Origin of the sequence: Streptomyces sp. NRRL F-5630, from assembly GCF_000719475.1 — a bacterium.
Classification (GTDB): domain Bacteria; phylum Actinomycetota; class Actinomycetes; order Streptomycetales; family Streptomycetaceae; genus Streptomyces.
On sequence record NZ_JOGO01000017.1, the window covers coordinates 1 to 57,671 of the forward strand.

Genomic DNA, 57,671 nt, shown 5'->3' on the forward strand with positions numbered 1-57,671 from the left:
CCGCACGACCCGCCGGACCGCCCCGCCCCCCCGCCCCCCGGGCCGGTCGGACGCCCCCCGCCTCTCCCCCGTTCCCCCTCCCACGAAGGAAGCCGGCCATGCCGCGTTGGCGCATACCCGTCCCCCGGCCGCAGGCCGCACGGACGGCCTCCGCAGGCCCCCTCGCCCGTACGACCGCCGCGAGCGCCCGGCGCCGCGCCGTGGTCCCGCTCGCCGGGCTCGCGAGCGCCGCGCTCGTCCTCACCGGCTGCGCGAACCCGAGCACGGGGAGCGCGGACGACGATCCGGCCAAGCCCGTCACGATCTCGTTCTGGCACGGCTGGTCGGCCCCCGGCGAGGTCAAGGCGATCAACGACTCGATCGCCCGCTTCGAGAAGCTGCACCCGAACATCCACGTGCGGGCGACCGGCAATGTCAGTGACGCCACGATCAACCAGGCGCTGCGCGCGGGGGGTTCGAAGGCCCCGGACGTCGTGACCTCCTTCACGACGAACAACGTGGGGCAGTACTGCTCCTCGGGCATGTGGGTCGCTCTCGACCCGTTCCTGAAGAAGAACGGGATCGACAAGAAGAAGGTCTTCCCGAAGACGCTGCTCGACTACACGCAGTACGAGGGCACCCAGTGCGCCCTGCCGCTGCTCGCCGACGCGTACGGGATGTACTACAACAAGGACCTCTTCAAGGCGGCGGGGATCTCCCGGCCGCCGCGCACGATCTCGGAGATGAAGGCGGACGCCGCCAAGCTCACCGAGAAGAACGCCGACGGGACGCTCAAGCGTGCCGGGTTCATGCCCAACTTCCGGCTGTACCAGAACAGTCCCGACCGGATGTTCGCGCAGTGGGGCCCCGAGTACTTCACCGAGGACGGCAAGGCCCGGCTCGCCGACGAGCCGAAGACGTACGCGTTCTACAAGGCGATGGACGAGATCTCGCAGGCGCAGGGCGGCTACGGGAAACTGGAGCGCCTGCGCGGCACCTTCGGCGACGAGATGTCCGCGCAGAACGGCTTCCTCACGCAGAAGCTCGCGATGCACCTCGACGGCGAGTGGCGCGGTCTCATGCTCGACGAGGCGAAAGCGGCGTTCGACTGGGGCGTCGCCCCCCTCCCCGTACCGGACGACCAGGCCGACACCTACGGGCGCGGCTACCTGACCGGGACCGTCGCGGGCGTGGCGCACAGCAGCAAGCACCAGAACGCGGCCTTCGAGCTGGTCAAGTACCTGACCACGGACACCGAGCAGGTCGTGGCCTTCGCCAACGCGATCCACAACGTGCCCTCGACCTTCGCGGCGCTCACGTCGCCGAAGCTCGACGCGGATCCCGCCTTCCAGCAGTTCCTCAAGATCGCCCAGAACCCGCACAGTCAGGCGATCCCGCCCTCCAACAACGGCGGGCAGTACATCACCTCCCTCCAGGATTTCTCGTACTCGGTCGAGGAGGGCAAGGTCCGCAACCTCAAGAAGGGGCTTGAGGACCTGGACCACCAGATCGACGCCGACAACCTCCAGTCCGAGAACTGAGGCAGCGAACCATGGCACTCTCCTTCCCGGCCGGACGGGCCGGCACCAAGGACGGCACGGGCGACGGCCCCGAGGCCGGCACGCTCCGGAAGGGCACGCCTCCGCACGGCAGGCCCCGTGACAGCGCGCCCCTGCGCCGCAAGAAGAACCGCGCGCGACTGCGCACGGTCGGATTCCTCTCCCCGTGGCTCATCGGGTTCTCGGTCTTCTTCGCTTATCCGCTGATCGCGACCGTCTACTTCTCGTTCATGCACTACAACCAGATCAAGTCCCCGACGTTCGTGGGGCTGAAGAACTGGAAGTACGTGTTCACGGAGATGCCGCTCTTCGGCCCCTCCCTGTGGAACACGCTGTGGCTCGTCGTGGTCATGGTGGCGCTGCGGGTGGTCTTCGGGCTCGGCATCGGCCTGCTCGTCACGAAGATCAAGTCCGGCGTCGGCGTGTTCCGGACGATTTTCTACCTGCCCTACCTCGCCCCGCCCGTCGCGGCCACGGTCGCCTTCGTCTTCCTGCTCAACCCGTCCACGGGGCCGGTCAACGAGCTGCTCGGCCACCTCGGCATCGACGCGCCGACGTGGTTCAACGACCCGCACTGGTCGAAGCCGTCCCTCGTGATGCTCTCGCTGTGGGGCATCGGCGACCTGATGGTCATCTTCATGGCGGCGCTGCTCGACGTGCCGAAGGAGCAGTACGAGGCGGCCGAGCTGGACGGCGCGAACGCGCTCAGCAAGTTCCGCTACGTGACGTGGCCGTCGATCACGCCGATCGTGATGTTCGCCGTGGTCACGGGCGTCGTGCAGACGATGCAGTACTACACGCAGGCACTCGTGGCCGGGAAGCTCGCCTCCGGCGTCAACATCGGCCCCGGTTCGGTCATCCAGCCCGGATACCCGGATCACTCGACCATCACGGTCCCCCAGCTCGTCTACTCGATGGGCTTCCAGAACTTCAACACCGGCGCCGCGTGCGTGCTCTCGCTCGTGCTCTTCGCCATCGCCATGGCCGTCACCCTGCTGCTCATGCGCAAGAGCACCGGCCTGCTGACGGAGGACTGACCCATGACCTCGACCACTTTGAACGCGCCGGTCCAGGCATCCGCCGGGAACACGGAGACGGTCCGCGCGCCGCGGGCGGGCAGGCGCAAGAGGGCGCTCCACTTCATCGCCGTGCACACGGTCGCGATCGCCGTGGCCCTGCTCTTCATCCTGCCGTTCGTCTTCGTCTTCCTGACCTCGGTGATGAGCGACAGCCAGGCGATGAGCGGCGACCTGTGGCCCAGCTCCTGGCACTGGGACAACTACACGAAGGTCTTCCACACCGACGGCTTCCTGACCTGGTGGAGGAACTCGATCGTCTACGCGGTGGCCGGGACCCTCTTCACGGTCTGCTCCTCCGTGCCGGTCGCCTACGCCCTCGCGAAGTTCCGCTTCCGGGGCCGCAAGACGGCGATGATCATGGTGATCTCGACGATGATGCTGCCCCCGCAGGTCATCGTGATCCCGATGTACCTCGTGTGGGCGCAGCAGTTCCACCTCTCCGGCTCGCTGTGGCCGCTCATCATCCCGATGGCCTTCGGCGACGCGTACTCGATCTTCCTGCTCCGCCAGTTCCTCCTGACGATCCCGAAGGAGTACATGGAGTCGGCGCGGGTGGACGGCTGCGGCGAGTTCAAGACCCTCGTCAAGGTCATCGTCCCGATGGCCAAGCCCGGGATCGCCGCCGTGGCGCTCTTCCAGTTCTTCTACTGCTGGAACGACTACTTCGGCCCGCAGATCTACGCGGCGCAGAACCCCGGCGCCTGGACGCTCAGCTACGGACTCGAATCGTTCAAGAGCGCACACGCCGTGAACTGGAACATGACGATGGCGGCCACGCTGCTGATCATGGCGCCCGTCGTCATCGTCTTCTTCTTCGCACAGAAAGCCTTCGTCGAAGGCGTCACTCTCACCGGGGTCAAGGGCTGACGCCCACCCCGAGCAAAGGGCTGAGAACCAATGAAGCTCACCGTGGTCGGCGGCGGATCGACCTATACCCCCGAACTCATCGACGGCTTCGCCCGCCTGCGCGACACCCTGCCCATCGAGGAACTGGTCCTGGTCGACCCGGCCGCCGACCGGCTCGCGCTGGTCGGCGGCCTCGCCCGGCGCATCTTCGCCAAGCAGGGCCACCCCGGCAGGATCGTCACCACCTCGGACCTGGACGCGGGGGTCGAGGGCGCGGACGCCGTGCTGATCCAGCTCCGCGTCGGCGGCCAGGCGGCCCGCGACCAGGACGAGACGTGGCCCCTCGACTGCGGCTGCGTCGGCCAGGAGACCACCGGCGCGGGCGGCCTCGCCAAGGCCCTGCGCACCGTGCCCGTCGTGCTCGACATCGCCGAGCGCGTGCGCCGCGCCAACCCGAACGCGTGGATCATCGACTTCACCAACCCGGTCGGCATCGTCACGCGCGCCCTGCTCACCGCCGGGCACAAGGCGGTCGGCCTGTGCAACGTGGCGATCGGATTCCAGCGCAAGTTCGCCCGCTTGCTCGACGTCGCCCCCTCCGAGGTCCACCTCGACCACGTCGGCCTCAACCACCTCACGTGGGAGCTGGGTGCCCGGCTCGGCGGCCCCGAGGGCGAGGACGTGCTGCCGAAACTGCTCACCGAGCACCTCGACGCGATCGCCGGGGACCTGCACATGCCGCGCGAGGTCGTCACGCGCCTCGGCGTCGTCCCCTCGTACTACCTGCGGTACTACTACCAGCACGACGCCGTCGTGCGGGAGCAGCGCACCAAGCCGACGCGCGCCTCCGAGGTCGCCGCGATGGAGAAGCGGCTCTTGGAGATGTACGGGGACCCGAAACTCGACGTGAAGCCCGAACTGCTCGCCAAGCGCGGCGGGGCCTACTACTCCGAGGCCGCCGTCGATCTCGCCGCCGGCCTGCTGGGCCGCTCGGCGGACGGCATGGCGACGGGCGGCTCGCCGTACCAGGTCGTCAACACCTTCAACAAGGGCACGTTGCCCTTCCTCCCCGACGACGCCGTCATCGAGGTGCAGGCGAGCATCGACGCGACCGGCGCGACCCCGCTGCCCGTGCCCGCGCTCGACCCGCAGTACGCCGGGCTCATCGCGCACACCACCGCGTACGAGAACCTGGCACTCGAAGCGGCGCTGCACGGCAGCCGCGACGCCGTCTTCAAGGCGCTCCTCGCGCACCCGCTGGTCGGCCAGATCGAGTACGCGGAGAAGCTCACGGACGAGCTGATCGCGCACAACAGGGAGCACCTGGCGTGGGCCTGAGCACATCCGGCGCGCATCGGGCCGCCGTCCTGGCGATCGACGCGGGCAACAGCAAGACCGACGTCACCGTGGTCGCCGAGGACGGGTCCGTCCTCGGGGCGGCGCGCGGCGGCGGGTTCCAGCCGCCCGTGATCGGGGTGGAACCGGCGATCGGCATCCTCCACGAGATCGTCGCGCGCGCCTTCGCCGAGGCGGGCCTGCCCGTCACCGGCGGGGCGCGGCACACCTCCGCGTGCCTGGCCAACGCCGATCTGCCGGTCGAGGAGGCCGAACTGGCCGCCGCGATAGAGGAGCGCGGCTGGAGCGCGAGCACGAGCGTGTACAACGACACCTTCGCGGTGCTGCGGGCGGGGCTCCTGGAGGACGCCGATCCGCGCGGGGTCGCCGTGGTGTGCGGTGCGGGCGTCAACTGCGCCGGGATGCACCCCGACGGCCGGACCGCCCGCTTCCCCGCGATCGGGAAGATATCCGGGGACTGGGGCGGTGGCGGGGGCCTCGCCGAGGAGGCGCTGTGGTTCGCCGCGCGCGCCGAGGACGGGCGCGGCGAACCGACCGCGCTGGCGCGGGAGCTGCCCGCGTACTTCGGGCTCGACTCGATGTACGCGCTCATCGAGGCGTTCCACCGCGGGCGGCTCGCCTACGGGCGGCGCCACGAGCTGAACCCGGTGCTCTTCTCGACGGCCGCCGCCGGTGACGCGATCGCCTCGGCGATCGTGGAGCGCATGGCGGAGGAGGTCGTCGTCATGGCGACCGTCTCGCTCGGCAAGCTCGGGCTGCTCGACGAGGAGGTCCCCGTCCTGCTCGGGGGCGGCATCCTCGCCGCGCGCCACCCGCAGCTCAACGGGCGCATCGAGGAACTGCTCGCCGCGCGCGCGCCGCGCGCGGTGGCGCGCGTGGTCCAGGAGCCTCCCGTGCTCGGCGCGGCCCTCCTCGGTCTCGACCACCTCGCGGCGCCGACCGACGCGCACCGCACGGTCCGCGCGCACTACGCGCGGGGGCCGAAGGCGGCGGCGTCCTCGGCCGCCACCTCGGCCGCCGGGGCCTGAGCGGCCATCAACTCCCCCTCCTGTCACGGCCGTCCCGTTCGCGCGGGGCGGCCGTTCACTTGTTCGGGTGACGCGGGAGCGGCGGGGAACCGGGCGCGCGGCTCCGTTCGTATGGGAGAGCGAGTGGCACGCACGGTTGTACGGAGCGGCGCCACCGTACGGGGTCCCGGTGACCCCGGAGCGCGGGGGCGCATGCGCCGGTCGTTTTCCACGGGTTCGCCCGTGAACGCCGGGGCGGGCGGTACGCGATGGGGGGAACGCCGTGTTTCCCGGGGCCGCCGGGGGACATACTGGCGCCCGGCAACCGACAGGACCGACGGGGGAGGTCGACGTGGCACAACGGCGAAAGGGCGGCGCGGCGCCGCCGGGCCGCCCGGGCGCGGTGAGCGCCGTCGAGGCGGAGGGGTATGTCCCGGTGCCATCCCAGGGCGGGCCGGTCGCTCCGGCCCCCGTGGTCCCCGGCGCCCCGCCCGTCCCCGTGCCACCCCGCCGGACGGCGCTCGCCGAGGGCTTCGACCGGGTGCGCCGCGGCGCCGCCACCGCACCGGGACGGCTGCGCCTCATCGGCGCGGGACTCGCCCTGCTGCTCCTCGCCTTCGGCGCGGTGAGCGCCTGGCAGACCTCCTCGCGGGCGGCGGCGGCCGACCACGTGCTGACGGGGAGCCAGCCGCTCACCACCGAGGCCGCCACGCTCTACCGGAGCCTCGCCGACGCGGACACGACCGCGTCCACCGGTTTCCTCTCGGGGCACGGACAGGTACCGGCGGACGTCAGGAAGAGCTACGACGCCGACATCGAGCGCGCCTCCGAGATGCTCGCCGTGGCGGCGGGCCGACGCGGCCTGAGCGCCTCCTCCTCGGCGTCCCTCGCCCGGCTCAACTCGCAACTCCCGGTCTACACCGCGCAGATACAGAACGCGCAGACGTACAACCGCCAGCTCGTCCCGCTCGGCGGCGCCTGGCTGCGGCACGCGAGCGACCTCATGCAGAAGACGATGCTCCCGGAGGCGGAGCGGCTCTGGCAGGCGGAGAACGACCGCCTCGCCCGCGACTACGACACCGCGACCCCGTACCCCTGGCTCGCGATCGGCCTCGGCGTGCTCGCCCTCGCCGCCCTCGGCGGCGCCCAGTACCGCGACTACCGGCGGACGAACCGGGTGTTCAACACGGGGCTCGTGGCCGCGGGCACGGCGGCGCTCGTCCTGCTCGCCTGGATGGTCACCGGCCACACCGTGGCCCGGCAGCACCTCATGACCTCGCGGTCGAGCGGCGTCGCCTCCCTCACGGTCCTCAACGAGGCCCGCATCGCCGCCCTCAAGGCCCGCGCGGGCGAGAACCTGACTCTCGTCAACCGGGGCGCGAAGGTCAGGAAGATCCAGCGGGGCGACGAGCAGGTGGAGATCGACGCCTACGAATACACGTACCAGGAGGAGGCCGGGCTCCTCGACGGCACGCGCGACGCGAGCGGTGAGAAGCCCCGGCAGAACCTCCTCGCCGAGGCCGCGCGGCGCGCGGACAGCCCGGCGGGACGCTCGGCGGTCGCCCGGGCCCGCGAGGCCGCGCGCGCCTGGCGCACCCTGCACACCTCGGCGAGGAAGGCGGACGACAGCGGCGACTACGCCAAGGCGCTCGGGATGGTGCTCGGCGGCGACCCGGACGTCCCGAAGCCGGCCTCGCGGCTCTTCCAGGGCATGGACGACGCGCTGGCCGAGGGGATCGCGACCGAGGAGCGCGACTTCAGGACGGCCGCGCGCACGGGGGTGGACGCCTTCACCGGGATCACGCTCGCCGCGGGCGTCCTCTCCGTGCTCGGCGCGCTCGGCGCCCTGCTCGGTGTCGGCAGGCGTCTTTCGGAGTACCGATGAGGGCGGGCGAAGGGGCCGGCGGAGCCCGGCGCGGACCGCTGCGGAGCGGGAGGAGGAACGACGTGCGGAACGAGGAGCGACGGCCGCCCGCCGCGGACGGGGCCGGGGAGACGACGGAGCGGCAGGTCCCGCCCCGGGGCGCGCGGCGAGGGGTCCGGCCGCGGGGCTGGGGCGGGATCGCGACCATGGCGGCTCTGTGCGCCCTCGCGGCGATCGGGGCGCTCTGCCTGCCGGAGGCGCGCGACGGGGCGCGGTCCTCGGCAGGCGACGGGGCCACGGCCGGTCCCCCACGCGGCGGGACCACGGCGGGCTCCGCGCCCGCCGGAGCGGCCGGGTACCGCAGCGCGGACGGCTCCTGCCCGTACACGTACGACCGGAGTGCCTCGAACAAGGACGACGGCGCGACCGTCGAGGAGATCAAGAGCCGCCAGAAGCATCCGGGGCTCCCCCGGGGCAAGCTCGTCGTGGGCGTGGACCAGAACAGCTACCGCTGGGGCTTCCGCAATCCGCAGCGGGACGGCAACAACGACATCGAGGGCTTCGACGTCGACCTCGCGCACGCCGTGGCGAAGGAGCTGCTCGGCGACCCGGACGCGCTGGTCCTGCGCGCCATCCCCACCAACCGGCGGGTCCGGGCCGTGGCGGACCACGAGGTGGACATGGTGGTGCGCACCATGACGATCACGTGCCGGCGCCTCAAGGACGTCAGCTTCTCCACGCCGTATTTCCGCACCACCCAGCGGATCATCGTCCCGCGCGGCTCCTCCGTCCGCGGCTTCGACGACTCCCTCGCGGGCAAGCGGCTGTGCAGCGCCGACGGTTCGACGGCCGAGAGCGTCCTCACGGAGGGGTTCGAGGACAGGGCCGAGCTGGTCACGGTGCCGAACCAGCTCGACTGCCTCGTCCGGTTGCAGCTCGGCGAGGTCGACGCACTCGTCACCGACGGGGCGCTCGGTGAAGGGCAGTTGGCGCAGGACCCCGGCCTGGAGATGCGGGGCGGCCCCGACGAGAACGACCCGGCGGACCGGGACAGCCCCGCCTGGGAGTACTACGGCATCGCGATGAACCAGGACTCGCCGGAGCTGGTCGCCCGCGTCAACAAGGTCCTGGAGCACTTCCGCAAGGACCAGTGGCGGGCCACGTACGCGAAGTGGTTCGGCGCCGGTGGCAAGGCCGGGCCGCCGAAGGCGGACGTCAGGATCAGCCTCGGGACGCCGTGAGGAGGGACGCGCATGGAGTCGGGGGTCTCAGGGGCAGGGTGCAGGTGTGATCGCTGTGGCGGGTGTGCGGACCGGGCGGGGGCCGGGAGGCGCGTTCTGGGATGTGGCTCCGGCTGGGACCGGGCGGAAAGGAGTGCGATGGGCGGCGCGCGAGCGATGTCCGCTGGTGCGGGGGAGCGGGAGCCGGGCCCGGTGATGGACCGCGAGGCGGTCGATCGCGCGCTCGCGCGGCGCGGCGCCGAGCGGGAGGCCGTCGAGACCTCGCTGCTCGCGCTCCAGGACCACGCGGGGCGGCGGCTCCTCGAAGGCGCGGAGCTGACCGGCGTGACGCGTGAGCGCTGGGCGGCCACGGAGGCGGCGATCTCGCTCCTGTGGGCCTGCTTCGACACGTACTCGCAGGCACTCTCCAAGGCCCGCGCGGTGCGCGCGAGGCGCCGCAACCCCAGCAGTGAGGACCTCGCCGAGCTGACCGACCTGCTGGAGGGCCGCTCGCTCGCCGTATCGGGGGCCGCCGGGGCGGCGGGGAACGGGCCCGCCGCCGGCTTGGCGGGCGAGGCGCCCCGGCTCAGCCACCGCTGCTCCCTGGAGGAGCTGGTGGAGCGGATGAACGAGCTGTACGCGGACTCCCTCGGCGTCGTGATAGCGGCCGACGCGGTGTGGTCGGCGCTGCCCGCCCGCATCGACCTGCTCTCGGCCGAGCTGAACCGCACGCGCACGCTCGCGCACTCGGTGGGCGTGCGCCCCGGCGAGCACCCGGCGGGGGACGACCTGGAGCGCATCGCGCGCGTGCTCGGGGCGCTGCGGGAACAAGTGGTCAGCGATCCGCTGGAGTTCTGGCAGCCGCAGGCGGGCGCCGCGGCCCCCGGCGCGGGCCGTCCCGACACACGGCGCTACGACCGCGAGGCGCGGGCTCTCGACGAGGTGCGCCGCGAGATCGAGGCCGTACTGGCGGTGCGCCAGGACGCGGAGGCGCGGCTGCGGGAGCTGAGCGACCTGCTCTCGCGCGCGGACCGCACGCTCGCCGAGGCGCGCGCGGCCCGTGGTGAGGTGCTCGCGAAGATAGCGGCCTCGGAGGTCCCGGCGGTGAGCGGCCCGCCCGTCGCGCTCCAGGAGGAGCTGTCGCGCGCCGCCGAGTACCGCAGGCGCGGGCACTGGTCGCGGCTCAGCCCGCTGCTCGACTCGCTCGAAGCGCGGGCCGGGGACGAACTCCTGCGAGCACGCGAGCAGTTGTCGGCGGTCGCGGCGCCGCTCGCGATCCGCGCGGAGCTGCGCGGGCGGCTCGACGCGTACCGCGCGAAGGTCGCGAGGCACGGTCTCGCCGAGGACACTCTCCTCATGGAGCGCTACGACGCGGCCCGCCGCATGTTGTGGAGCGCGCCCTGCGATCTGCGGGCGGCCGAGCAGGCGGTGCTGCGGTACCAGCGGGCGGTGGCGCAGACGCTGGCCGGTGAGCAGGGGTGAGCCGGGCGAGCGGACGTACGGACATCGTCCCGTCGGGGCGGAACGGGGGAAGCGGATGAACGAGCAGGCGTGCCAGCGGCCGGGCTGCGAGGGCCGGTACGAGGACGTGGGCGGCGGAGAGCTGTACTGCGACACGTGCGGGCTCGCCCCCGTGGTCGCCCCCGACGGAGCGCTCGGCTCTCCCCCGACCGGCGTGACGGTGAGCGGCGGGCGGGGCGCCTCGGGCGGCACGGCCGCCACCCACGGCGCGGGCCCGCCGGGGTCGCGCGGGACGGGTGCGGGCTCGGGGGCCTCGTACGGCTCCGGGTCGGGAACCGGCTACGGCTCCGGTGCGGCGTACGGCGCGGGTGCCGCGTACGGTTCCGGCGCGGTCGCCTCCTACGGCTCGGGCGGGCCCGTCTCGTACGGCTCCGCGCCCTCCACGCGGGCCTCCAACTCCTCGCGCTCCTCGCGGCGCTCGGTCTCCGGGCGGCTCTCCGGGAGCAGTACGGCGCGGCAGGTGAGCGCGCGCAGCACGGGCTCCGCGTCCTCGGGATCGGCGCGCGGGCGGCTCGGCGCCGGGCTCGTGAGCGTGCCCACCGTGCCCCGGCACGACCCGCGCGCGGCGGTCCTGGAGCGCGCCGAGGTGCCCGAGCGCAAGCGGTTCTGCTCGCGCGCCGACTGCGGCGCCCCGGTGGGGCGTGCGCGCGGGGAGCGCCCGGGACGCACGGAGGGCTTCTGCACGAAGTGCGGGCACCCGTACTCCTTCGTGCCCAAGCTGGGGCCGGGGACCGTGGTGCACGGTCAGTACGAGGTGGTCGGCTGCCTCGCGCACGGCGGGCTCGGCTGGGTCTACCTCGCGATCGACCGCGCTGTCTCGGACCGCTGGGTCGTGCTCAAGGGCCTGCTCGACACGGGCGACCAGGACGCGATGGAGGCGGCGATCTCGGAGCGGCGCTTCCTCGCCGAGATCGAGCACGCCACCATCGTGCGCATCTACAACTTCGTCGAGCACCTCGACCCGCGCACGGGGTCGCTCGACGGCTACATCGTCATGGAGTACGTGGGCGGCAAGTCGCTCAAGGAGATCGCCAACGCCCGCCGCACCGCCGACGGCCGCCGCGACCCGCTGCCGGTCGAGCAGGCGTGCGCCTTCGGCATCGAGGCGCTCGACGCGCTCGGCCACCTGCACAGCCGCTCGCTGCTGTACTGCGATTTCAAGGTGGACAACGCGATCCAGACCGAGGACCGGCTCAAGCTCATCGACATGGGCGCGGTGCGCCGCGCCGACGACGAGGAGTCGGCGATCTACGGGACGGTCGGCTACCAGGCGCCCGAGGTCGCCGAGCTCGGCCCCTCGGTCGCCTCCGACCTGTACACGGTGGCGCGCACGCTGGCGGTGCTCACCTTCGACTTCCAGGGCTACACGACGGTCTACGCGGACAGCCTGCCCGACCCCGCCGAGGTCCCGGTCTTCCAGGAGTTCGAGTCCTTCTACCGGCTCCTCGTCCGCGCCACGGACCCGGACCCGGCCCGCCGCTTCGCCTCGGCGGAGGAGATGGCGGAGCAGCTCACCGGGGTGCTGCGGGAGATCGTGGCGCGCCGCACAGGCCGTCCGCACCCCGCGCTCTCGACCCACTTCGGCCCGGAACTGCGCGTCCCCGACACGGAGTTGTTCCTCCCGGCGGGCGGCGCGGTCTCGGCGCTCGGCGTGCGGGACACGGGGGGCGGGAGCGGCGCGGGCGGGAAGGGGTGGGGTCGGCGCCGGGCGCGCACCACCCCGGCGGGACAGGCGGCGGGCGCGGCACCGCGCGCCACGACCGGCCCCGCGCCCGCCGGTTTCGGCCCCCCGCCGGGCCTGCCCGCGCAAGCCACCCTGCCCGCACAAGCCGCCCCGCCCGCGCGGCCCGGCCTCCCTTCGTCGCCCGGCACCGCCCCGCTCCCCGCGCCTCCCGCCGCACCCCCCGTCTCCCCCGCCACCGCGCTCCGCCCGCTGCGGCTCCCCGAGGCTGCGCTCGCGCTACCGGTGCCGCGCGTGGACGCGAGCGACCCGAGCGCGGGCTTCCTCGCCGGTCTGCACACGGCGGTGCACGGCGAGTTGATCAGCGCCCTGCGCGACGCCCCGGCCGACTCGCCCGAGGTGCGGCTGCGCGAAGTCCGGGCGCGTCTGGAGATGGGGCAGCCGGACGCGGCGGGGCGCTCGCTCGACGACCTGGAGCGCGCGTTCCCCGAGGACTGGCGGGTCGTCTGGTACCGGGGTCTCGCCTCGCTCGTGACGGGCGAACTGGACCGGGCCGCCCTCTCCTTCGACGCGGTCTACGACGCCTTCCCCGGTGAGGCCGCGCCGAAGCTGGCGCTCGCCCTGTGCGCCGAGGCGCTCGGCCAGCTCGACAACGCCGTGGAGTACTACCGGCTCGTGTGGCAGACCGACCCGGGCTATGTGAGCGCCGCCTTCGGCCTGGCGCGGGTGCTCTTCGCGGCGGGTGAACGCGCGTCCTCGGTACGGGCCCTGGAGACGGTGCCCGAGTCCTCGGTGCACCACGCCGCCGCCGGGATCGCGGCGACCCGCGCACGGTTGCGGGGGCGGGCCCCCGGGCAGACGCCCCTCGCCGACCTGCGCGCGGCGGCGGCGCGGCTCGGTGAACTGGGCGACGCGGTCGACGCGGTGCGGGCGCAGGGACTCGCGGCCGAGGTACTGGGCGCGGCGCTGGACTGGGTACTCTCGGGTCGCCACGGCGCAGGGCCGCAGGAGGGTGGTCTGCTGGGCTGCCCGCTCGACGAGCGCGGGCTCCGGTTCGGCCTGGAACGCGCCTTCCGGACCTTGGCCAGGCTCGCCGGTGACGGCGGGGAACGGATCGAACTGGTGGAGCGGGCCAACCGACTCCGCCCCCGGACGTGGGTGTGATTGATGGCGCGGACGCATCAGCTGGCGGCTTGTCCCCGGTGCGCGGAACCACTCGACGCGAGTGATCTGTACTGCGGGGGCTGCGGCTACGACCTCTCGGCGGTGCCCGGGCCCCCCGCGGCCCCGCCGGCCCCCGCCACCGACTGGCCGCAGGCCCGCGAGACGGACGGCACGGGCCGCCCCGCGCCCGTCCTGCGCGCCTCGGACCTCCCCGCGACGGTCTCGGACGCCTCCGCGCGCCCGGAGGAGCCGACGCTGCCCGAGGGCGTGCGGGTTCCCGAGGAGGCCCGGGTCCCGGAGGTACGGGCGAGCGGCGGCCCCCGGCACGTGCACGACCACCCTGCCGAGCACCCCGAACCCCCGGACGGCGACTACGCCCTGGCGGCCGCGCCCCCCGTACCGCCCACGCCGCCGGGCGCCGGGGTGCCCGTACCGGCGCGGTCCGCCGACGCCCCCCTGCCGCCGCGTCCGGAAGGCGCGCCGGAAGCCGCGCCGGGGTCACCCGCGCCAGGCGCCGCCGCGCCACCCGCCCCCGCGCCGAGCCACGCCGCGCCACCCGCTCCCGCGCCACCCGCCCCAGATGCCGGCCCCGAGGCCGCGCCCGATCCGCGGCTGAGCCCGCCGCCGCCCGAACCCGGCCCGGTGTGCGCGCGGTGCGGCGCGGGGCGGGTCGACGCGGATGGCTACTGCGAGCGGTGCGGGCACGCGCAGCCTCGTCCGCGCGACCACATGGAGCGAGAGCTGAGCACGCTCGCGGCCGTGAGCGACCGGGGGCTGCGCCACCACCGCAACGAGGACGCCTTCGCGGTCGCAGCGACCGCGCTGCCCGACGGGGCCACGGCCGCCGTCGCCGTCGTGTGCGACGGCGTCTCCTCGGCGACGCGCCCCGACGCCGCCTCGCTCGCCGCCGCGCGGACCGCCGAGGCCGCGCTCATGGCGTCGCTCCCGCGCGGCACCCGTCCCGAGCAGGCGATGCGCGAGGCGATCGAGCGGGCGGCCGAGGCCGTCAACGCGCTCGCCGACGAACCGGTCCTGCCCCCCGAGGAGCCGGGCCAGAACGCCCCGGCGTGCACGCTCGTCGCCTCGATCGTCACCGAGGAACTCCTCGTCGTCGGCTGGGTCGGCGACAGTCGCGTCTACTGGGTGCCCGCCGACCGCTCCACGACCCCGTACCGCCTCACCGAGGACGACTCGTGGGCGGCGCAGATGGTCGCCGCCCGGCTGCTGAGCGAGGAGGAGGCGTACGCGGACGAGCGCGCGCACGCCATCACGGGCTGGCTCGGCGCCGACGCCTACGAACTGGAGCCGCACACGGCCGCCTTCCGGCCCGAGGCGCCGGGGACCGTCGTGGTGTGCACGGACGGCCTGTGGAACTACGCCGAGAGCGCGGAGGCGATGGCCGCGCTCCTGCCCGCCGACTCGGGCAGCCGCCCGCTCGACGCGGCACGCACGCTCGTGCGCTACGCGCTCGACAGCGGCGGCCACGACAACATCACGGTCGCCGTCGTCCCGTACCCGGCCCCCGGCGAACCGGTGCGCCTGGAGGCGCGGTGACAGCCCCGCGGTGACACGTCTCCGGTGACGCCCGCGCAAGCGGGCGGCCGGGGCGTATGGACCGCCGGGCCGTATGGGCCGCCGGGGCGTGTGGGAGCGCGCGGGACACGTGAGAAGCCGTCGGTACGTGGGAAGTCGATGAGGGGGAACGGCGTCATGGCGAATTTCTCGAAGCCCGAGGGGCCCCGGTTCGAGGTCGAGGTCTACCAGAACCCGTATCTGCCGGAGGGTTCCGGCGAGGTGCACGCCGTCGTCACGGTGACGGCGACGGGCGGCGGCACGGGCGCGCTCACCGCCGCGGGCCGGGGCCAGGACGCCGCGGTGGCGCTCATGGTCGACTGCTCGGGCTCGATGCAGTACCCGCCGAGCAAGCTCCACCACGCCAAGGAGGCCACCGGGGCCGCGCTCGACACGCTCCGCGACGGCACCCGCTTCGCCGTCATCGCGGGCACCCACGTCGCCAGGGAGGTCTACCCGGGCGGTGGCGCGCTCGCCGTCGCCGACGACCGCACCCGCGCCGAGGCGAAGCAGGCGCTGCGCGCGCTCACGGCCTCGGGCGGCACCGCCGTCGGCAGGTGGCTGCGCCTCGCCGAGCGCCTGCTCTCCCAGGCGCCCGCCGCGATCAGGCACGGCATCCTCCTCACCGACGGGCGCAACGAGCACGAGCAGCCGCAGGAGTTGCGCGCCGCGCTCGACAGTTGCGCGGGCCGCTTCACCTGCGACGCGCGCGGGGTCGGCACCGACTGGGAGGTGGCCGAGGTCACCGGCATCGCCTCCGCGCTCCTCGGCAGCGCCGATATCGTCGCCGAACCCGAGGCGCTCACCGCGGACTTCACGCGCATGATGGAGAACGTCATGGGCAAGGAGGTCGCCGATGTCGCGCTGCGCCTGTGGACCCCGCAGGGCGCCGAACCCGTCTTCGTCAAGCAGGTCGCCCCCAGCGTCGAGGACCTCACCGCCCGCCGCACCGAGCCCGCCCCGCGCACCGGGGACTACCCGACCGGCTCGTGGGGCGACGAATCGCGCGACTACCACGTCTGCGTCCGCGTCCCGCCCGCCGGGCTCGGCCAGGAGATGCTCGCGGCGCGGGTCTCCCTCGTCGTCCCCGAGACGGACGGCTCGGCGACCCGGCTCGGACACGGGCTCGTGCGGGCCGTGTGGACGGACGACATCGCGGCGTCCACGCGACTGAACCCGCAGGTCGCGCACTACACGGGGCAGGCCGAACTGGCGGGCGCGGTACGCGAGGGGCTCGAGGCGCGCAAGTCCGGTGACCAGGAACGCGCCACGGCGCGGCTCGGTCGCGCCGTGCAACTCGCGCACGCCTCGGGGAACGAGGCGACGGCCAAGCTGCTCGCCAAGGTGGTGGACGTCGTGGACGCGCCTGCGGGTACTGTGCGACTGAAGGCGAAAGTGACGGAGGCGGACGAGATGACCCTCGAAACACGGTCCACCAAGACCGTGCGGGTCAGGAAGTAGCCCTCGCGCGCCGCCCCCCGCACGACGCATGTGCGGCGGTGGCCCCGCCCTTCCGGACCCTCCGGGCCGGATGCTGTCAGTGACCGGCCGGGAGGCCGGAGAAGAGAAGGAGAGGAGGAAGCGCCGACATGCCGACCTGCCCGAACGGACATCAGTCGAGCTCCGACGACTGGTGCGAGATCTGCGGCCATCGCATGGCCGGGTCGGGCGGACCTGTGCCGCCGCCTTCCCCGCCCCCCGCGCCCAGCCCGTACGGATACCCGCAGAGCGGGAACCGGCCGGAGGCCGAGCGCTGCCCCCAGTGCGGTACGCCACGCGAGTCCGGTGGCCCGTTCTGCGAGCACTGCCGGTGGAACTTCCTGACCGGTACGGCGACGAGCTACGTGCCGGCCGCGCCCGCGCCACCCGCCGGCGGAGGCTTCCCCGGCCCCCAGACGCACGAGTACCAGGAGTCGCGGCCCTCCAGGATCAACAGGCCTCCCGAGCCGATCGTCCCGGACATGATCCAGCGGCCCGGCCCCGGTTATCCGGCGCAGGGTGAGCAGGAGCCGCCCTCGTACCCGGGCGGCAGCCCCGGCGCCCACGGGGGCAGCGGTACGGGAGGCGACCAGGGCGCCCGCCCCGCGCAGGGCGGCTTCCCCGACCCGTACTCCCAGCCGAGCGGCTATGGGCCCGGTCCCGCCACCACGCAGCCGCCCCAGGCACCCCAACAGCCCCAGCAGCCCCAGGCACCGCAGCGGCACCAGCAGCAGCGGCACCAGCAGCCCGGTGTGGACGACTGGCCGATCGCCCCGCCCGCCCCGTACCGGCCGAACGACCCCGGCCAGAACGGTCCGGGACCGAACGGTGGGCTGCCCCACACCTCGGCCCCGAACGGCCCGGGGGCGCACGGGCAGGGTGCCAACGGGCCGGGCGCGCACGGCCAGGGTCCGCACAGTCCGGGCATCCCGGGTCCGGGCGGGCCGCGGCCCGGCGGTCACGGCGACCCCTTCGGGCAGGGCCCCGCCGGTCCCGTGCCGGGGACCTGGAGCGTCACGTACGGCCCCGATCGTGAGTACTTCCTCGCGATGATGCAGCGCAGCGGCCCCGAGGCGGCCGGGCTCAGCCTGCCCGCGTACTCCCCGGAGCAGCGCATCGAGCTGACCGGGAGCCAGATCACGATCGGCCGCCGCAGGCACTCCACGGGCAACACCCCCGACATCGACCTGTCGGTGCCCCCGGAGGACCCCGGGGTCTCGCACCAGCACGCCATGCTGACGCGCCAGCAGGACGGCACGTGGGCGGTCGTGGACCAGAACTCCACGAACGGCACGACGGTCAACGGCTCGGAAGAGCCCATTCAGCCCTTCGTGGTCCAGCCGCTCTCGGACGGCGACCGCGTCCACGTCGGCGCGTGGACGACGATCACGATCCACCGCGGCTGAACGCCGCAACCGAGGGGCCGCACGCCACGCGCGTGCGGCCCCTCGCCGTGCTTCCGGCGCGGGCGGTCAGGGCAGCGCCCACGCGTAAGGCCCGTCCGGGTCGTCGAGCCACGCCCACAGGAACGTGCCGCGCAGCGTGACCCCGAAGCGCTCCCTGGCGGGCATCCGCTCGCGCCGCCACAGCGCCAGCGCCTCGTGCGGGTCGAGGATGCCCGAGGTGAGCGCGAGCAGGAAGTGGAAGTTCTCGTCCCGCGCGGCCCAGGAGGGCAGCCCGCCGAGATAGGGGGCCGGCTCGGGGGTGCGCTCGGCGCCCCGCATCGGGACGAAGTAGGCGGGCGTGGCGAGAAATCGCCCCTCGGCGTGCTCGGCGTCCCGTACCCGCAGCGCGAGCAGGCCCGTCGCGAGCGGCGCCACGACGAGCGCGCCCGGCGCACACTGCCGCAGCAGCGCGCGCGGCACGGTGTGGACCGCCGCCGTGATGAGCACGCGGTCGTACGGGGCTCTCGCGGGCCAGCCGCGCATCCCGTCCCCCGTGCCGACCTCGGGCCGGAACCCGGCCCGCGCGAGGTGCGCGCGCGCCGACTCGGTGATGTCGGTGTCGAGGTCGACGGTCGTGACGAGGTCCTCGCCGAGGCGGTGGCACAGCAGCCCCGCGTTCCAGCCGGTGCCCGCGCCGACCTCCAGCACCCGGTCGCCGGGGCGCACGTCGAGCCCGTTGAGCATACGGGCCATGAGCGAGGGCTGGCTGCTCGACGAGACGAGTTCGCCGTCCCGCAGCCGGGTCGCGAGCGGCACGTCGGCGTAGGCGCCGGTGAGCCAGCGCGCGCGGCGCTCGCGGTCGGGGTCCTCGCCCCACAGGCGCTCGAAGCCGCCGGTGGGGGCGCGGACGTAGTAGTACGGCACGAAGTAGTGGCGCGGGACGGAGGCGAAGGCCGCGTACCAGGGCGAGTCCTCGTCGAGCAGGCCGTACTCGCGGGACAGGCGGCGCAGGAGGCCCTCACGGGAGCGGGTGGCGAGGTCCTGCCACTCCTCCTCGGTGCGGGGAGCCCTCGCGGGCTGGGCGGGCTGCGGGGTCATGGGTCCACTGTGGGGGGCGCGGGGGCGGGAAGCGAGCACGCGTGCGGGGTGCTTTCGGACGGGTCGGCGGAGGCGGGGGCGGAGGCGGCGGTGCGGGGCGGGGTGTCGGCGGTGCCCCGGAGGGGTCTCGGCGATGCCGGGCGAGAGGGCGAGGGTGTCGAACGGCGGTCCGTGGCGGCCGGTCCTACGACCCGGGTCCTGGGCCGGGGCGTCTGAGACGATGGACACGTGAACGAGATCCCGCACGGCACAGTCCAGGAGCAGACCTTCTACGAGCAGGTCGGCGGCGAGGAGACCTTCCGGCGCCTGGTGCACCGCTTCTACGAGGGCGTGGCCCAGGACCCGCTGCTGCGCCCGATGTACCCGGAGGAGGACCTCGGCCCGGCCGAGGAACGGCTCGCGCTCTTCCTCATGCAGTACTGGGGCGGCCCCCGCACGTACAGCGAGAACCGCGGCCACCCGCGCCTGCGGATGCGGCACGCGCCCTTCGCCGTGGACCGTGCCGCGCACGACGCGTGGCTGACACACATGCGCGCCGCCGTCGACGACCTCGGTCTCACCGAGGAGCAGGACCGCACCCTGTGGACCTACCTGACGTACGCCGCCGCCTCGATGGTCAACCGCGCGGGCTGACCTCCACCTCGGTGACCACGTCGACGGGCACGGCGAGGCTGTTCGCGACGAAGCACGCGCGGTGGGCGCGTGCGGCGAGGTCCCGTACCGTCCCGGCGTCGGTCCCGGGCGCCACCCGTACGGTCACCGCGAGGCGGATCGCGTCGAGCCGTCCCCGCTCCGGGTCGAGGCGGGCGCTCGCCTCGTCCTCGTAGGCGAGGACCTCCACGCCCGCGCGCGCCGCCTCGCCGAGGAACGAGAGCAACTGGCAGGAAGAGGCCGCCGTCAGGAGCAGTTGCTCGGGGTTGAGATGCTGGGGATCGCCGCGGAAGGCGGGATCGGCGCTCAGCGTGAGGTGCCGCGCCGCCGGTGGGACGAGGGCCGTGTGGGTACGCGAGTAGCCGCGGATTCCGGCGGCGGTCGAGCCCTGCCACTGGAGGAGGGCGAGGTAGGCGTGGGGTGCGGGCCGCGTGGTCATGGGGCGACCGTAGGGCGGGGTCGTTTCGGCGCGCACCGAAGGATGACCGGACTATCGTCGAGCGTATGCGCAGCTCCGTGACCGTCTCCGTGCCCGCCTCCGCGCCCGCCTCCGCGCCCGGCCGCGACCGCGACTTCAGCACGGTCGCGCAGGCGCTCGCGGCCCCCGCCCGTGCCGTGTTCTGCAATCTGCTCATGGACGGCACCGCGCGCCCGGCCGGTGAGCTGGCGCGCGCCGCCGGGGTCGGCGCGTCGACCGCGAGCGAGCACCTGTCCGTGCTCGTCGGCGCCGGGCTCCTGGAGTGCACGGCCTCGGGGCGGCGGCGCTACTACCGGCTCGCGGGGCACGAGGTGGCGCGCGCGCTCGAAGCGCTCGGGGCGCTCACGGGGCCGACGCCCGTGCGCGGCTACCGCCCGAGCCGCCAGGCGGCACGGCTCGCCGCCGCCCGGTTCTGCTACGACCACCTCGCGGGGCGGCTCGGCGTGGCGCTGAGCGAGGCGTGGCACGCCGCCGGGTGGCTGCGCGAAGGGCTGACCCCGGCGGGCGTGGAGGGCTTCGCGGGGCTCGGCGTGGACGTGGAGGCGGCGCGGACGGCGCGCAGGCCCACGGTCCGTACGTGCGCCGACTGGACCGAGCGCCGCCCGCACCTCGCGGGTGCGCTGGGCGCGGCGGTCGGCGCGCGGTTCCTCGCCGCCGGGTGGGTCGAACGGCATCGCACGGACCGGGGCCTGACCGTGACCCCGGCGGGGCGGGCGCTGCTCGCGGACCGCTGGGGCATCGACGTGGCCGAGCCCCCGGGGCCGGGCGCGACGGCCGGTCTCAGGAGCGCGGGCTGATCCCGAGCACCCCGAGGCCCCCGCGCCGGACGGCGATGGAGCCGTAGGGGGTGCGCAGGCGCAGCCAGGCGCCCGAGCTGAAGAGCGCGAGCGAGTGCGCGGCGTCCGGGTCGTCGGCGTCCTGCGGCACGCGCGGGCTCGTGGCCCCGGGGGCCTGCGGGGACACGGGCGGGCGCAGGAAGCCGAGCGCCTGCGCCGCATGCGCGGCGCGCACGGGCAGCGAGGTGTCGCCGACCGTGCGCGACCAGACCTCGCCGCCTATGCGGTCGAGTTCGGCACGGGTGCGTCCGGCGGGAGCGAGGCGTTCCATACGGGTACGGAACTCCGTCACCGCCTGGGCGACCGCGCCCCGTACCGCCTGGGGCAGGAGCGCGACCGGCTCGCGGTGCCAGCCGCCGCGCGGGGGCAGCAGCCCCGCCCAGGGCGGGCCCGTGACGGGTGCGGGCACGGCGAAGCGTGCCGTGGCCTCGTCCACGGACTCCAGGAGGTCGCCCGCCGAGACCGTCACGTCGAAGGTCCGCGCGGCCGGCTGCGGCGCGAGCCGCACCGTGCGGATCGCGAGGACCTCGAAGGACGGCGGACGGCCGAAGACGGCGAGCGCCCCCGCCGCGGCCTGGAGCCGTACCGCGGCGGCCTTGTCGTAGTGGAGCAGCCGCCCGAGGAAGGCCGCGAGATCCGCGGCCTCCCCCGGGTCGGCGCACCGCACCGACGTGTCACTCATGCGAGCAGTCCCGTCATGCGTCATGTCCCGTCATACGCGTGCCCCCTGTCGTGCGCGTGCTCCGTCGCGCGCCGTGGCCCGTGAGGCGCCGTGGCGCGGCGCGCCCCGCACCCCGGATACGCGTGTCCCCTCATGCGACCAGCCCGCCGGGGGCGGCGTCGTCGCGGTACTTCTCCAGGTACTCGCGCTCGAAGGCGGTGATGCGGCGCGGCCGCCCGGCCTCGAGGTCGTACGGGACGACGACCGTGGCGGCACGCGCGTACACCACCTCGGGGCTGTCCGGGGTCTCCGGGTCCTTCACCTCGTAGGCGATGGTGAGGGACGCGGCGCGCAGGTTGGTCACCCACGACTCGATGGTGACCGGCGCGTGCCGGTGCACCAGCGGACGCAGGTAGTCGATCTCGTGCCGGGCCACGACCGAGCCGCCGGAGAAGGACGGCCCGTCGCCCTCTGGCTTGAGCCGGAACATGAAGTCGATACGGGCCTCCTCCAGGTAGCGGAGGAAGACCACGTTGTTGACGTGCCCGAAGGCGTCCATGTCGGCCCAGCGCAGCGGGCAGTGGTAGAGGTGACGCGCCACGGTCGCTCAGCCCCGGGTCAGCTTCTTGTAGGTGGCGCGGTGCGGGCGGGCCGCGTCGGCGCCGAGTCGCTCGACCTTGTTCTTCTCGTAGGACTCGTAGTTGCCTTCGAACCAGAACCACTTGGACTCGCCCTCGTAGGCGAGGATGTGCGTCGCCACACGGTCGAGGAACCAGCGGTCGTGCGAGACGACCACGGCGCAGCCGGGGAACTCCAGCAGGGCGTTCTCCAGCGAGGAGAGGGTCTCGACGTCGAGGTCGTTGGTGGGCTCGTCGAGGAGGAGCAGGTTCCCGCCCTGCTTGAGGGTGAGCGCGAGGTTGAGGCGGTTGCGCTCACCGCCGGAGAGGACGCCGGCGGGCTTCTGCTGGTCGGGGCCCTTGAAGCCGAAGGCGGAGACGTAGGCGCGCGAAGGCATCTCGACCTGGCCGACGTTGATGTAGTCGAGACCGTCGGAGACGACCTCCCACAGCGTCTTCTTCGGGTCGATGTTCGAGCGGCCCTGGTCGACGTAGGAGACCTTGACGGTCTCGCCGACCTTGATGTTGCCCGAGTCCGGCTCCTCCAGCCCCTGGAGCATCTTGAAGAGCGTGGTCTTGCCCGCGCCGTTGGGGCCGATGACGCCGACGATGCCGTTGCGCGGCAGGGTGAAGGAGAGGTCGTCGATGAGGACCTTCTCGCCGAACGCCTTGTTGAGGTGGTCGACCTCGATCACGACGTTGCCCAGACGCGGCCCCGGCGGGATCTGGATCTCCTCGAAGTCCAGCTTCCTGGTCTTCTCGGCCTCGGCGGCCATCTCCTCGTAACGGGCGAGGCGCGCCTTCGACTTTGCCTGCCGCCCCTTGGCGTTGGAGCGGACCCACTCCAGCTCCTCCTTGAGGCGCTTGGCGCGCTTGGCGTCCTTCGCGCCCTCGACCTTGAGACGCGTCTGCTTCGTCTCCAGGTACGTGGAGTAGTTGCCCTCGTAGCCGATGGCGCGGCCCCGGTCCAGCTCCAGAATCCAGCCGGCGACGTTGTCGAGGAAGTACCGGTCGTGGGTGATGGCCACGACGGTGCCCTCGTATTTGGAGAGGTGCTGCTCCAGCCAGTTCACCGACTCGGCGTCGAGGTGGTTGGTGGGCTCGTCGAGGAGCAGCAGGTCGGGGGCTTCGAGGAGCAGCTTGCAGAGCGCCACGCGGCGCTTCTCGCCACCGGAGAGGTTGACGACGGGCCAGTCGCCGGGCGGGCAGCCGAGGGCGTCCATGGCCTGTTCGAGCTGCGCTTCGAGGTCCCAGGCGTTGGCGTGGTCGAGCTGCTCCTGGAGCTTGCCCATCTCTTCGAGGAGCGCGTCGGAGTAGTCGGTCGCCATGAGTTCGGCGATCTCGTTGAAGCGGGCGACCTTCTTCATGGTCTCCGCGACGCCGTCCTGCACGTTCTCCAGCACGGTCTTCGACTCGTCGAGCGGGGGCTCCTGGAGCAGGATGCCGACGCTGTAGCCCGGCGCGAGGAAGGCGTCCCCATTGGAGGGCTGCTCCAGGCCCGCCATGATCTTCAGGACGGTCGACTTACCGGCGCCGTTCGGCCCGACAACACCGATCTTCGCGCCCGGCAGGAAGCTCAGCGTCACGTCGTCAAGGATCACCTTGTCGCCGTGAGCCTTGCGCGTCTTGCGCATGGTGTAGATGTACTCAGCCAAGAGAAACCGTCCGGCAGTCTGGATTCTGACAATCGTCCTCAGAGGGACTCCGCCCTCCCCCGAGCCCCGGGGCCCCGCCGGAGGGCAGACACACCCATCTTGCCGCACGCTGCCCCCCGGGCGGAAACCCGTTCCCCTCCAGGGCACGCGACCTGGGTTCTCCGTGGGCGGGGACGAGAGCGAAACAGCGCCTGCCTCCGGCCTGGCCCCACCCTCGGGGCGTCCGGGGGCAGCCGGGGGGCAGCCCGGCGAAGGGCCCGGGCGGCCCGAGCGCGAGGACGCCCGGAGGCGGGCCTGCCCCGCGTCGCCGGACTGGGGGCACCCCGCCCGGGCGAGAGGGCGCTGAGAGACGAACCTTCCCGACCTCGCGGGACTGGGGTACCCCACCGGATCGGGAGGGCACCGCAAGACGAACCTGTGCCACGTCGCGGGGGACTGGGACATCCCGCCCGGCCGCAAGGGCACCGCGGCTTCATCCCGGCACCGGTCGCCAACGCCTTCCGGGGACACGACAGCGAGGAGCGTGACACGGCTCCGCTCGTGGCGGCGCGGGGGACCTCGTGGCGGCGCGGGGACCTCGTGGCGGCGCGGGGGACAAGGACCCGCGGACGGGGAGGAACCGTGCCACGGCAGAGGGCACGGCGGGGAGCGAGGGCTACGAAGAGCGGTTCTCCGACTGCGGGCGTATGGGCTTTTCGGGGCGGGGCACGAACGGACGCTAAGCGCGGGCCTTCTGGGGCAGGGCACGCACGGACGCTTAAGCGCGGGCCCTCTGGGGCGGGGCACGCATGGACGCTAAGCGCGGGCCCTCTGCTGCAGGGGCGCAGACGCCGGGGGCGGGGCTTCTCTGGTGCGGGGCGCGTGGACCGGCGTGCGGGCCCTCCGGCGCGGGGACGCGGGCACGCCGCCTGCGGGCCCTACCGGTGCGGGGCGCCCGAGCACGGCCTGACCTCGGACGTCTTGCCTGCGCGCTGCGCCCGGCGGACCGTAGCGCGGTAGCGAGACGTCCGGGGCTCCGGGATCTCATCGCCCGTGGGCAGGAGAGCCAGCCGGTGGCCGGGACTCGGGCCCGGGCCGGCCAGCCTGTCGGCTGATGCGCCTCCACCCCGTTCTAGCGGGCGGCCGGGCGGGAGCAGCCGTGAGCACATCGACGGGGGGCGGCCCTGGCCTCGGGCCTCTTACCCGCGCGCCGCGCCCGGCGGACCGTAACGCGGTAACCAGACGTCCCGGGCCCCAGGGACGGGCAGGCGCCAGACTCAGCGCAGGCGCCCTCGCTCGGCCCCGGTCGTCGGTGGCCCCGCCGAGGCCACCGGAGCGGTGTCCCCGATGGCCTCGGTTGTGGTGAGCTACTCCGTCACCGGCTGGTCACTCACTGCCCGGCCGGCTTGCGGCGCTTGATGAAGAAGACCGTGCCCGCGCCCAGGATCACGAGGACCACGGCGACACCGGCGATCACCGGCGTCGCGCTGGAACCGCCGGTGGCGGCGAGGTCGCCACCCGAGCCCGACCCCGAGTCCGAGCTTTGCGCGGGGGTCGTCGGCGAGGCGCTCGGCAGCGGGGACTGCCCGCCCGCCGGGCTCGCGCCGCCGTTCGACGCGACCTTGCAGTCGAGGACGCCCTTGAACTCCTTGGTGAAGCCGTTCGGACCCTTCACCGCGAGGTCGTAGGACTGGTCCTCCTTCACCGGCACGGTGATCGTCGCGGACTTGCCCGCCTCCACCGTGTGCTGCTGACCGGCTAGTTCGAACGTGAACGGCTTGTCACCCTGGTTGCTCGCGGTCACGTCCACGCCGCCCTTGGCGCAGTTCTTCTCCGCCGAGACCGCCGGTATCGGGCCGCTCTCGCCCCACGTGGCGGTCGCGGTCGCGGCGACTGTCGAGTCGCTGGAACCGGCGAGGATCTGCGTCTGGCTGCGCGTCTCGGAGGCGAAGGCACGGCCCACCGGGACGTTCGTCGTCGCCTGGACGCTCAACGAGGCCGAGCCCGGCTGCGCCCCCGCGGGTACGTCGAACCACAGCTGGGTGCCGTCCGCGGCCGACTCGACGTCCTTGCCGTCCTTGTCGACCAGCTTCACCCCGGCCGTCGCCGCGTCCCCGCCGACCTCCACCTGCGCCGTGCCGGCGTTGGTGTGGACCGTGACGGGGCCGAGCTTCTCGCCCGCCTTGCCGGAGACCGCCGCGGGCTCAAGGCCCAGCGACGCCTTCGGCTCGGCGACGTTCTGCGCGGCCTTCTCCAGGTAGTCGGCGAGCTTCTCCGCCGCGGGGTTGACCGCGTCGACGTCCGCACCGTCCGAGTACCGCCAGATCGCTACCTGCGTCCCGGCCGCCGCCGTCCGCTCGGTGAGCGCGCCGCTGCCCGCCTTCGCCGCGAGCCCCGCGAGGTCGTTGACCTGCGGGTAGGAGTTCTTCAGAATCCAGCGGATCTTGCCTGCGTCCGGGTTGGCGTTCAGCGAAGTGCCGCTCCAGGGCGTCTCCTGGTACTTCGCGCCGTCCTGCGTCGGGTGGTGGATGTCGATGCAGTAGGTCTGCAGCGCACCGCCCTGATCCACGGCCATCGTGAAGAGCCCGGCCTGGACGCGCTGTTCCTTGCCGTTCTCGTGAATCACCGCCGTGTCACTGCTCTTGTTCAGCCCGCTCAGAGTGGCCGTCGCACCCCCCTGGTGTCCGGAAGCTGCGTCCGCCGCAGCCGCACTCGCACCCGCGATCGCGCCCGTGGCGACGAGTCCCGAGACGAATACCGCTGCGGTGAGGCGGGCGGCACCCCGCCTGCGTACCAAAAACATGTAGTTCCCCTCCGGGCAGGACCCGTGCGGCCTCGCGCCGCGCGTGGGGTGGGGTCCTGCCAACAGAAATGTCGGTGCCAAGTGCCCCGTGGGCCGGGGTCACGATTCCGCCCGGCCTGCCGGGAATCCTAGGGAGGGGCCGCCCGCCACTTCCCCATCAGACCATCCGACAATCCCATTGCGACTCAATCGTTATCCCGGCCAGTTACGTTCCTCCTGGGCTGACCGAAGTGGGACGGAATACAGGGCAAATGACGGCCCGTCACTTTATGGCGGGCCCTCACGGACTGCCTTCTCCTCCCCAAGGCCGGGCCTTCAGAAGGGCGGCACCGCGTCGGGATTCCCCAGCGAGGCGCCGACGGGGACCGCCTCACGCACTCCCGTCCCCACGTCCGCTTGCGTCACCACGTTCACACCCGTCCCCGCCTCCGCGCCGACCCCCGCCCCCGGCGTCCCCACCGTTCCGCGCACCCGCCGCTTGGCCACCGTGCGACGCGCGGTGCGGGCGGGCGCAGCGGCGGCGGTCCCGGGCTCCGCCGCCGCGGACGACGCACCCTCCGGCGTCTCCGTGGACTCGCACCGGGAGGAAGTGACGGCACCTCGCTCGTCGTCCGGAGCGGGAGGCGTGGTCACCCACGGGACAGGCCGCTTCGCCGCCCGGGTGCGGGGCTGGGGCTGCGTCCGGACGGGGGTTTGGGCCTCGGGCTGCGTCTGTACCGGAGACTGGGCGCCCGGAGCGCCAGCCGCAGCAACCGGAGCGGAGTCCGGGAGAGCTGGGGCCGGTGCTTCCTTCCCGCCGCCTCCGCCGCTCGTACCGCCCGAAAGCACGCCCGCCTCCTCACCGCTGGAAGCGGGCCCCCGCAGGAACATCTCGTCCACCACGTCCCCCACTCGCGCAGGTTCCCGCGTCGCCGCTCCGCCCGGGCCTGGCGCCGCGCCGCTCCCTGTTGTACTCGCGCCCGACGCATCCGCCGCTCCCGTGAGGTCCGCCGTCGGCCCCCATGACGTGGGCCCGTACCTCCGCTCCCGTGCGATCACTGTGGCAGCCGCGCTCGAACGCGCGTCGTCACGCGAAGGCCTGCGGAAGGCCGAGGTACCCCGAGCCAGGTCGTGCCCGACCGAGACGGCCTCGATCTCGGCCGAGAGCCGCCGTTGCCCGTCGTACACCTCGTCCCGCAATCGCAGCCGCCCGTGCACGACGAGCGGGTCACCGATCGCCACCGAGGAAGAGACGTTGTCCGCCAGGTGACGCCAGGCCACCACCGTGAAGAAGTTCGTGTGCCCGTCGATCCAGCGCTGCTCCTCCCTGTGCCAACGACGGGCTGTTGCCGCGAGCCGGAAGCGGGCCATCGCCCCGCCCTGCGTCTCACGGAACACCAGATCGGTCGCCACGTTCCCCGCCACCGTCACCATCGTCTCGTTCATCTCGTCCCCCTCGGATCGTGTGCAGGTGGCGCGTTCGGGCACGCCGCACCTGTCGGATGCGCTCCGGCCACATCGGCGCCGGGCATGCACACACAGTGACAGAGAGAAACGACAGCGCGCACCTGTCGAGAGACGTTCCGAGAGCGAAACGGCGACTCAAGAGCGCGTTTCCGCAGGTCGCTTCAGAAAACGCGAACACCTCTCACTCGAAAGGATGAGTGAATTTTTTGCATTTCGACGCTGCGAGAAATTCTCACGTACTGTCACGAGCAGGCCGCGTCGGAGGCAGGCATTCCTTGCTGTGCCTCCGCGTCCGCCCCCTCGTCGACCGTGTCCTTGAGGACGCGCCCGAGCTCTCACGCGCTGAGGCAACGGTCGGCTCACCTCACAGCCACACGGTCGCCAGCCACACCGTGACACCCGCCAGCACAAGGAGCCCCGCGTTGAGTTCGATCCGTCTGTCGCCTCCGGTCAGGTGTACCGGGATCGCGCCGGCCTGGAGCACGACGAAGCCGGCCGCCGCCACGAGCGCGAGCCACGGCGCGATGCCGGTGAGCGGCGGCAGGATCAGCCCGGCCGCGCCGAGCATCTCGACGACGCCCAGTCCCCTGAGCACGGTCGGCGGCACCCGGTCCACCCACGCCATCATCGGCCGCAGCCGCTCGCGGGACCGCGCGGCTTTGAGAGCGCCCCCGTACGCGTAGAAGAGGGCCAAGAGGCTGGCGAATATCCAGTACGCGATGTTCATGATCCCTGTCCGTCGAGGTCGGTCCGGGCGGAGCGAATCCGCGCGGCCGGAGCCCCTGCTCGCAGGCGCCGGCCCTCCGCCATCCGCCTCCGATTGCACGACGTGAGGTCCCTCCCCGTCCAAGACCTCTTCCGCCCACCTCATACCCGATCGGTATCGTCCCAGGATGGAGCTACGCACCTTGCGGTATTTCGTGACCGTCGCCGAGGAGGCGCACTTCGGCCGGGCCGCCGCCCGGTTGCACATGAGCCAGCCGCCGCTGAGCCGTGCGGTCAAGAAGCTGGAGGCCGAGATGGGCACCCCGCTCCTCCTGCGCTCGCCCACAGGGGTATCGCTCACTCCCGTCGGGAAAGTGCTCCTGGAGGAGGCGCGCGGACTGCTCGACCACGCCGAGCGGGTACGCGAGCGGGTCGCGGCGGCGGCCGGTCCAGCGCGGCTCGACGTGGGCATTCTGGGAGACAGCGCCGACCCGGGGGCGAGCCGCCTCGCCGAGGCGTTCCGCGCGCGGCATCCCGGTATCGAGTTGCGGGTGCGGGACACGGATCTCACCGATCCGACCTGCGGCTTGCGCGCGGGCCGCGTGGACGTCGCGCTGACGCGGGGCCCGTTCGACGAAGCGGGCCTGTCGGTACGTGAGTTGCGCCGCGACCCGGTGGGGGTCGTGCTCCGCGCGGACGACCCGCTGGCAGGTGCCGGGGCTCTTACGCGGGCCGATCTGGCGGAGCGTCCCTGGTTCCGCTTCCCGCCGGGAACCGATCCGCTCTGGCAGGACTACTGGTGCGGCGGGGACGGAGAGGGACCAGTCGTCAGAGTCGTGCGGGAGTGCCTGCACGCGGTGCTGTGGAGCGGGACGGTGGGACTCATGCCGCTGGCCGGCGAGCCCTCCGGCCCCTCCGCTCCCGGCCGGCCCCCCCTTCTCTCCCGGGGAGCCCGCTCCTCGCCGGTCCATCCCCGTTCCAGACGCCCGACACCCCTTCGGCCACGACCTGCCGCCCGGCCTGACGGTCGTGCCGCTCACAGGGATGCCCCCGAGCCGGGTCCTCGTGGCGTGGAACAAGGGGAACAGCGATCCGCTCGTGCGCTCCTTCGTCGCCCTCGCGGCCGCCGCCTACCGTGCCCCGGCGGTCACCGCTCCTCCCGGCGGTACCGGATGAACAGCCGGTACCGCCGACGAGGCCCGACGAACACCCGCCACCGCCTCCTACACCGTCGCCGCGCCGTGCAGCACGCTCTCCGGCACGGCGCGGGCGCCGGTGCCGATGGCGGGCCCGGGTCCCGCCATCCGTGCGTACTGCTCGCGCACCTCCTCGTACCGCAGCAACTCCGCCGCCACCGGGTCGAGTACACGGGCCCGGCCGCAGCCCGCGGCGGCCTCGCGCAGGGCGCGCTCGGCCTCGGCCCCGTAACGGCGGGCCGGTCCCCTGGCGGCCATCCTGCAGGCCCACTCGACCGCCGGGCCGCCCACGATCCCGGTGCCCGTCAGCAGCGCCGCGATCGTCACCTCGGCGGTCAGTACACCTGTCACCTGGGCGAACAGCCACAGCGCGCCGATGACCTGGAGTGCCGTCATGAGCACCTGGGTGGCGACGGCGACCGGCCACCAGCCGGGTCGCGGGGGACGCGCGGCGGGGCGTGCGGCACGTTCGGCGAGCGTGTCGAGAGCGCGCGGAAGGTCCTTCGTGCCGCGTACCGCCGTCTCGCGGACCGCGACGCCCCACGGCTCGGGAAGGCCGCGCGCGGCCTCCTCGCCCACGGTGCGCACAGCCTGTTCGACACGTTGGCGCGCGACCGGCTCGGGCTCGCGAGGCGGCTCGGGGGCGGGGCGCGGCTGCTCGGCCGCGCGGCGCTCCTCGTACCGGCGCCACAGCCGCAGCCACGGAGTGCCGCAGGCGCGGTTGGCGTTGCGGCGCCAGGCGCGTTCGGCCGCCTCGCCGGCCGCCGTGGCGCCGACCGCTTCGGCGAGCCGGTCGGCGAAGGCGGCGCGGGCTTCCTCGCTGAGCCCGGGGGTGCGCCCGGCCGCGTAGAGGGGGCGCAGGCGTTCGGCGACGAAATCGATGTCGGCCGAGAGGCGGCGTGCGGCGGCGCGACGTTCGCCGACGAACTCGGCGAGCATTTCGCGCAGTTCGTCGACCCCTTCGCCGCTGAGAGCGGAGAGGGCGAGAACGGTCGCACCGGGTTCGCCGTGTTCGCCGAGCGGCATGCCGTCCTCGTCGAGGAGGCGGCGCAGGTCGTCGAGGACGAGGTCGGCGGCCTCGGCGGGGAGCCGGTCGACCTGGTTGAGGACGACGAACGTGACCTCGGCGTGGCCGGCGAGAGGACGCAGATAGCGCTCGTGGAGGACCGCGTCGGCGTACTTCTCCGGGTCGACGACCCAGATCACGGCGTCGACGAGGCCCAGCACGCGGTCGACCTGGGCACGGTGCTCGGCCGCCGCCGAGTCGTGGTCGGGCAGGTCGACGAGGACGAGTCCGCTGAGCTCCCCGTCGCCCTCGGGCGGCAGCACGGGCCGACGTCGCAGCCTCCCGGGGACGCCGATCCGGTCGAGCAGCCCGGCGGCCCCGTCCGTCCAACTGCACGCCAGGGGGGCCGAGGTGGTGGGGCGCCGGACGCCGGTGTCGGAGATGTTGGCGCCCGCGAGGGTGTTGAAGAGCGTCGACTTGCCGCTCCCCGTGGCCCCGGCGAGCGCGACGACGGTGTGGCGGCCCGAGAGCCGGCCTCGCGCGGCGGCCTCGTCGAGCACACGCCCCGCCTCGGCGAGGGTGTCCTCGTCGAGACGGGCCCGGGAGAGGCCGACGAGTTCGCGCAGGGCGTCGAGCCGTTCCCGCAGCGGGCCCTCGCGAAAGGCCCGCACCTCGGCGCCGCTCCCGCGGCTGGCGGTGGCCTCGTGCGTCGTGAGGTCCGGGCACGCACCGCCCGGCCCGGCGCGGCGTGCGATGAGCCCGTCGTCGAACGCGGGGCGGCGGGCGCCTGCCCCGGCATCGGTACCACCCTCGTGCTGAGTGGGCGTGTTGTCTTCGGCGGGCGTACGGGGGTCCCTCCCCGTCTCGGCGGCACCGCTCCCGTTCCTGGCCTCGCTGTCGGTCCCGTCCTCCTCCGTCTCGGCGGCGTGGGGGGCCTCCGCCATGGAACCTGTCGCCCGCGCGGTCGCACGCCCCTGGAGCGGGCCGGTCCTCGGCGTGGTCCCGTCGGCCGGGGCGGGCACGCGCGCCGCACCAGCCGTGGCGGCATCTCCTGGAAGGGCGCCGGACGTACCGCCGACGGTGCCCCGCACTCCAGGCGTGCCCTGGGGGCCGGGGACCTCGTGGGCGTCGTCGGCCGGGGGAGCTTGGGGAGCGGGGGGCTCCGGGACGGGGGCACAGCCGCCCGTCACCCCCAGGGTGCCGGGGGCGCTGCCGGGGTGGTCCTGGTGCTCGGTGGCGGCGGTACTCACGCGCTCACCCCTCCTTCTGTCTCGGCGGCTCGAACGTTGTCTTCCGCATGGCCCGCTTCGACGGCGGCCGGCACCACGCCGCGGGCCGCCGCGTCGGAAGCGCCCGGCGATTCGGGGATGGCGGCCGTGGCGGTGGCGCTCGGCGCGGTGGCGGGCACGGGCACGGCGACCACCTCGGGCCGGGGGATGACGGCGGTCCGCACCTCACGCATCTTCTCCACCACGGAGAGCGCGGCGATCAGGGCCGACTGCGGTTCATGGCCGATACCGAGGGCGTCGAGCGGGGCGAGGCGGCGTTCGCGTTCCGCGCCGAGTACGCGGTCGAGGCACTCTCCGAGGAGTTCACCGCCCCGGTCGCGCAGGCGTACCGCGGCCTCCGCGCCGATCCGTTCGGCGAGCGACTCGCCCGCGACCCCGCCGCGCCGGCCGCCGAGCAGCGCGGTGACGAGCAAAGCCGTGACGGACTCCGGGTCGGGGGCCGTCGTGTGGTCGAGCGCGCGCACCTCCTCCTCCGCGTACTCCTCGACGACGCGTCGCCAGCGCCGCACCGCGACGCCGATGCGGTGGGCGAGCGGTTCCGTGCCGGCCGGGGACACGGGGCGCAGTTCGGGGGCGCGGGCGGCGGGTTCGCGGCGCCAGCGGGCGTCGATGCGCTCGTCCGCGGCGGTGACGGCGCAGAGCAGGAGCGCGGCGAGGCTGTCGACGAGGGCGTCGAGGAGTTCGGCGGGGGTGCAGTCGACCGGGTGGGCCTGCCAGCGCTTGAGGGCGTCCCCGGCGAGGACGGCGCCGTCCTGGAGCCGCTCGTGGAGCCGCGCGTGTTCGAGGGCGTGGGCCTCGTCCACGGCGGTGCTGAGCCGGACGGCGGCGGCGTACTGGGCGGCGACGGCCGCGGCGAGTTCGGGCATCCGGCGGCGCAGGGAGCCGAGCGCGCCGCGCGCCGTGCGGCCGACGGCGCGGGCCCGCGCGTACGGGTCGGCGGCGCGGTGCGCGAGCCAGGCGCGGAGCGGGGCGACGGCGGTGGCGGGCAGGAGCCCTCCCCCGCCGGTGGACTCGGGCAGTTCGGGGACGGTGAAGCGGGGGACGTGGCCGAGCCCGGCCTTGGTGAGGAGCGCCCCATACCTCTGCGAGACCTCGCCGAGCACCTGGTGCGGCACGCGGTCGAGGACGGTGAGGAGCGTGGCCTGCTGCTCCTTGGCGGTGCGCAGGAGGTGCCAGGGCACGGCGTCGGCGTACCGGCTCGCGGTGGTCACCATGATCCAGATGTCAGCGGCGCAGATGAGTTCGGCGGCGAGGAGCCGGTTGCGGACGACGAGGGAGTCGATGTCGGGGGCGTCGAGCAGGGCGAGTCCCGGCGGCAGGGCTTCGGCGATCTCGATGCGGAGCACCCGGCCGCGGTTCTCCTCGCCGGTCTCGTAGCCCTCGTCGTCGTAGGCGCCGTACTCGTCCTCGTAAGGGGCGTCGGTTTCCTCGTAACCGCCGTAGCCGGAGTGGTCGGCGGAACGGGCGGAGTCCTGGCGGGGGACCCAGACGCGGGTCAGTTCGGGAAGGACGCGCAAGTCGGCGAACCAGTGGTGGTCGTCGGGGTGGCAGACGAGCACCGGGTTGCGGGTCGTGGGGCGCAGGACCCCGGCCTCGCTGACCCGGCGGCCGACGAGTGAGTTGACGAGCGTCGACTTGCCCGCGCCGGTCGAGCCGCCGACGACGGCGAGGAGCGGGGCCTCGGGCGTACGCAGGCGGGGAAGGAGGTAGTCGTCGAGCTGGGCGAGCAGTTCGTCCCTGTTGGCGCGGGCGCGTGGAGCGCCCGGCAGCGGCAGGGGGCAGCGCACGGCGGCGACGCGGTCGCGCAGGTCGGTAAGGGCGTCGAGAAGCTGAGGCCGTGCATCCAAGGTCACCACATGCGCAGAATGCCCGGTTTTGGCGACATATTGAAGCGTTTGGCCGCTTCCGCGTGGCTAGGAAACCCGGGCGGTGGAAGGGAGCGGGGGTGGCGAGGGATAACGAGTGCACAACACCCTGGCCCCGATGGGCCTCAAAACGATGCGTGATTCGCACCTGCCTGCGATTATCGGGACCGCTTCACCGAACCTACACAACGTGGCGCGCAGGCGAAGCAGCAGGGACACGGACCCCGGAGCCCTATCCTTGTCCCCGGCAAGGCCACCGCCCTGCCCGTACCAGTGCTCCCGGCCACCGGCCGCACACGACCGGCCCCCGTAGCTCAGTGGATAGAGCAGGCGCCTTCTAAGCGCTTGGCCGCAGGTTCGAGTCCTGCCGGGGGCGCCACCGCCACACCCCCGACCCGGGAAGCAAACGCCAGGTCAGAGGGGGCGGCGTCACACCTTGGCCGGGAGTCCCTGCCACAGCCGCTGAGGTTCCGGCGTCTGCGCTGGTCGGCGACTCGCGGGAGCGGGGGCGGGCACAGGTACGGCCACCCTGATCACGAACGTTGGTGACGTCGTCCCAGAATCAGGTGACCGTGGAGGCCCCGATAGCCCAGACCACCTGGGAGCGGGTGTTCCGGGCGGCGGAGGATGCGATCGCGGGCCGCTTGGCGTGGCCCGCGGTCTTCCACGCTGGCGCCGTCATCAACGGTTTCTGATCTCTTCGGCGCACCTCGAGTTGCCCTTGTCCGGCGGCGAGTCATCCGGAAGGCGAGTAGATCACGATCCAGTGGTCCCGCTCCGGGTCGTGCAGCATCTCGCTCTGGAAAACCAGCCATCCTCGTGTCGGGTGGTGCAGGCGCTTCACGCCAGACCGATCAGCCATGACCTCGCCCCGCTCCCAGTAGCTTCGGAAGATGGCACTCGTCGCTGAGAGCTCCGCGCACAAGGACCTGAGGTATTCGTCGTCCGGGTATCGGCCCATCGCAGAGCACAGCTCAGCCGTGGCCCAGCGGGCGTACCGGTCGGCCCCCTCCTCTCCGAGGACGCGGAGTGCCGTAGCCGAGAAACCGTGGTGGACGATGTTGCGCCTGTACCGACTCCTGCCGGACTCCGTTCCGAGGAGCTCAGCGGCGGCGGCGTTGCGCGCCATCACGTCCAGGCGCCCGTCGTGGATGGTGACCGGGACGGTGTCGTCGAGGTTTCGCAGCAGTTGGAGGAGCCCTGGCCTCACCTCGCAGTCAGGGGCGAGCGGCTCCGGGGGCAGCTCACCAGCGAGTCGGAACAGATGATCCCGCTCAGGGGCCGTGAAGCCAAGGGCACCTGCCAGGGCGGTGAGGATCTCCCGTGACGGGCGGGGCGCCCGCCCCTGCTCGAGACGGGTGTAGTACTCGACGGAGATCCCGGCGGCTTCGGCCACTTCCTGGCGTCGCAGGCCTGGGACCCGCCGTCGTGACGCCGACCCTTGGACCGACCGCCCAGCAGGCGCCATCATGGCGCGCTGATGGCGCAGGTATTCACCGAAGCCCGCCTAGATTCTCGTCGGCATGAACACCATTGTCTCCCGGCCGTCCGTCGGCTGGTCCTCTCAGTACCAGGTTCGGTCGAGCCTCCCCCGTCGTGCGGAAGTCCCGCATGGTTACCGAAGAACGCGATGTGCCGGGGTGGCACAGGCGCTCACCCACCGCACCACATCGAACAAGGGAGGGCCTTGTGCCCACGGACCGCATCGCTCTCGTCACCGGAGCCAACCAGGGCATGGGTAAGCACGTCGCGAAGGAGTTGGCCGCAGATGGCGTCACCGTGTTCATCGGATCCCGCGATCTCGCCCGTGGCGAAACGCCGGCCGCTGAGATCGGAGGCGGCGCCGTCGCTCTCCAACTCGATGTGACCACGCGGCATCGGTCGCTTCGGCCGCCGAGCGAATCGACGAGGAAGCCGGTCGGCTCGACCTCCTCGTCAACAACGCCGGCATCTCCACTACCCGTACGGGTCCCTTGGACATGGCCCAGTTGCGCGCCCTGGCGAAGCCGAGCGTTGCTTCGCTGGACGAGGTGCGGGCGGTATGGGAGGTGAACGTGTTCGGCCCCTTGCGGGTGTACCAGGCCATGCTGCCGCTGCTGCGCAAGTCATCGGACGCGCGCATTGTCAACGTGACGAGCGCACTGGGCTCGCTGACGCTTGCCTCCGACCCGTCCTTCGCGTACCACTCCTCCTTCGAACCGGTCTATGCCGCGTCGAAGACGGCGCTCCACGCAGTGACGCTGTCCATGATGACCGAGCTGGAAGCGACCGACATCAAGATCAATCTCGTCTCGCCGGGATTCGCGCGCACCCGGCTGGTCAACTTCGAAGGTACGGAGTCGATCGAGGACGCCGCCCGCGAGGTGGTGCGCGTCGCCCGGCTCGGGCCGGACGGGCCCACCGCGACATTCACCACCTGGGAAGGGACGAGTCTCCCCTGGTAGCACTGCCACCAGGCGTTCCGGGTCTGCGGGAGAGCGTGGGGCTCCGATCCGAAGGCGGAGGCCGAACCGGTGCCTCCTCGCGGGCCGATCCGCCGCGGCTTCCGTTCCTCCTGCTCGGTCGGTCGGCGCTCCCTCACCGGCCATGCCCTGCGCGTCTCCCTTCGACGGGCGGCGGTCCGCACCCGAGGACTTGCCTCAACCGACCGCCCGTCGCCGGGATGTCCTCCCCGGCACCGGCCGCGGCAGGAAGACGTAGGACGTGGGCACGCGCCGGCCACATCCGGAGACGTGGAAGACGGCTACGAGACTCGCCCATCAGACCATCGTCCCGTGCCGGACGCAGGGGCGCCTCCAGCCCAGAGCGGTGGTCGGCGTACGGCGCGGGTGGCCGCAAACCGCGTTGCTCCTGGCGGAGCGGAACGGGCAGTGCCGGAGGGACGGGTGCGGCGCGGTCGGACACCGCCGGCGTGGGCTTCGCGGTGCCGCATCCCGGGGAGGGGGCGGGCAGGTCTCCTTGGCCGGATTGTTTGTGGGGTTCCTGGTTCCGACGCAGGTTCTTGGCTAGCTGTCGCGGTGTCAGGCAGTCGTTCGGGGCAGAGGTGTCGCGGGGCTGATGGGCGGGTGCCGGTCCGTGGTCGGGGATATCTCGGCCCGTGGGTGCCACCGGCTCTGCTCACGGACAGGCAACCGAGGCCGGCCCCGCGCGGCTGTACCCGCGCGCTGGGTCGTCATGACGCAACCCGGCGCGTCCATGTGGCGGGCCGACTCGCTACTGGTGGCCCGCACCGGTGAGTCGGCAGATCCCCTCGTCGAGATACGCGGCCCCGGAGGAGCCGCGGAATTCCCCGCCGAAGGAGCCGCGTCAGCGCCGTGATGACTACGGGCTCGCGGTTTCGGCGCGACGGCGATGACCAGGGGCCTTCCTTGTCGTGGCGAGCACGGCGGCCCGGCGTGGAGGGAGCCCTCGCCCCTCGGGCGGTCGCGAAGCCCCCATTCACCGTGAAGGGGCGGCACCGACTGGCCGCCGCCCAACGGGGAGGGTGATCTACCCGTGAGGGCTCCCGCAGGGTCGCCGACGGCGCATGGCCCATCGGTCGGCCGACGCGACAGCCGCGAGGGGGTCAGTCAACTGACACGGCGGCTGGCTACCCACCCCCTGTTCCACCCTCCCTGATCTCACCGGCCGGTGCCGGTTTCGTCGGCCAGCTCAGCGGGGCGCCCTTCCTCGTGGCGGCGAGGTCGAGATCAGGCGATGCGTCCGGCACGGTCGCGTACACCGCGCCGGGCCCCGAGCACGAGTAGTGCATGGGAGCGCGGATTCCGCACCGATGAGTTTCCCGCGCCGCGCCGGTCGGTAGGGGTGAGACCGACTTACGGAAGGCTGGCGCCATGCGGCGATTGACCTACGGCATGAACCTGACCCTGGACGGATACATCGCCGCGCCCGGCGACGACATCGGCTGGAGCGGGCCGAGCGACGAGCTGTTCCAGTTCTGGTCCGACCGGTTGCCGGCGACCGAACTGACGCTCTACGGGCGCAAGCTGTGGCAGACGATGAGCTCCTACTGGCCGACCGCGGACCAGCAGCCCCACGCCACCCCGGCGGAAAGCGAGTTCGCGCGTCGCTGGCGGGACAAGGCGAAGGTGGTGTTCTCCTCGACGATCGACAAGGTCGACTGGAACACCCGTCTGGTCCCCGGCGACGCGGTCGCCGAGATCACCCGGCTCAAGGCCGAGGACGGCGGCCCGATGGACATCGGCGGGGCGACGCTCGCCGGGGCGGCCATGCGGGCCGGGCTGATCGACGAGTACGTGATCGCCGCCCATCCGGTCCTGGTGGGCGGTGGCACGCCGTTCTTCACCGCGCTGGACAGCTGGGTGCGCCTGAACCTGGTGGAGACGCGGACGTTTCCCGGCGGCGTGGTCGTCACCAGGTACGAGACGAAGCGCTGAGACAGCGGCGTTCGCGATTCAGCGAGTCTCACGCAGAGGGCAGAAAGGCCGCTGACGTGCCATCAGGGCGTGCCAACGCGGCGCGTGGCGGCTCCGGAGGAGACGGCGGGCACGATCGTGTTCCTGGCGTCCGACCGGAGCGGCCGCATGACCGGCTCGGAAATCTACGTCGACGGCGGCTCCAGCCAGCCGTGACGCTCGCGCGGCCCGCCGGGGGCCGCGCAGTCGCCGCTTCCGGCGGCTGACCGTCCTGGGAGATCAGCCATTGCCTCGCATCTCCCTCTCCACGAGGGCGCGGAAGGTGCGCGGGGGCCGGCCGGTGAGGCGCTGGACGGTGTCGGTGACGCGGTCTTCCGCCCCTCCGGCGATGGCGCGGTCCATGTCGGCCAGCATGGCGGCGAACTCCACCGGTACCTGGGCCGTGAGGCGGTCGCGCATCCGCTCCCAGGACAGCCGGCGGTGGACCACGGCCCGGCCCGTGACCTCGGTGATGATCGCGGCGATGTCGTCGTAGGCGAGCGCCTCGGGTCCGGTGAGGACGAGATCGGCGTTGGGGGCCTGCTCGTCGGTCAGGGCGCGGACGGCCACGGCGGCGATGTCCCCGGCGTCGACGAAGCCGACCCGGCCGCTTCCGGTGGCGGTCCGCACCACGCCCTCGTCGCGGATGCTGCGGGCGTGGACGTGCGTGCCGGTGAAGTTCTGCATGAACCACGAGGGCCGCAGTACCGCCCACTGGGCGAACAGACCGGGCAGGGCCTGATGCACCTTTCCCACCGCCGGGCCGCCCTCGGGCACGGCCGAGGAGCTCAGCAGCACCGCGCGGCGCACGCCGACGGTGCGGGCTTGGTGGAGGAACGGCAGCATGACGGCCGCGGGGTCGGAGTCGCCCAGGGGCGGTACGAGGTAGACGCGGTCGACGCCGTCGAGGGCGGCGGCGTGGGTGGCGGGGTCGTACCAGTCGAAGAGGACCGGCTCCGCGCCTGCGACGGGGGTGGCCCGGCGGCCGGCGGCTTTGACGCGGTGGCCCGCGGCCGTCAGCTGTGCGGTGGTGCGGCTTCCGGTGGTGCCGGTGGCGCCGATGACCAGCGTGGTGCCGGTGGTGGTCATCGGCCGCTCCCGGTGAAATCGGCGCCGGGCTCCTGGAGGGCCAAGGGGTTCCAGTAGTCGCGGTAGGAGGTGAAGTGGCCGTCCCGGACGGTCACGACGGCGATGTAGGTCATGTCGAAGCGGGCGTCGCTCTCCACCAAGCGGCCGATGCCGCGCATCTCGACCACGAGGGTCTCCGGATCGGTGGTCTGGTGGATGCGCAGGTCGGGGAAGTCGTGCAGGTCAATGTGGTCGGGGTAGTGGCGCATGTAGGCGGCGATGGCCTCCTTGCCCTCCAGACGCCGGGGCCAGCCGTCGGGGGCGAAAGGGAACTCCATGAGACCGTCCTCGGCCCACAGGGCGACCCAGGCGGGTATGTCCTTGTCGAGCAGCAACCGCAGGCTGTGGCGGTACAGATCCGCCGGAGAAGTCGGTGCGGACACGGGTATCCTCCATTCACAGAATCCGGACTTCGGGTCCGCTTCAACGATACGGACCACGGGTCCGCTTTGCAAAGGGAAGGAAGGGAAGAAGCGGCATGCCCGCACGCCAGTCGTCCCGCAAGGACGCCGTCCGCAACCGCGAGGCCGTACTCGCGGCCGCCGACGCCCTCTTCACCCGCCGGGAGAGTCCCGAGGACGTCACCATGGCCGACGTGGCGAGTGCGGCCGGCGTCGGCAAGGCCACGCTCTTCCGGGCCTTCGGCGATCGCGCGGGACTGCTCCGCGCGCTGCACGAGGCACGGCTCGAACCGGTCAGGCAGGCCGTCGAGACCGGCCCGCCCCCTCTGGGACCCGCGACCCCGCCTCACGAGCGCGTCCCCGCCCTGCTCGACGCCCTCCTGTGCTTCAAACTCGACAACCAGCGCCTCACACTGGCTCTGGAGGAAAGCGGTGGCAGCAGCAGCCCGTACCGGGCGGAGCACTACGAGCGGTGGCACAGCCTCCTCCGCACCGCGCTGACCCAGATCCCCGGCCTGACCGGCAGCGACTTCACCGCCCATGCCCTGCTCGCCGCCACACGAGCCGACCTCGTCGAGCACCTGGCCGGAGAAGAGCGCATTTCGCGGGAGAGGATGCGGGCGCAGTTGGCGGACTTCGTCACCAGGGTCCTGGCCCCGGTCCACGGCGAGAATTGACCGCCGAGGAGTGAGCGCCGAGGAGTGACCGAGGATCGGGCGAGTCCTTGATCAGCGGGCCTCTCGACGGGGTCCCTTCGCCAGGAGGAGGGCAACAGGAGCCCGAGGGACCGCAGTTGACCTGGGATCGCTTCAGGCAGGCCCCGTCCACACGCAGACGAGGGCAGAGCCCCCTACCGAGACATGTGACGTGCGAGGAATCTGCGCCGTGACGGGCGCTCAGTGCCCCTCTCCGAGCGACGCGGATGACATCGAGCGCCACCACTGCCCCCGCTGTGATGCCCGGTCCGGCTCGCCCTGCCGCTCTCGTGGCGGCGCGCGGTCGTCGGCGCGTACCGCACGGGGCAGTTCACGTAGGTGCCCCGTCTCGTGAAGCCGCTGCGGCTGCGGGCCCTGGCCGCTCCGGGCAGGGCCCGCAGCGGCCCGGCCCCCTCCCCCGCCCCCCTGCCGTCGCGGACACCCCACGTCCAGACATCCGCACGGCTGCCGCACTGGCCTCTCCCGCTCAAGCAGGAGGTACACCCCGCTCTGTCCGATCTCGCCGACTGGCACCGCGCCTGGATGAACACGCACGCGCTCACCGGCCAGGGGAAGCTGCGGGTCCATGAGGTCGTCGCCTATGCCATCCCCTCGGCTCCCTGGGAAGTGCTGACCCTGCTCACCGACTGACGCGACTCAGGGCGGACCCGTCAACGCGGCGCCCCCTGCCGGGGGCCACCGCTTCATCGAGGAGCCACGGGGGAGAGCATGCCGCAGACGCCTGTACTTCCCCTCTTCTCCCGTACAGGTGGGATGTGCGGGATGACGCATCGTGGGTGGAGACCCTCGCCGAGCCGCAGACGCGGTACTTCAAGAATTTATTGAAGGCGGGCGGGCCGTGCTGTCGGGCGCCGCACCCTTCCGTCGGTGATCGGCCCCGGGTTCGCGCGGTGGTGGCTCGCCGCCTTCAGCCACTCGCCGCTGTGGCCTGGACATGCGCCGCGCGAGCGCTGCTGCGGCATGGCCGGTCGGCGGAACGGCTCACCTACCAGCTGTACTTCGTGGCGTTGGGAGTCACCCTTGCCGCCGCGCCTCTGCTGCTGGCATGAGCACCGAGGTCTCTCGGGGTTGCCTCCAAGGTGAGGCCACGGGGGATGACGGTCATACGGTGCGGCTACCCGCGGAGGATCCGCCAGGACTTCGGGCAGGCAACGCCGCGCTCGACAGGCGCACGTGGGGGCGAGCACGGGGTTCAACGTGCGCCTGGTCGTGACCGCTCACCCCCTTGGCGGGTGCCCGACGCCGGTGGTGCACCGCAACCCGGCACCGACGCTCTTCGCGCCCAGCCAGTCCCGCACCGGCCGAAGACGCGCCCCCACACGCCCGCCCCGTCGCTCCGAAGACCCGGCGTGCCCGCACCCGCCCGTGCCCTCCGCAGTCGCTCACCCCATCGACGCCATGGCGCGCAACGCCGCCTTGTCGGGTTTCCCGCTGGCGGCCACCGGTACCTCCGCGAGCGGGACGACACGGGTCGGTGCGCCGGCCGGTCCCAGTTCGCGGGCGACCAGTTCGCGCAGCGTCTCCTCCTCGGGGGCGGTGGCCCCGGGTCGCGGTACGACGAAGGCGTGGACGGCCTCGCCGGTGTGCTCGTCAGGGGTGCCCACGACGTAGGCCTGGTCTATGTCGGGATGAGAGGCGAGGACGCGTTCGATCGGCCCGGCGTAGTGGACGATGGCGTTGACGATGATGATGTCGCGGATGCGTCCGGCCAGGCGCAGATAGCCGTCGGCGGGGAGGCTGCCGAGATCGCGGGTACGCACCCACCCCTCCCGCAGCACGTCGGCGGTCTCCTCGGCGTCGTCCCAGTACCCGTGGAAGAAGTCCGGCCTGCGTACCCACACTTCGCCGGTCTTACCTGCCGGGACGTCGCGGCCCTCGCTGTCCCGCACGGTCACCTCGACGCTCTCCAACGGGCGTCCCACGCTGTCCGCCAGGGACGGTCGGCCGGCCAGTTCCCCGGGTTCGAGGACCGCGAGCATGCCCGTCTCGGTCTGGCCGTAACCGTGGTGGACCACGGGGCCGAGCAACTCGGCGGCCTCGGCGAGGCGGTGCGGGGGAAGGGGAGAACCGGCCACGAGGAGGTTGCGCAGAGTGGACAGATCCGCGCCGCTCTCCCGGACGGCGTCGAGGAGGGCGTACAGCCTCGGGACCGTCAGCAGGCACGCGGTGATCCGGTGCTGCCCGAACACCTCGGGGAAGCGCGGCGGCTCGGCGGGAATCACGGCCGTACCCCCGCCCATCAGGCACAGGCCGAGATGCTCGAAGACCACGGCGCTGTTCAGCGTGCCGAACAGCAGGAAGCGCTCGTAGCGTGCGGCGAGCCGGCGCACGCGGTCGTCCCAATCCTCTGACGTGTAGGCCCAGTTGACCGACAGTGCGGCGTAGGTCAGCAGCGTTCCCTTGGGGCGGCCCGTACTGCCGCTGGTGAGGTGGATGACGGCCACGTCGTCGGGGGCGCCCCGCGCGACGAGGCTGCCGGAACACGGACCCGAACCGGCCTCGTCGGAACGCGAACCGGCGGCCTGGCCGGAACCCGCACCGGCGTCCGGCCTCAACGCGGCCACATCCAGCACCGATACGCCCAACTCAGCCGCTTCGCACCGGACTTCCGCATCGCTCGACGCCTCGTCGACGATTACGGCGGAGACGTCGCGCGCCAAGATCGACCGCAGATGCTCACGGGTCAGCCCGGACCGCAGGCCGACCACCGTGCACCCCTCCGCGTGAGCGGCGATGCGGACCGCGAACGCCTCCGGTGACACCCCGGTGTCGAGGGCTACGACCGAACCGGCGGTCAGGCCCGCTTCGCGCAGGCCCCGTACGTACGCGGCGACCGCGTCGAGCACCGCTCCCCTGGTGACCGTGCGGCCTCCGTACTCGAAGGCAGGCCGGTCGGGGGTGGCCCGGAACGCGTCGATGAGCGTCTGGGGAAAGGTGCCTCCGGACTGTTCGTCCACTTCATCTCCACTCTTGGCTGAAAACTGCCGACGTAAAGGCTGCATGTAGGGACGGAAACGATCGTAATGACCGGTGTAAAGGTCGGCGCGAAAAGATTCATGGACCTCCGATCGCCCCCACACGTTATCCGAGACGCGCAATTCACCTCCCCGCTATACCTGTGACCCAGGTCACAGTGAGGCGGGGTGGCAGGGTGCTTTAACCATCAAGTACCGTCTGCGACACCCCCACGGAAGGCGGGACCAGAATGTCTGATTCAGTCCGTGTCGACTATCTCGTCATCGGTGCAGGACCGGCGGGTCTGCAAGCCGGATATTTACTGGAGAAGTCCGGGCGGGACTATCTCATCGTGGAGGGGAGCGATGCTCCGGGCGCTTTCTTCACCCGATTCCCCAGGCATCGGACCCTGATATCCAGCAACAAGGTGCACACCGGCTGGAGCGACCCGGAGTTGCGGCTGCGCGTCGACTGGAACTCGCTGCTCTCGGACGAGGGCCCGCTGTTCACCGGTTACACCCCGCGCTACTTCCCGCCGGCCGACGAGATGGTCCGCTATCTCGCGGACTTCGCCCACGAGCACGGCCTGAACATCCGGTACAACGCCCGCATCCGTCGCGTCACCCGCCCGGACGGCCGGGAGTTCGTGGCCACGGACGAACATGGCAACGTTGTCCGGGCGCGCCGTGTCCTCGTCGCCACCGGCGTCTCCCGCCCCTACGTACCGCCCATCGAAGGGGCGGCCGAGGCCGAGCGCTACGACGAGGTGACCGTCGATCCGCAGGACTTCACCGACCAGCGGGTTCTCATCATCGGCCGGGGGAATTCCGCGTTCGAGACCGCGGACAACCTCATCGAGACCGCTGCCGTCATCCATGTGGCCGGACCCGGTTCCCTGAAACTGGCGTGGCGCACGCATTTCGTCGGTCATCTGCGGGCAGTGAACAACAACTTTCTCGACACCTACCAACTCAAATCGCAGAATTCCGTCCTGGACGGCAATATTCTCCGCATCCAGCGGACTGCCGATGGAAAATTCATGGTGAGCGTCAGTTTCTCGCGCGTCGACGAGGTCGTGAAAGACATCCCGTACGACCGCGTCATTCTGGCCACCGGCTTCCGCTTCGACGCGTCCATATTCGCCGAGGAATGCCGCCCCGATCTCGTCATCAAGGACCGCTTCCCGCACCTCACGGACGCCTGGGAGTCGGTCAACGTACCCGATCTCTACTTCGCCGGGACCATCACCCAGTCGCTCGACTTCAAGAAGTCCACCAGCGGATTCATTCACGGTTTCCGGTACGGCGTGAAGGCGCTGACCCGCATCCTGGAGCGCCGCTACCACGACGCGCCCTGGCCGCACGCCGACGTACCCGCCACCGGCCCCGCCGTCGCCGACGCCGTCATCGCACGCGTCAACCGCACCTCGGCCCTGTGGCAGATGTTCGGCTTCCTGAGCGACGCCGTCCTCATCGGCGCCGACGGCCAGGCGCGCTACTGCGAGGAGGTACCGGTGCGGCACCTGCACGCGGCAGCCGCGCGGGGCGACTTCGGGCCCCTGTCCGCCTACTTCAGCGTCACGCTGGAGTACGGCGCCGACCACGACCAGGTCGACCCCTTCGACATCGGCGTCAACCGGATGAACCAGCAGGACACGAGCGGACTCGACGCTCGCTACCTGCACCCCGTCGTGCGGCAGTTCCTGCCGGACGGCAGCGGCAAGCCGGTCGCCGAGCACCACATCACGGAGAACCTGGAGAACGAGTGGGACAACCCCGACGTGCACGTCGGCCCGTTGCGCTCCTTCCTCACCGCCCGCCTCGCGGCCGGAGACGGTTCCCCGGCCGGTGACGCACTCCCCGCGCCCCGGCCATGACCGGCCCGCACCCTGATCCGGCGCACCGCCCTGCCGAACCGGTGCGCGGGCAACTCCCGCAGGAGCACTACGACTTCTTCGCGGGCGGCGCCGGTGAGGAGACCGCGCTGCGGGAGAACGAGCACGCCTTCGGCCGACTGGCCCTCCTCCCCCGCGTGCTGCGCGGCGGCGCCGACCGCACCACCGGGGTCGGCGTCCTCGGCCGCGAGTGGCCCGCCCCGCTGTTCGTCTCGCCGACCGCCTTCCACCGACTCGCCCACCCCGAGGGCGAACGGGCCACCGCCCGCGCCGCCGCCGCCGCGGGCGTCCCGCTGGTGACGGGCGTGGCGGCGACCACCGCCGTGGCGGACGTCGTCGCGGCGGCCCGCGAGCGGGACGCCGACCCGGTCGTCTGGTTCCAGCTCTACCTCCACCCGGACGCGGAGATCACCGCCGAACTCGCCCGCCGTGCGGAACGCGCGGGCTGCTCCGCCCTCGTCGTCACCGTCGACTCCCCCGTCTTCGGCCGCCGCACGCGGGACCTGCGCCACGGCTTCCACGACCTTCCGGCCGGGCTGACCACGGAGAACATGCGGGACCTGCCCGGCAGCGCCCCCGGCGCGACCCTGCCCATCCCCATGTGGCCCGCCGGCTGGGACGACTTGCGCCGCCTGCGCGAGAGCACCGGACTGCCGCTCGTCGTCAAGGGCGTCCTGCACCCCGAGGACGCCCGCACCGCCGTCGAGGAGGGCGTGGACGCCGTGTTCGTCTCCAACCACGGAGGACGGCAACTCGACGCCGCCCCCGCGTCGGTGGAGGCCCTGCCCGCCGTGGCCGAGGCCGTCGCCGAACGGGTGCCGGTGCTGATGGACGGAGGGGTCCGCCGGGGCGGTGACATCGCCACGGCCCTCGCGCTCGGGGCCCGTGCCGTCGGTGTCGGGCGGCCCGTGCTGTGGGCGCTCGCCGCCGGCGGCGAGGACGGCGTCCGGGAGTGCCTGACCGCGCTCCGCGCCGACTTCGACCACGTCCTCGCCCTGTGCGGGGGACACCGGCCCCGCGACCTCACGGCCGACCAGGTGGTCGAACGCGGCACGATCCGGCGCCCGACGACAGGAGAACGGACATGCTGAGGAAGTCCACGGTGGCAGCCCTGGCCGCGGGCAGCGCGCTGCTGCTCTCCACCCCCGCCTGGCTGCCCGGCCGGGTCGTCACCCTGCGGATGAAGCTCTTCGCCCGCGTCAACGGCGAGGAGGGCCTTGCCTTCCCGCAGGAGGAGTACGGGGGCGCCGCACGCTTCGAGGAGATCTACGGCCAGCCCGCGGCGAACGGCCGCAGCAAGGGCGCGGCGCTGTCCGACCTGTTCTGGTACTGGCTCGCGCCCGGTGCCGACGTCCACCAGGAACACCTGGAGCCAGGCCCCCGCTACGACGAGGTGTCACGACGCACCCTCGCCTTCCTCTCCGGTACCTCGGCCGAGCTGTACGAAGCGGCCGCGCGCAGCACCCGGCGCGTCCTGGACACCCTGCCCGGCGACGGGGTGCGGGCGGTGCGGCTGCGCGACCTGATGATGCCGGTGTGGGCGGAGTTCTTCTACACGCTGGTGTTCCGGGAGGAGTGCCCGCCCGAGGCGCGGAAGCTGATCGTCGACAACGCCGAGGACGTGGTCAACGCCCTCAAGTGCACCAGGCCGCGGCACATGCGCCGACGCGAGCGGCTCACCCGCTACCTGCTGCGCAGGCTGGCCGCCGGGGACGTGCCGCACGAGCTCCCGGCCGGGCTGACCCGCCGCCAGCACGCGTACTACCTGCAAGGCACCTTCTTCAACACCGCCGTCGTCCAGATGTCGGAGGCGATGGCGCACCTGCTGCTGGTCCTCGCCCAGCACCCGGACGTGCAGGAACGGGTGGCGACGGACGACGACCGCTATCTGTCGCACGTCATGAACGAGACGTTCCGGCTCTTCCCGCTGTTCGGCGTCGCCCACCGCGTCACCACCGCGGACATCGAGCTGGAGGGCATGCCCCGCATCCCCACGGGCTCCGTGCTGACCTTCAGCTACCCCGAGTACCACGCCACCGGCTACCCCGACCCCGAGCGCTTCGACCCCGGCCGCTGGGAGACGCTCTCCGCCAAGGAGGCCCATCACATCCCGTTCGGTATCGCGGCCAACCGGCCCTGTCCGGCCTGGCGTCTCTCGCCGATCGCCATGCGCGCCGCCACCCGCGAGATCCTGGCCCGCTTCGCCCTCGACTCGCCCGTCAGCCACACCCGTTCCATCCCGCACCGCGCCCCGTGCCTGCTCCTCCCCCGGGACCGGCCCACCGGTACGCCCGCGCACCGCGCCCTGCGCACCGCGCTGGCCGTGCGGGACCGGGCCGAGGACGTCGGCCGCAGCGTGGCCCAGCTCGTCCTCGGCACGTACATGGTCCTCGACGCCCGCCGCACCAGGCCCGCCACACGTTTCTTCGCCGAGCACGACACCGAGGGCCGCCCGTCGCAGGCGGCACACACCGCTCCGGGCACCGCCGACGCCTGCCCGTTCACGGGCCGGACCTGACCGAGGAGTCACCGTTGTCGACCACCGAGCTGGGTCCGGCGTTCTTCCTCGCCGTGGCCGTCATCCTCGTCACCTGCCGCCTCGTCGGCCGGCTGCTGCGCTTCCTGGGACAACCGCCCGTGGTGGGCGAGATGGTCGCCGGTGTGGCCCTCGGCCCCTCCGTGCTCGGCCTCGTCTCGCCCGGTGCCGAGGAGGCCCTCTTCCCCCAGGAGCTGCGGCCGATCCTCTACGTCGCCGGGCAGATCGGCCTCGTGGCCTTCATGTTCCTGGCGGGCTACGAGTTCCGCACCGACAAGCTGGCGTCGGTGGGCCGCACGGCGATATCGGTGTCCGCGGCGGGCATCACCATGCCCCTGGTCCTCGGCTTCGGCCTCGCCACCGTCGCGCACCACTGGGTCGACATCTACCCGGACGGCGTCTCGCCCCTGGTCGGGGCGCTGTTCATCGGGGTCACCCTGGCCATCACCGCTTTCCCGATGCTGGCCCGCATCATCAACGAGCGCGGCCTCACCCACACCCGTTTCGGCTCCGTCTCGCTGGCCGCCGGTGCGCTGGACGACGCCGTGGCGTGGATTCTCCTCGCGGCGGTGCTGAGCCTGGCGGGCGGCGGGGCGGGCACCTTCCTCCTGGCAGCGGCCGGCACGGCCGGTCTCGGGGTGCTGCTCGCCGTGTTCGTGCGCCTGCGGACCAAGGCGCTCGACTGGGCACGGCGGCTGACCGAGGAACACACGTTCCTGGTCGTCGTCCTCCTCCTGTTCCTCGCCGCCTGGTACACCGACCGCATCGGCCTGTACGCGGTGTTCGGCGCGTTCAGCCTCGGGGTCGTCTTTCCCCGTGACCCGGTGGTGACCCGCGCGGTGCAGGCCATCGAGCCGGTCAGCCGCATCGTGTTCCTGCCGCTGTTCTTCACCTACTCCGGCCTGAACACCGACTTCACGTTGCTGTCCGGCGGCAGGATGCTGCTCTTCACGGGGGCCTGTGTCCTGGTCGCCGTCGTCAGCAAGTTCGGCGCCTGCTGGGCCACCGCGCGACTGCTCGGCGAGCGGCAGGAGGTAGCCGTCCGGGTCGGCACCCTCATGAACGCCCGCGGCCTGATGCAGCTCATCGCCATCAACGTCGGCCTGGCCGCGGGCATCACCTCTCCGGCGCTCTTCGGCGTGCTCGTGATCGTCGCCCTGGTGACGACGGTGATGACGTCGCCGCTGCTGTCCCTCTGGGACCGGCTCGACCGCGGCAGGAACCAGAAGCGGACCCCAGCGGCCGACCCCGCCGGGCTGGACGGCGCACCGCGCCCGGCGGCGAAGTGAGGGGGCGCGGGCTTCGGTCGTGCCCCCTCCGCGTCTGAGCCCTCAGGACCGCCGCGCGTCGTCGGCGCCGCGGCCGTAGCGGGCGAGCATGGTCGTGACCGCCTCGTCGACGGCACGGGCGATGTCGGCAGGTGCGGGGCCCCAGTCGGCGAGCAGCATCCGCGGCCAGAGGACGTAGTTGGCGATCATGCCGAGGAACTGGTTGGTGGCGCTCTCCGCGTCCGGCACCACCGCGGTGCCCGACGCGTGCTGGGCCTCCAGGTAGTGCTGGACGGAGATGAAGTAGGGCAGCTTGCCCAGGTCGAACTGGGCCCGCCCCAGTTCCGGGAAACGCGGCAGTTCGGCGATGACGATGCGGAAGAGGGCCGCCATGGCGGGCCGGCCGATCAGGTCGGCGTACTGGCGGCCGATCGCCCTCAGCCCGGCGCCGAGGTCACCGGGTGGTGTCGCGGGCGCCGCCGCGTCCGGCCCACCCTCCCAGTACTCGGTGACGATGGCCTCGAAGAGCGCCGCCTTGGTGGGGAACTGCTTGAACAGCGTGGACTTCGAGACGCCCGCTTCCTGCGCGATCCTGGCCAGCGACGTCCCGTCGTAACCCCGTTCCAGGAACAGCTTCGTGGCCGCCGCGGTGATCGCCTCGCGCTTGCGCTGAGCGAGTCGTTGGTGGTGCGCCGAGAGTCCTGCGGTCATGGGACCAGTATGTCTCACCCCGAGGCGAGTCACTTGACTCGCCATTGCCCAGGGTGTTTACGTGACCAGGGAGGCGAGTCACTCGACTCGCCATCGGTCGACGGGAGCACTTCCCCCTCGGCGTCGTCCCCTTCCCCCAGGGAGAAGCACTCATGAAGTCAGGCAAGATCGCGTTGGTGACCGGCGGCAACCGGGGCCTGGGCCGGGCCACGGCCCAGGCGCTGGGCCGCCACGGGCTGCGCGTCATCGTGACCTACCGCGGCGACGCGCGGGAGGCCGAGGAGACGGTCAGGACCATCCAGGAAACCGGTGGCACGGCTGCCGCGCTGCGGCTGGACATCAGCGACGTGGCCGCCTTCCCCGACTTCGTCTCCGACCTGACCGCACGGCTGGAGCGCTGGGGCGCGACCCGGCTGGACGTCCTGGTCAACAATGCCGGGGTCGGGCTGTTCGGACCGCTGGAAGCGGTCACGGTCGAGGACTTCGACGCGGTGATGGACACCAACGTGCGCGGCACGTTCTTCCTCATCCAGGCGCTCGCGCCCGTGCTGGCCGACGGAGGGCGGATCATCAACGTCTCCTCCTCCCTCAGCCGCCACACCAGTGCCGGCACCTCGGTCTACTCGGCCTCCAAGGCGGCGGTCGAGGTCCTCAGCCGGACCCTGGCCGTGGAACTGGGGGCGCGCGGAATCCGCGTGAACGCCCTCGCGCCGGGGCCGACCGCCACCGACTTCAACGGCGGTGCCATGCGGGACGACGCGCGGATGCGCGAGGGCCTGGGCGCGCAGACCGCCCTCGGCCGCGTCGGTGAACCGGAGGAGATCGGCGACGCGATCGCCGCGCTCGCCTCGGAGGACCTGCGCTGGGTCACCGCCCAGCGCCTCGAGGTCTCCGGCGGCGCCCTGCTGTAGAGCCACCGCCCGTACCTCCCTGGCGGAACGGGAAATGCGTCTGGTCCAGCGCGATCCGCAATCCGGTCCGGGGGCGAGGAGGAGGCCCGGCGTCCCGCTCGTCAGCCATGTCAGGCCTCGTCCACTCCCTCGTCCCCGCTTCCGGCGGGGACGGCTCCCCGCGAGGACGGGTACGGGCGGCGGGGCGAGGGCGCGGGGTCAGCGCCGGCCGATCCGCGCGGCGGCCTCCTCCAGGTCGGCGACGGTCCCCGACATGATCGTCCGTACGTGGTCGGTGATGTCCCGCACGGGCCAGTCCCACCACGACACGGCGAGGAGCCTGGCGATGTCCGCGGCGTCGTAGCGGGTGCGGATGAGCCGGGCGGGGTTGCCGCCGACGATGCCGTAGTCGGGGACGTCGGCGGTGACCACGGCGCCGGCGGCGATGATCGCCCCGTGGCCGATCCGTACACCGGGCATGACGGTGGCGCCGTGCCCGAACCACACGTCGTTGCCGACGACCGTGTCCCCGCGCCCGGGCAGGTCGGTGATCAGGTCGAAGTGCTCCGCCCAGGAACCTCCCATGGTGGGGAACGGGAAGGTGGAAGGCCCGTCCATGCGGTGGTTGGCGCCGTTCATGATGAACCGGGTGCCCGTCCCCAGCGCGCAGTACTTGCCGATGACAAGCCGCTCGGGACCGTAGTGGTAAAGGACGTTGCGCGTCTCGAACGCGGTCGGGTCGTCCGGATCGTCGTAGTAGGAGAAGTCGCCGACCTCGATCAGCGGAGACTTCACCAGCGGCTTGAGGAGGACCACACGGGGGTGCTCGGGCATCGGGTGGAGCACGGTGGGGTCGGCGGGAACGGGCGGCACGGGGAAGGCGGTTCCTTTCCGGACGATCGATTCCGAAGGTCGGTGGTCACAGCGATTTCGGAGCGGAGGATGGCGCGGTCACTTGGACCGTGTCCCGCGTGATGAGACGGACGAGTCGTTTGTAGCAGCACGATGCCGAGACGCACACGGGAAATACCGGTGGGGGCCGGAGGGGACAAGGCCGCACGGGCCCCGTTCTTCCGTCGTCACGCAGGAGGAACCCGCGCGGCTCTTTCCGCGTGACGGGCCACTCGGGCGCGCTATCGCTGGTGGGGGCCCGAGAGTGCCGCCGCGGTGGCGCGGGCGAAGCCTTCCGCGTTGTCCAGCATGATGTTGTGCCCGCAGTCCGGGACGGAGACGACGGTCACCCCGGCATCGGTGAGCGCGTCGGTTCCGGGGAGCGGGCCGTCGGCGCTGGGGAGCAGATAGGTGCGCGGGATCTCCAGGTCCAGCAAAAGCTCACGCATGGTGGGGACGGTGCCGCGGGTGAGGTGGACCGCGCTGCGATGCAGGGCCTCGCGGCCTGCCAGGCGCATCGTGGACCACCAGTGGGGACCGGCCCGGTCACGGATCTCTTCCCAGCCGCCCGCCAGGAACTCCTCCTCGGAGTAGGCGGCGATGCCGCTGCTGCCCGCGGCCCCCGGTGCGGGCGGGATCGGGTCGAGGTTGGCGTCGACCAAGACCAGGCGGGAGACCAGAGAGGGGTGCCGGGAGGCAAGGACGATGGCGACCGAGCCACCCATGCTGTGCGCGATCAGCTCGGCGCCCGTGACACCCGCGCTGTCCAAGGCCGCGGCAAGGGCATCGGCGTGGGATTCCAGGGTGTAGTCGAAGTCCGTCGGCCGGTCGCTGATGCCGTGCCCGAGCAAGTCGATCAACAGCGAACGACGTCCGGCGAGCAGGGGGTGAACCGCCACCTCCGCGAAGTAGGCCGGCGACGTCGCGCCCAGACCGTGGACGTAGACGCGGGACGGTTCCTGTCCCGGCAGCTCGACCCAGCGGATCCGGTCGCCCTCGGGCGTCACGCCGGCACTGCGCACAGCCTGCTCCTCTCCATTCCGGATCGACGGAGAGACGAGAGTAGCCACCGGGCCTCTGCGCCTCATCACTGCCCCCAGCAGGGGACGCGGCGTGGGCACCGGGATCTCGGGCCCCGGTCAGGACACCCCGCCCGATGTCGACGGCCCCGATACTGACTGACGCCGCGCGGGTACGAGGGGCACCCCGCCCGCGGCACCTCCGAGGAATTGACCATCGGCGGCGCCCTGGCCACGGCTGCTACGAGCGCTGCCCCGGCGCCGGTTTCGGCGGCAGACCGGCTACCACCGCATGGGCCTCGATGGGCAACGCGCGGGTCGCAGCCTTGGTGGTCGGCGAGCCGCCGACGCGGGTGGAGATTCCCATTCGTGGCCCGGTGCGGGTCGAGCGACGCGGACCCCGATGTGCTTGCCCCAGCGTCAATTCCGCATACGCGGCACGTCGTACGCCTTGTCCGTGTACGGGCGCCGACCGGGGCATCGACCAACTCGCGACCGTCGCCTTTCCCTTGACAGGGTTACCCGCCGACGCGACCGTTGAAAGCGCTCTCACTTACGTCATGTACACGAGGAGAATCGATGCGCTCTTCCCGTTGGCTCGCCGGAGCCGTTCCGCTGGGGCTTGTCGGCCTCCTGACACTGGGGCAGGCCGCCGTTGCCGTCCCACCGGACGAGCGGCCCACCGATCGGCGCACCCAGGAGACGGGCAGAGGCGCGGCGGAGCCGGCGGCGACCGTGGCGGATGAGTCCTCGACGCTGGGCGGCTCCCTGGTGGGCGGGGCGGACCCGTCCGTGATCAAGGTGGGCGACCAGTACGTCTCGGCCAAAGCCGTGGATGGCGGTATCGCGGTGCGCACGGCCGCCACCCCGGAGGCCGTGGCCACCGCGCCCAAGCACCAGGTGTGGCGGGACACCGCCGGTCTGGGCGAGGTCTGGGCGCCGGAGATCGTGCACCACGACGGCCAGTACCGGATCTACTTCGCCGCAGGCAAGAGCGCGGCCCACCGGATGTACCACATCGGCTCGGCCTCCGCCACGTCCGGTTACTCCGCGGCCGTCAAGGTGTCCCTGCCTGGCGACAAGTGGGCCATCGACGGGGCCCCCTTCACCTACAAGGGACAGCGCTGGTTCGTGTGGTCGGGCTGGTCCGGCGACACCAACGTCGAGCAGAACCTCTACATCGCCCGGATGAGCAGCCCCACCGCCGCCACCGGCGGCCGGTACGTCATCTCGCAGCCGCGCGAGTCCTGGGAACGGGTGGTGGGCAACCCGTACATCAACGAGGCTCCCCAGCCTGTCGTCGACCCCTCCGGACAGCTCCACGTCGTCTACTCCGCGAACGGTAGCTGGAGCGACAAGTACTGCATCGCCGACCTGCGACTGCGGGCGGGCGGCGACCCCACGTACGTCTGGGACTGGTACAAGAGCAACGGCTGCCTCTTCGGCTCCAACGCGCCGTCCATGATGTCCGGCTGGACTCCGACCGTGAACGTCAACGGACCCGGCCATCACACGTTCATCCTGCCCGAGGGCGACGTCAACTCCGCTCCGCCCTCCGGAAACCGCTTCCCCATCCTCTACCACGCGGTCGCCAAGGGCACTCCGTACTCGTGGTCCAACCGCTCCTGGTACTCCGGTACGGCGGTCTGGTGGAGCAACACCACTTACCGGCGCGCCAACGTGCCCGGCAACACGACCGATACGGGCTACAGCCTGAAGTTCTTCGAGTAGGCGGAAGGAAACGCGGTGCTGGTGGAAGCGGTCCCCGGCCTTCCCGGTGCGACACGGCTCGTCGACACCGGTGGTTCCGGGACCGCCCCGCCGGCGCGTGAGCGCGGGTGCGGACCAGAGCCCCGTCCCCGAGGAGCACGGCGTCCTCGCGACACCGCTTCCCGGACCGGAACGCCAGAAGAGGCCCGGCCTGCCTGACGACGCGACCGGCTGCGGACTTCGGGACACCGGAGGGCGGGGCGAGCCGGACGCGGAGCCCCGGCAGGCGGCAAGGGCCGACGAGGCTATAAACGACCGGTACTTCCGCGATGCGGAGCGCCCGCTCGGAGGCGTCCGGCCGTGCCCGTCGCGCACGGCGGCTCCGGGCAGCCCTGCGGCCCGGGGTCTCCCCAGGCCCCGGGCCGCGCCCTGTTCCGTAGCCCCGTGTACCCCGGGGGGCGTCCCGTAGGCGTGTGGTTTCCGCAAGGGCTTCTGGCGGGGTTTCGCAGGGGTGGGAGGTTGTGCGTACGGTGGTGGGGTCGTCGTGCCTCCCCAAGGGGCGGCGTGACGGCGACAGGCCGGGAGGAGGTGAGGGGCCCGCTGAGCGAGCCCCGCCCGCATGACACGACCAGCCGAACGCACCGCAGCCACAGCCCACGCGCCCACCGCGCACCCCAACACCGCACGGAGGCACACCGCGGCGCAAGCACCCGTCCCCTCACCAGCGCCCTCCGCCGGAGCCCTCACCGCGGCGCGGGCTCCCGCTCCCCCGCGCCTGACCGCCGCCCCCCGCACCCCTCTCGACCACGTGCCGCCCCCCGCCCTGCGCGCGGGTCCGGACGGCCTCGTACGCGAGATCAACGGCGCGGCGGCGCTGCTGCTGCCCCGGAGCACCCCCGGCAGCCCGCTCGCCGGCACGGCGCCGGACTGGTTCTCCGGCGCGCACGCGCGGGCGGTCCGCGAGGACCTGCCCGGCACGGCGCGCGGGGCGCTCGGCGCGCGCGTCTACGAGGCGAGCCCCGTACGGCACGAGGGCGGCGAGTTCACGTGGTGGCTGCGCGAGGCGGGCGAGGAGGAGGGGCTGCGTGCCGAGCTGCGCGCCGAGCGGGCCCGCAACGCCCTGCTCGAGGAGGCGTCGGCCCAGCTCCTCGCCTCGCTCAACGCCGACCGCGCCCTCGCCATCACCGCGCGTCTCGCGGCGCGGCACCTCGCCGACGCCGCGGTCGTCGTCTCGCCGTGGCGCGGCCGTCGCGTCGAACTCGTCCTCGGCGTCGCGGACGGGGAGCCGAGGACCCGCTCCGTGTCCGCCGACCCGGCCGAGGTCCCCGGGCTCGTCGAGGCCCTGCAAGGCTTCCCGCCCGTGCCCTCGCGCTGGCTCGACCCCGCGCAGTTCCCCGCCTGGGCGCTCCCCGAGGGCTTCGGCACCCCGGTGTCCGTGCTCGTGACGCCGATGCCGGGGCACGGGGTCCCGGCGGGCGCTCTGGTGCTGCTGCGCGAGGAAGGCGGGCGGACCTTCGGCGAGGACGAGGAGTCCCTCGCGCGGCTCTTCGCCCTCCGCGCGGGCACCGCGGTGTCCGCCGCGCTCCTGTACGCGGAGCAGGCCGCGCTCACCAAGACTCTGACCCGCGAACTGCTCCCGCCCCCGCTGCACCGCGTCGACGGCATCGACCTCGCGGGCGGCTACCGGCCCTCGGCCGACCGCGAGCGCGTCGGCGGCGACTTCTACGACGTCCACCCGGCCGCCGAGGGGACGGACGGCGAGTGCTTCGTCGTCCTCGGCGACGTGTGCGGCAAGGGCCTCGAAGCCGCGATCCTCACCGGCAAGATCCGCAACACGCTGCACGCGCTGCTGCCGCTCGCCGCCGACCACCAGCGCGTCCTCACGCTCCTCAACGCCGCGCTCCTGACCTCCCACCACACGCGTTTCGCGACGCTCGTCCTCGCCTCGGCGCGCGCGGAGGCGGACGGCGGGGTGCGGCTGCGGGTGACGACCGCGGGCCACCCGCGGCCGCTCCTCGTCCGCGCGGACGGCGGCGTCGAGCAGGCGGAGACGCACGGCACGCTCGTCGGCGTGCTCCCGGAGGTGCGCGCCACGACGGCCGTGGTGCGGCTCGCGCCGGGCGAGACGTGCCTGCTCTACACGGACGGCATCACGGAGGCGAAGGGCGGGCCGCTCGGCGAGACGATGTTCGGCGAGGACCGGCTGAGCAGGGCGGCGGGCGAGTGCGCGGGGATGCCCGCGGGCGCGGTCGTGGAGCGGGTGCGGATGCTGGCGGCGCAGTGGGTCGGCGCGGGCCGCCACGACGACATGGCGGTGGTGGCGATCACGGCGCCGAAGCGGGGGCGGAAGGCGGAGGGCGCGGCATCCGTCTAGGGCCTCAGTACCGCGAGCGCCCCGCGAGGCCCGTACCGCCGGGGGCCGCGAGGCCCGTGGCCGGGGCCCGCGAGGCCCCCGTATCGCGCGGAGGGGCGGGAAGCGGCACAGCGCGGGGCCGGAGGCCGCGTGGACGGGGTGGGAGCCCCGTCCCGTGCGAGCGCGAGCCCGTGCCCGTACTGTCGGGAGAATGTACCGCGCAGCGAGCGCGGCCGGTTCTGGGGAGGGGTCGATGACGAGCACGGTGACGGTGGCGCCGCCCCGGGCCGAGACGTGGGCCGAGCGGCTGTGGGCCCCTGTCGCCGTGGGCGACGAGGACACGGCGGCGGCGGTGGTGCGCGCGGCGCACGGGGCCGGGCTGGACGCGGAGAGCGTCCTGCTCGACGTCATCGGCGCGGTGCAGCGGCGGGTCGGCGCGGAGTGGGCGGCGAACCGGCTCGGTGTCGCGCAGGAGCACGCGGCGACGGCCGTCAACGAGCAGTGCGTCGGGGTGCTGCGGCACTCGGCGCCGCCCGCCGTGCCCGCGCCGGGCGCGGGGCGGATCGTCGTGGCGTGCGTGGACGGCGAGTGGCACGGGCTGCCCGCGCGGCTCGTCGCCGAGGTGCTGCGCCTGCGCGGCTGGCACGTCGACCACTTGGGCGCGCAGGTGCCCGCGCCGCACCTCATCGGCCACCTGCACCGTACGGGCGCCGACGCCGTCGCGCTCTCGGGCTCGCTCGCGCCGCGGCTGCCCGTCGCGCACGCGACGCTGACGGCGTGCCAGGCG

Annotated in this window: 45 protein-coding genes, 1 tRNA gene and 2 pseudogenes (1 of these 48 running past the window's edge); 31 read left to right on the top strand and 17 right to left on the bottom strand. The window is 72.9% G+C overall.

The annotated features are described in order from the left end of the window. Positions 1 to 200: 200 nt before the first annotated feature. From IF99_RS0110855 to IF99_RS0110910, 12 genes are all read left to right on the top strand, one after another. On the top strand, positions 201 to 1,520 hold the full coding sequence (locus IF99_RS0110855; RefSeq protein WP_030996189.1) for an ABC transporter substrate-binding protein: 1,320 nt from the start codon (positions 201 to 203) through the stop codon (positions 1,518 to 1,520). 11 nt (positions 1,521 to 1,531) lie between these two features. Continuing rightward, the gene (locus IF99_RS0110860) at positions 1,532 to 2,575 is read left to right on the top strand and encodes a carbohydrate ABC transporter permease (protein ID WP_030996190.1); all 1,044 of its coding nucleotides are present in this window, start codon (positions 1,532 to 1,534) and stop codon (positions 2,573 to 2,575) included. 3 nt (positions 2,576 to 2,578) lie between these two features. Beyond that, a complete protein-coding gene (locus tag IF99_RS0110865; RefSeq protein WP_030996191.1) occupies positions 2,579 to 3,484 on the top strand; it encodes a carbohydrate ABC transporter permease in 906 nt (301 codons plus the stop codon). Between the two features lie 30 nt (positions 3,485 to 3,514). Continuing rightward, positions 3,515 to 4,801, top strand: coding sequence for a 6-phospho-beta-glucosidase (locus IF99_RS0110870; RefSeq protein WP_030996192.1), 1,287 nt, complete (start codon positions 3,515 to 3,517; stop codon positions 4,799 to 4,801). Further along, positions 4,792 to 5,847 (top strand): N-acetylglucosamine kinase, encoded by a 1,056-nt coding sequence (locus IF99_RS0110875; RefSeq protein WP_030996193.1) that lies wholly within the window; start codon positions 4,792 to 4,794, stop codon positions 5,845 to 5,847. The genes IF99_RS0110870 and IF99_RS0110875 overlap by 10 nt, the downstream gene beginning before the upstream one ends. A 331-nt stretch (positions 5,848 to 6,178) precedes the next feature. Continuing rightward, entirely contained in the window at positions 6,179 to 7,711 is a 1,533-nt protein-coding gene (locus IF99_RS0110880; protein ID WP_030996194.1) for a hypothetical protein, read from the top strand. Between the two features lie 62 nt (positions 7,712 to 7,773). Beyond that, a complete protein-coding gene (locus IF99_RS0110885) occupies positions 7,774 to 8,931 on the top strand; it encodes a glutamate ABC transporter substrate-binding protein (RefSeq protein ID WP_030996195.1) in 1,158 nt (385 codons plus the stop codon). A 138-nt stretch (positions 8,932 to 9,069) separates the two neighbouring features. Continuing rightward, the gene (locus tag IF99_RS0110890) at positions 9,070 to 10,392 is read left to right on the top strand and encodes a hypothetical protein (protein WP_051703445.1); all 1,323 of its coding nucleotides are present in this window, start codon (positions 9,070 to 9,072) and stop codon (positions 10,390 to 10,392) included. 55 nt (positions 10,393 to 10,447) lie between these two features. Continuing rightward, positions 10,448 to 13,276 (top strand): serine/threonine-protein kinase, encoded by a 2,829-nt coding sequence (locus IF99_RS0110895; RefSeq protein ID WP_030996197.1) that lies wholly within the window; start codon positions 10,448 to 10,450, stop codon positions 13,274 to 13,276. 3 nt (positions 13,277 to 13,279) lie between these two features. Further along, entirely contained in the window at positions 13,280 to 14,830 is a 1,551-nt protein-coding gene (locus IF99_RS0110900) for a PP2C family protein-serine/threonine phosphatase (RefSeq protein WP_037826736.1), read from the top strand. A gap of 156 nt (positions 14,831 to 14,986) precedes the next feature. Further along, complete coding sequence (locus IF99_RS0110905) at positions 14,987 to 16,309, top strand: vWA domain-containing protein (RefSeq protein ID WP_030996199.1); 1,323 nt, start codon at positions 14,987 to 14,989, stop codon at positions 16,307 to 16,309. Positions 16,310 to 16,437: 128 nt separating this feature from the next. Then, on the top strand, positions 16,438 to 17,733 hold the full coding sequence (locus IF99_RS0110910) for an FHA domain-containing protein (protein ID WP_030996200.1): 1,296 nt from the start codon (positions 16,438 to 16,440) through the stop codon (positions 17,731 to 17,733). Between the two features lie 66 nt (positions 17,734 to 17,799). On the opposite strand, the gene IF99_RS0110915 is transcribed toward IF99_RS0110910, so the two are convergent. Then, a complete protein-coding gene (locus IF99_RS0110915) occupies positions 17,800 to 18,810 on the bottom strand; it encodes a methyltransferase domain-containing protein (RefSeq protein ID WP_030996201.1) in 1,011 nt (336 codons plus the stop codon). Positions 18,811 to 19,038: 228 nt separating this feature from the next. Here IF99_RS0110915 and IF99_RS0110920 point away from each other — a divergent pair, with 228 nt between their 5' ends. Beyond that, a complete protein-coding gene (locus IF99_RS0110920; protein WP_030996202.1) occupies positions 19,039 to 19,443 on the top strand; it encodes a globin in 405 nt (134 codons plus the stop codon). Here IF99_RS0110920 and IF99_RS0110925 read toward each other — a convergent pair. Beyond that, a complete protein-coding gene (locus IF99_RS0110925) occupies positions 19,427 to 19,900 on the bottom strand; it encodes an OsmC family protein (protein ID WP_030996203.1) in 474 nt (157 codons plus the stop codon). The genes IF99_RS0110920 and IF99_RS0110925 overlap by 17 nt on opposite strands. Before the next feature lie 65 nt (positions 19,901 to 19,965). Between IF99_RS0110925 and IF99_RS0110930 the strand changes: the two genes are divergently transcribed. Beyond that, entirely contained in the window at positions 19,966 to 20,736 is a 771-nt protein-coding gene (locus tag IF99_RS0110930) for an ArsR/SmtB family transcription factor (protein WP_030996204.1), read from the top strand. Here IF99_RS0110930 and IF99_RS0110935 read toward each other — a convergent pair. The 6 genes from IF99_RS0110935 to IF99_RS0110960 form a co-directional block, all read right to left on the bottom strand. After that, a complete protein-coding gene (locus IF99_RS0110935) occupies positions 20,720 to 21,457 on the bottom strand; it encodes a hypothetical protein (protein ID WP_030996205.1) in 738 nt (245 codons plus the stop codon). The two genes, IF99_RS0110930 and IF99_RS0110935, sit on opposite strands and share 17 nt — an antisense overlap. A gap of 130 nt (positions 21,458 to 21,587) precedes the next feature. Beyond that, entirely contained in the window at positions 21,588 to 22,037 is a 450-nt protein-coding gene (locus tag IF99_RS0110940; RefSeq protein WP_030996206.1) for an acyl-CoA thioesterase, read from the bottom strand. Positions 22,038 to 22,043: 6 nt separating this feature from the next. Next, complete coding sequence (ettA, locus tag IF99_RS0110945) at positions 22,044 to 23,708, bottom strand: energy-dependent translational throttle protein EttA (RefSeq protein ID WP_030996207.1); 1,665 nt, start codon at positions 23,706 to 23,708, stop codon at positions 22,044 to 22,046. 1,369 nt (positions 23,709 to 25,077) lie between these two features. Then, positions 25,078 to 26,490 (bottom strand): Cys-Gln thioester bond-forming surface protein, encoded by a 1,413-nt coding sequence (locus tag IF99_RS0110950; RefSeq protein WP_030996208.1) that lies wholly within the window; start codon positions 26,488 to 26,490, stop codon positions 25,078 to 25,080. A 315-nt stretch (positions 26,491 to 26,805) separates the two neighbouring features. Further along, entirely contained in the window at positions 26,806 to 27,915 is a 1,110-nt protein-coding gene (locus IF99_RS35585; RefSeq protein ID WP_030996209.1) for a single-stranded DNA-binding protein, read from the bottom strand. A gap of 385 nt (positions 27,916 to 28,300) precedes the next feature. After that, a complete protein-coding gene (locus IF99_RS0110960; RefSeq protein ID WP_030996210.1) occupies positions 28,301 to 28,663 on the bottom strand; it encodes a DoxX family protein in 363 nt (120 codons plus the stop codon). Positions 28,664 to 28,829: 166 nt separating this feature from the next. Here IF99_RS0110960 and IF99_RS0110965 point away from each other — a divergent pair. Together IF99_RS0110965 and IF99_RS35735 are read left to right on the top strand one after the other, a co-directional pair. Next, positions 28,830 to 29,525: pseudogene (locus IF99_RS0110965) on the top strand (LysR family transcriptional regulator); the annotation flags it as partial. 160 nt (positions 29,526 to 29,685) lie between these two features. Then, complete coding sequence (locus IF99_RS35735; RefSeq protein ID WP_420705661.1) at positions 29,686 to 29,817, top strand: hypothetical protein; 132 nt, start codon at positions 29,686 to 29,688, stop codon at positions 29,815 to 29,817. A 47-nt stretch (positions 29,818 to 29,864) separates the two neighbouring features. Here the strand turns inward: IF99_RS35735 and IF99_RS0110975 are convergent, their stop codons facing one another. Beyond that, entirely contained in the window at positions 29,865 to 32,093 is a 2,229-nt protein-coding gene (locus IF99_RS0110975; RefSeq protein WP_030996211.1) for a GTPase, read from the bottom strand. Then, positions 32,090 to 33,988 (bottom strand): dynamin family protein, encoded by a 1,899-nt coding sequence (locus IF99_RS0110980; protein ID WP_030996212.1) that lies wholly within the window; start codon positions 33,986 to 33,988, stop codon positions 32,090 to 32,092. The genes IF99_RS0110975 and IF99_RS0110980 overlap by 4 nt, the downstream gene beginning before the upstream one ends. A 312-nt stretch (positions 33,989 to 34,300) precedes the next feature. On the opposite strand from IF99_RS0110980, the gene IF99_RS0110985 reads away from it, so the two are divergent. Continuing rightward, positions 34,301 to 34,376: transfer RNA gene (locus IF99_RS0110985), tRNA-Arg, on the top strand. A 357-nt stretch (positions 34,377 to 34,733) separates the two neighbouring features. On the opposite strand, the gene IF99_RS0110995 is transcribed toward IF99_RS0110985, so the two are convergent. Further along, positions 34,734 to 35,486, bottom strand: coding sequence for a helix-turn-helix transcriptional regulator (locus IF99_RS0110995; RefSeq protein WP_267882238.1), 753 nt, complete (start codon positions 35,484 to 35,486; stop codon positions 34,734 to 34,736). Positions 35,487 to 35,731: 245 nt separating this feature from the next. On the opposite strand from IF99_RS0110995, the pseudogene IF99_RS30715 reads away from it, so the two are divergent. The 3 genes and pseudogenes from IF99_RS30715 (at position 35,732) to IF99_RS32225 (ending at position 38,589) form a co-directional block, all read left to right on the top strand. Then, positions 35,732 to 36,441: pseudogene (locus IF99_RS30715) on the top strand (SDR family NAD(P)-dependent oxidoreductase). A 1,389-nt stretch (positions 36,442 to 37,830) separates the two neighbouring features. Beyond that, positions 37,831 to 38,394 (top strand): dihydrofolate reductase family protein, encoded by a 564-nt coding sequence (locus IF99_RS0111005; protein WP_030996214.1) that lies wholly within the window; start codon positions 37,831 to 37,833, stop codon positions 38,392 to 38,394. 51 nt (positions 38,395 to 38,445) lie between these two features. Next, a complete protein-coding gene (locus IF99_RS32225) occupies positions 38,446 to 38,589 on the top strand; it encodes an SDR family oxidoreductase (protein WP_078655055.1) in 144 nt (47 codons plus the stop codon). A 63-nt stretch (positions 38,590 to 38,652) separates the two neighbouring features. Here IF99_RS32225 and IF99_RS0111015 read toward each other — a convergent pair whose 3' ends face one another. Both IF99_RS0111015 and IF99_RS0111020 read right to left on the bottom strand, forming a co-directional pair. Beyond that, positions 38,653 to 39,501, bottom strand: a complete 849-nt coding sequence (locus tag IF99_RS0111015) for an NAD(P)H-binding protein (protein WP_030996215.1) — start codon at positions 39,499 to 39,501, stop codon at positions 38,653 to 38,655. Continuing rightward, the gene (locus IF99_RS0111020) at positions 39,498 to 39,923 is read right to left on the bottom strand and encodes a nuclear transport factor 2 family protein (protein ID WP_030996216.1); all 426 of its coding nucleotides are present in this window, start codon (positions 39,921 to 39,923) and stop codon (positions 39,498 to 39,500) included. The genes IF99_RS0111015 and IF99_RS0111020 overlap by 4 nt, the downstream gene beginning before the upstream one ends. 95 nt (positions 39,924 to 40,018) lie before the next feature. On the opposite strand from IF99_RS0111020, the gene IF99_RS0111025 reads away from it, so the two are divergent. From IF99_RS0111025 to IF99_RS35455, 3 genes are all read left to right on the top strand, one after another. Then, a complete protein-coding gene (locus IF99_RS0111025; protein WP_030996217.1) occupies positions 40,019 to 40,618 on the top strand; it encodes a TetR/AcrR family transcriptional regulator in 600 nt (199 codons plus the stop codon). A 357-nt stretch (positions 40,619 to 40,975) separates the two neighbouring features. Beyond that, the gene (locus IF99_RS0111030) at positions 40,976 to 41,287 is read left to right on the top strand and encodes a hypothetical protein (RefSeq protein ID WP_158716591.1); all 312 of its coding nucleotides are present in this window, start codon (positions 40,976 to 40,978) and stop codon (positions 41,285 to 41,287) included. 293 nt (positions 41,288 to 41,580) lie between these two features. Continuing rightward, positions 41,581 to 41,706 carry a hypothetical protein gene (locus IF99_RS35455; protein ID WP_267882237.1) on the top strand — a complete coding sequence of 42 codons (126 nt, stop codon included), beginning with the start codon at positions 41,581 to 41,583 and terminating at the stop codon, positions 41,704 to 41,706. Between the two features lie 333 nt (positions 41,707 to 42,039). On the opposite strand, the gene IF99_RS0111035 is transcribed toward IF99_RS35455, so the two are convergent. Further along, on the bottom strand, positions 42,040 to 43,614 hold the full coding sequence (locus IF99_RS0111035) for a class I adenylate-forming enzyme family protein (RefSeq protein WP_030996219.1): 1,575 nt from the start codon (positions 43,612 to 43,614) through the stop codon (positions 42,040 to 42,042). Between the two features lie 248 nt (positions 43,615 to 43,862). Between IF99_RS0111035 and IF99_RS0111040 the strand changes: the two genes are divergently transcribed. Genes IF99_RS0111040 through IF99_RS0111055 form a run of 4 tightly spaced genes read left to right on the top strand, consistent with a single transcriptional unit; the run spans position 43,863 to position 49,331 of the window. Continuing rightward, entirely contained in the window at positions 43,863 to 45,488 is a 1,626-nt protein-coding gene (locus tag IF99_RS0111040) for an NAD(P)-binding domain-containing protein (RefSeq protein ID WP_030996220.1), read from the top strand. Next, entirely contained in the window at positions 45,485 to 46,597 is a 1,113-nt protein-coding gene (locus IF99_RS0111045; protein ID WP_051703446.1) for an alpha-hydroxy acid oxidase, read from the top strand. The genes IF99_RS0111040 and IF99_RS0111045 overlap by 4 nt, the downstream gene beginning before the upstream one ends. Then, the gene (locus IF99_RS0111050) at positions 46,591 to 48,024 is read left to right on the top strand and encodes a cytochrome P450 (protein ID WP_030996222.1); all 1,434 of its coding nucleotides are present in this window, start codon (positions 46,591 to 46,593) and stop codon (positions 48,022 to 48,024) included. The genes IF99_RS0111045 and IF99_RS0111050 overlap by 7 nt, the downstream gene beginning before the upstream one ends. Positions 48,025 to 48,038: 14 nt before the next feature. Beyond that, positions 48,039 to 49,331, top strand: a complete 1,293-nt coding sequence (locus IF99_RS0111055; protein WP_030996223.1) for a cation:proton antiporter — start codon at positions 48,039 to 48,041, stop codon at positions 49,329 to 49,331. Between the two features lie 42 nt (positions 49,332 to 49,373). Here the strand turns inward: IF99_RS0111055 and IF99_RS0111060 are convergent, their stop codons facing one another. Continuing rightward, positions 49,374 to 50,021, bottom strand: coding sequence for a TetR/AcrR family transcriptional regulator (locus IF99_RS0111060; protein WP_030996224.1), 648 nt, complete (start codon positions 50,019 to 50,021; stop codon positions 49,374 to 49,376). Positions 50,022 to 50,173: 152 nt separating this feature from the next. Between IF99_RS0111060 and IF99_RS0111065 the strand changes: the two genes are divergently transcribed. Next, complete coding sequence (locus IF99_RS0111065; protein WP_030996225.1) at positions 50,174 to 50,932, top strand: SDR family NAD(P)-dependent oxidoreductase; 759 nt, start codon at positions 50,174 to 50,176, stop codon at positions 50,930 to 50,932. 198 nt (positions 50,933 to 51,130) lie between these two features. On the opposite strand, the gene IF99_RS0111070 is transcribed toward IF99_RS0111065, so the two are convergent. Together IF99_RS0111070 and IF99_RS0111075 are read right to left on the bottom strand one after the other, a co-directional pair. Beyond that, entirely contained in the window at positions 51,131 to 51,745 is a 615-nt protein-coding gene (locus IF99_RS0111070) for a CatB-related O-acetyltransferase (protein WP_420705662.1), read from the bottom strand. 299 nt (positions 51,746 to 52,044) lie between these two features. Continuing rightward, entirely contained in the window at positions 52,045 to 52,824 is a 780-nt protein-coding gene (locus IF99_RS0111075; RefSeq protein ID WP_030996227.1) for an alpha/beta fold hydrolase, read from the bottom strand. A gap of 768 nt (positions 52,825 to 53,592) precedes the next feature. Between IF99_RS0111075 and IF99_RS0111080 the strand changes: the two genes are divergently transcribed. The 3 genes from IF99_RS0111080 to IF99_RS0111090 form a co-directional block, all read left to right on the top strand. Next, a complete protein-coding gene (locus tag IF99_RS0111080) occupies positions 53,593 to 54,552 on the top strand; it encodes a glycoside hydrolase family 43 protein (RefSeq protein WP_030996228.1) in 960 nt (319 codons plus the stop codon). 598 nt (positions 54,553 to 55,150) lie between these two features. Further along, positions 55,151 to 56,905: a SpoIIE family protein phosphatase gene (locus IF99_RS0111085; protein WP_030996229.1), complete on the top strand. Its 1,755-nt coding sequence runs from the start codon at positions 55,151 to 55,153 to the stop codon at positions 56,903 to 56,905. Between the two features lie 232 nt (positions 56,906 to 57,137). After that, a protein-coding gene (locus IF99_RS0111090) for a cobalamin B12-binding domain-containing protein (protein ID WP_030996230.1) crosses the window boundary here: on the top strand, positions 57,138 to 57,671 show its 5' end (the start). Its footprint extends 663 nt past the window's final position; 534 of the gene's 1,197 nt are visible here — the first part of the coding sequence; the start codon lies at positions 57,138 to 57,140; the stop codon falls past the right edge of the window.

Bases quoted from the DNA above. Each gene is read 5' to 3' on its own strand.
- IF99_RS0110860 (WP_030996190.1), top strand. From the start codon at position 1,532: ATGGCACTCTCCTTCCCGGCCGGACGGGCCGGCACCAAGGACGGCACG.
- IF99_RS0110865 (WP_030996191.1), top strand. From the start codon at position 2,579: ATGACCTCGACCACTTTGAACGCGCCGGTCCAGGCATCCGCCGGGAAC.
- IF99_RS0110870 (WP_030996192.1), top strand. From the start codon at position 3,515: ATGAAGCTCACCGTGGTCGGCGGCGGATCGACCTATACCCCCGAACTC.
- IF99_RS0110890 (WP_051703445.1), top strand. From the start codon at position 9,070: ATGGGCGGCGCGCGAGCGATGTCCGCTGGTGCGGGGGAGCGGGAGCCG.
- IF99_RS0110895 (WP_030996197.1), top strand. From the start codon at position 10,448: ATGAACGAGCAGGCGTGCCAGCGGCCGGGCTGCGAGGGCCGGTACGAG.
- IF99_RS0110900 (WP_037826736.1), top strand. From the start codon at position 13,280: ATGGCGCGGACGCATCAGCTGGCGGCTTGTCCCCGGTGCGCGGAACCA.
- IF99_RS0110905 (WP_030996199.1), top strand. From the start codon at position 14,987: ATGGCGAATTTCTCGAAGCCCGAGGGGCCCCGGTTCGAGGTCGAGGTC.
- IF99_RS0110910 (WP_030996200.1), top strand. From the start codon at position 16,438: ATGCCGACCTGCCCGAACGGACATCAGTCGAGCTCCGACGACTGGTGC.
- IF99_RS0110915 (WP_030996201.1), bottom strand. From the start codon at position 18,810: ATGACCCCGCAGCCCGCCCAGCCCGCGAGGGCTCCCCGCACCGAGGAG.
- IF99_RS0110925 (WP_030996203.1), bottom strand. From the start codon at position 19,900: ATGACCACGCGGCCCGCACCCCACGCCTACCTCGCCCTCCTCCAGTGG.
- IF99_RS0110930 (WP_030996204.1), top strand. From the start codon at position 19,966: ATGCGCAGCTCCGTGACCGTCTCCGTGCCCGCCTCCGCGCCCGCCTCC.
- IF99_RS0110935 (WP_030996205.1), bottom strand. From the start codon at position 21,457: ATGAGTGACACGTCGGTGCGGTGCGCCGACCCGGGGGAGGCCGCGGAT.
- IF99_RS0110950 (WP_030996208.1), bottom strand. From the start codon at position 26,490: ATGTTTTTGGTACGCAGGCGGGGTGCCGCCCGCCTCACCGCAGCGGTA.
- IF99_RS35585 (WP_030996209.1), bottom strand. From the start codon at position 27,915: ATGAACGAGACGATGGTGACGGTGGCGGGGAACGTGGCGACCGATCTG.
- IF99_RS0110960 (WP_030996210.1), bottom strand. From the start codon at position 28,663: ATGAACATCGCGTACTGGATATTCGCCAGCCTCTTGGCCCTCTTCTAC.
- IF99_RS35735 (WP_420705661.1), top strand. From the start codon at position 29,686: ATGCCCCCGAGCCGGGTCCTCGTGGCGTGGAACAAGGGGAACAGCGAT.
- IF99_RS0111005 (WP_030996214.1), top strand. From the start codon at position 37,831: ATGCGGCGATTGACCTACGGCATGAACCTGACCCTGGACGGATACATC.
- IF99_RS0111015 (WP_030996215.1), bottom strand. From the start codon at position 39,501: ATGACCACCACCGGCACCACGCTGGTCATCGGCGCCACCGGCACCACC.
- IF99_RS0111025 (WP_030996217.1), top strand. From the start codon at position 40,019: ATGCCCGCACGCCAGTCGTCCCGCAAGGACGCCGTCCGCAACCGCGAG.
- IF99_RS0111040 (WP_030996220.1), top strand. From the start codon at position 43,863: ATGTCTGATTCAGTCCGTGTCGACTATCTCGTCATCGGTGCAGGACCG.
- IF99_RS0111045 (WP_051703446.1), top strand. From the start codon at position 45,485: ATGACCGGCCCGCACCCTGATCCGGCGCACCGCCCTGCCGAACCGGTG.
- IF99_RS0111050 (WP_030996222.1), top strand. From the start codon at position 46,591: ATGCTGAGGAAGTCCACGGTGGCAGCCCTGGCCGCGGGCAGCGCGCTG.
- IF99_RS0111060 (WP_030996224.1), bottom strand. From the start codon at position 50,021: ATGACCGCAGGACTCTCGGCGCACCACCAACGACTCGCTCAGCGCAAG.
- IF99_RS0111065 (WP_030996225.1), top strand. From the start codon at position 50,174: ATGAAGTCAGGCAAGATCGCGTTGGTGACCGGCGGCAACCGGGGCCTG.
- IF99_RS0111070 (WP_420705662.1), bottom strand. From the start codon at position 51,745: ATGCCCGAGCACCCCCGTGTGGTCCTCCTCAAGCCGCTGGTGAAGTCT.
- IF99_RS0111085 (WP_030996229.1), top strand. From the start codon at position 55,151: ATGACACGACCAGCCGAACGCACCGCAGCCACAGCCCACGCGCCCACC.